Annotated in this window: 55 protein-coding genes; 35 read left to right on the top strand and 20 right to left on the bottom strand. The window is 42.3% G+C overall.

Features of this window, described 5'->3' with window-relative positions; genetic code table 11:
- The first annotated feature begins 67 nt into the window (after positions 1-67).
- Together KP803_RS12180 and KP803_RS12175 are read left to right on the top strand one after the other, a co-directional pair.
- A complete protein-coding gene (locus tag KP803_RS12180; RefSeq protein WP_248009111.1) occupies positions 68-1,840 on the top strand; it encodes an aminotransferase-like domain-containing protein in 1,773 nt (590 codons plus the stop codon).
- A 149-nt stretch (positions 1,841-1,989) separates the two neighbouring features.
- Positions 1,990-2,970, top strand: a complete 981-nt coding sequence (locus tag KP803_RS12175; protein WP_248009110.1) for a DUF4382 domain-containing protein — start codon at positions 1,990-1,992, stop codon at positions 2,968-2,970.
- 80 nt (positions 2,971-3,050) lie between these two features.
- On the opposite strand, the gene KP803_RS12170 is transcribed toward KP803_RS12175, so the two are convergent.
- From KP803_RS12170 to KP803_RS12155, 4 genes are all read right to left on the bottom strand, one after another.
- Positions 3,051-4,127, bottom strand: coding sequence for a GGDEF domain-containing protein (locus tag KP803_RS12170; RefSeq protein ID WP_248009109.1), 1,077 nt, complete (start codon positions 4,125-4,127; stop codon positions 3,051-3,053).
- Positions 4,128-4,154: 27 nt separating this feature from the next.
- Positions 4,155-4,625, bottom strand: coding sequence for a putative pterin-binding protein (locus tag KP803_RS12165; protein WP_248009108.1), 471 nt, complete (start codon positions 4,623-4,625; stop codon positions 4,155-4,157).
- 255 nt (positions 4,626-4,880) lie between these two features.
- Positions 4,881-6,251 (bottom strand): YjiH family protein, encoded by a 1,371-nt coding sequence (locus tag KP803_RS12160; protein ID WP_248009107.1) that lies wholly within the window; start codon positions 6,249-6,251, stop codon positions 4,881-4,883.
- Between the two features lie 299 nt (positions 6,252-6,550).
- A complete protein-coding gene (locus KP803_RS12155) occupies positions 6,551-6,958 on the bottom strand; it encodes a GFA family protein (RefSeq protein ID WP_248009106.1) in 408 nt (135 codons plus the stop codon).
- Positions 6,959-7,080: 122 nt separating this feature from the next.
- Between KP803_RS12155 and KP803_RS12150 the strand changes: the two genes are divergently transcribed.
- Complete coding sequence (locus KP803_RS12150; protein WP_248009105.1) at positions 7,081-7,773, top strand: hypothetical protein; 693 nt, start codon at positions 7,081-7,083, stop codon at positions 7,771-7,773.
- A gap of 273 nt (positions 7,774-8,046) precedes the next feature.
- Complete coding sequence (gene shyA, locus KP803_RS12145; RefSeq protein ID WP_486679401.1) at positions 8,047-9,330, top strand: peptidoglycan DD-endopeptidase ShyA; 1,284 nt, start codon at positions 8,047-8,049, stop codon at positions 9,328-9,330.
- 148 nt (positions 9,331-9,478) lie between these two features.
- Here the strand turns inward: shyA and KP803_RS12140 are convergent, their stop codons facing one another.
- Both KP803_RS12140 and KP803_RS12135 read right to left on the bottom strand, forming a co-directional pair.
- Positions 9,479-11,323, bottom strand: coding sequence for a putative bifunctional diguanylate cyclase/phosphodiesterase (locus KP803_RS12140; RefSeq protein WP_248009104.1), 1,845 nt, complete (start codon positions 11,321-11,323; stop codon positions 9,479-9,481).
- 235 nt (positions 11,324-11,558) lie between these two features.
- On the bottom strand, positions 11,559-12,446 hold the full coding sequence (locus KP803_RS12135) for a LysR family transcriptional regulator (RefSeq protein WP_248009103.1): 888 nt from the start codon (positions 12,444-12,446) through the stop codon (positions 11,559-11,561).
- Positions 12,447-12,632: 186 nt separating this feature from the next.
- Between KP803_RS12135 and KP803_RS12130 the strand changes: the two genes are divergently transcribed.
- On the top strand, positions 12,633-13,814 hold the full coding sequence (locus tag KP803_RS12130; RefSeq protein ID WP_248009325.1) for a multidrug effflux MFS transporter: 1,182 nt from the start codon (positions 12,633-12,635) through the stop codon (positions 13,812-13,814).
- Positions 13,815-13,934: 120 nt separating this feature from the next.
- Positions 13,935-14,288 (top strand): hypothetical protein, encoded by a 354-nt coding sequence (locus KP803_RS12125; RefSeq protein WP_248009102.1) that lies wholly within the window; start codon positions 13,935-13,937, stop codon positions 14,286-14,288.
- 105 nt (positions 14,289-14,393) lie between these two features.
- Here the strand turns inward: KP803_RS12125 and KP803_RS12120 are convergent, their stop codons facing one another.
- Both KP803_RS12120 and KP803_RS12115 read right to left on the bottom strand, forming a co-directional pair.
- Positions 14,394-15,017, bottom strand: a complete 624-nt coding sequence (locus KP803_RS12120) for a glutaredoxin domain-containing protein (protein ID WP_248009101.1) — start codon at positions 15,015-15,017, stop codon at positions 14,394-14,396.
- A gap of 233 nt (positions 15,018-15,250) precedes the next feature.
- Positions 15,251-16,183: a porin gene (locus KP803_RS12115; RefSeq protein ID WP_248009100.1), complete on the bottom strand. Its 933-nt coding sequence runs from the start codon at positions 16,181-16,183 to the stop codon at positions 15,251-15,253.
- A 662-nt stretch (positions 16,184-16,845) separates the two neighbouring features.
- Here KP803_RS12115 and KP803_RS12110 point away from each other — a divergent pair.
- Together KP803_RS12110 and KP803_RS12105 are read left to right on the top strand one after the other, a co-directional pair.
- Positions 16,846-17,874: a porin gene (locus KP803_RS12110; protein WP_248009099.1), complete on the top strand. Its 1,029-nt coding sequence runs from the start codon at positions 16,846-16,848 to the stop codon at positions 17,872-17,874.
- Positions 17,875-18,180: 306 nt separating this feature from the next.
- Positions 18,181-18,825: a fumarylacetoacetate hydrolase family protein gene (locus KP803_RS12105; protein ID WP_248009098.1), complete on the top strand. Its 645-nt coding sequence runs from the start codon at positions 18,181-18,183 to the stop codon at positions 18,823-18,825.
- A 109-nt stretch (positions 18,826-18,934) separates the two neighbouring features.
- Here KP803_RS12105 and KP803_RS12100 read toward each other — a convergent pair whose 3' ends face one another.
- Positions 18,935-20,686 (bottom strand): phospho-sugar mutase, encoded by a 1,752-nt coding sequence (locus tag KP803_RS12100; protein ID WP_248009097.1) that lies wholly within the window; start codon positions 20,684-20,686, stop codon positions 18,935-18,937.
- Between the two features lie 318 nt (positions 20,687-21,004).
- Here KP803_RS12100 and coxB point away from each other — a divergent pair, with 318 nt between their 5' ends.
- The 4 genes from coxB to KP803_RS12080 are packed head-to-tail and all read left to right on the top strand — an operon-like array spanning position 21,005 to position 25,330.
- Entirely contained in the window at positions 21,005-22,156 is a 1,152-nt protein-coding gene (coxB, locus tag KP803_RS12095) for a cytochrome c oxidase subunit II (protein WP_486679402.1), read from the top strand.
- Positions 22,153-23,796 carry a cytochrome c oxidase subunit I gene (gene ctaD / locus KP803_RS12090; RefSeq protein ID WP_248009095.1) on the top strand — a complete coding sequence of 548 codons (1,644 nt, stop codon included), beginning with the start codon at positions 22,153-22,155 and terminating at the stop codon, positions 23,794-23,796. Before coxB ends, ctaD begins: the two co-directional genes overlap by 4 nt.
- A gap of 11 nt (positions 23,797-23,807) precedes the next feature.
- Entirely contained in the window at positions 23,808-24,449 is a 642-nt protein-coding gene (locus tag KP803_RS12085) for a cytochrome c oxidase assembly protein (RefSeq protein ID WP_248009094.1), read from the top strand.
- Entirely contained in the window at positions 24,446-25,330 is an 885-nt protein-coding gene (locus tag KP803_RS12080) for a cytochrome c oxidase subunit 3 (RefSeq protein WP_248009093.1), read from the top strand. Before KP803_RS12085 ends, KP803_RS12080 begins: the two co-directional genes overlap by 4 nt.
- A 55-nt stretch (positions 25,331-25,385) precedes the next feature.
- Here KP803_RS12080 and KP803_RS12075 read toward each other — a convergent pair whose 3' ends face one another.
- Positions 25,386-25,613 carry a DUF2909 family protein gene (locus KP803_RS12075; RefSeq protein ID WP_248009092.1) on the bottom strand — a complete coding sequence of 76 codons (228 nt, stop codon included), beginning with the start codon at positions 25,611-25,613 and terminating at the stop codon, positions 25,386-25,388.
- A gap of 31 nt (positions 25,614-25,644) precedes the next feature.
- Between KP803_RS12075 and KP803_RS12070 the strand changes: the two genes are divergently transcribed.
- The 5 genes from KP803_RS12070 (at position 25,645) to aroG (ending at position 30,497) form a co-directional block, all read left to right on the top strand.
- A complete protein-coding gene (locus KP803_RS12070) occupies positions 25,645-26,373 on the top strand; it encodes an SURF1 family protein (protein ID WP_248009091.1) in 729 nt (242 codons plus the stop codon).
- 44 nt (positions 26,374-26,417) lie between these two features.
- Positions 26,418-26,966 (top strand): hypothetical protein, encoded by a 549-nt coding sequence (locus KP803_RS12065; protein WP_248009090.1) that lies wholly within the window; start codon positions 26,418-26,420, stop codon positions 26,964-26,966.
- A gap of 123 nt (positions 26,967-27,089) precedes the next feature.
- The gene (locus tag KP803_RS12060) at positions 27,090-28,103 is read left to right on the top strand and encodes a COX15/CtaA family protein (protein ID WP_248009089.1); all 1,014 of its coding nucleotides are present in this window, start codon (positions 27,090-27,092) and stop codon (positions 28,101-28,103) included.
- A complete protein-coding gene (gene cyoE / locus KP803_RS12055) occupies positions 28,100-29,062 on the top strand; it encodes a heme o synthase (RefSeq protein ID WP_248009088.1) in 963 nt (320 codons plus the stop codon). The genes KP803_RS12060 and cyoE overlap by 4 nt, the downstream gene beginning before the upstream one ends.
- Positions 29,063-29,444: 382 nt before the next feature.
- On the top strand, positions 29,445-30,497 hold the full coding sequence (aroG, locus tag KP803_RS12050; RefSeq protein WP_248009087.1) for a 3-deoxy-7-phosphoheptulonate synthase AroG: 1,053 nt from the start codon (positions 29,445-29,447) through the stop codon (positions 30,495-30,497).
- A gap of 88 nt (positions 30,498-30,585) precedes the next feature.
- Here the strand turns inward: aroG and KP803_RS12045 are convergent, their stop codons facing one another.
- The 3 genes from KP803_RS12045 to KP803_RS12035 form a co-directional block, all read right to left on the bottom strand.
- The gene (locus KP803_RS12045) at positions 30,586-31,326 is read right to left on the bottom strand and encodes an oxygen-binding di-iron domain-containing protein (protein WP_248009086.1); all 741 of its coding nucleotides are present in this window, start codon (positions 31,324-31,326) and stop codon (positions 30,586-30,588) included.
- Positions 31,304-31,933, bottom strand: a complete 630-nt coding sequence (locus tag KP803_RS12040) for a chemotaxis protein (RefSeq protein WP_248009085.1) — start codon at positions 31,931-31,933, stop codon at positions 31,304-31,306. Before KP803_RS12040 ends, KP803_RS12045 begins: the two co-directional genes overlap by 23 nt.
- Positions 31,934-32,139: 206 nt before the next feature.
- Positions 32,140-34,167 (bottom strand): alpha-amylase, encoded by a 2,028-nt coding sequence (locus KP803_RS12035; RefSeq protein WP_248009324.1) that lies wholly within the window; start codon positions 34,165-34,167, stop codon positions 32,140-32,142.
- 212 nt (positions 34,168-34,379) lie between these two features.
- Between KP803_RS12035 and KP803_RS12030 the strand changes: the two genes are divergently transcribed.
- The 9 genes from KP803_RS12030 (at position 34,380) to KP803_RS11990 (ending at position 42,884) form a co-directional block, all read left to right on the top strand.
- A complete protein-coding gene (locus tag KP803_RS12030; protein ID WP_248009084.1) occupies positions 34,380-35,018 on the top strand; it encodes a hypothetical protein in 639 nt (212 codons plus the stop codon).
- Positions 35,019-35,224: 206 nt separating this feature from the next.
- Positions 35,225-36,133, top strand: coding sequence for an aldo/keto reductase (locus tag KP803_RS12025; protein WP_248009323.1), 909 nt, complete (start codon positions 35,225-35,227; stop codon positions 36,131-36,133).
- A 177-nt stretch (positions 36,134-36,310) separates the two neighbouring features.
- Complete coding sequence (locus KP803_RS12020; protein ID WP_248009083.1) at positions 36,311-36,967, top strand: hypothetical protein; 657 nt, start codon at positions 36,311-36,313, stop codon at positions 36,965-36,967.
- A 9-nt stretch (positions 36,968-36,976) separates the two neighbouring features.
- Positions 36,977-37,660 (top strand): ABC transporter ATP-binding protein, encoded by a 684-nt coding sequence (locus KP803_RS12015; protein ID WP_248009082.1) that lies wholly within the window; start codon positions 36,977-36,979, stop codon positions 37,658-37,660.
- Positions 37,648-38,907 (top strand): ABC transporter permease, encoded by a 1,260-nt coding sequence (locus tag KP803_RS12010; protein ID WP_248009081.1) that lies wholly within the window; start codon positions 37,648-37,650, stop codon positions 38,905-38,907. The genes KP803_RS12015 and KP803_RS12010 overlap by 13 nt, the downstream gene beginning before the upstream one ends.
- Positions 38,908-38,962: 55 nt before the next feature.
- Positions 38,963-39,703, top strand: a complete 741-nt coding sequence (locus tag KP803_RS12005; protein ID WP_427916951.1) for an outer membrane lipoprotein-sorting protein — start codon at positions 38,963-38,965, stop codon at positions 39,701-39,703.
- A gap of 32 nt (positions 39,704-39,735) precedes the next feature.
- On the top strand, positions 39,736-40,998 hold the full coding sequence (locus tag KP803_RS12000; protein WP_248009079.1) for a hypothetical protein: 1,263 nt from the start codon (positions 39,736-39,738) through the stop codon (positions 40,996-40,998).
- 2 nt (positions 40,999-41,000) lie between these two features.
- A complete protein-coding gene (locus tag KP803_RS11995) occupies positions 41,001-42,065 on the top strand; it encodes a sensor histidine kinase (RefSeq protein ID WP_248009078.1) in 1,065 nt (354 codons plus the stop codon).
- Between the two features lie 24 nt (positions 42,066-42,089).
- Positions 42,090-42,884: a LytR/AlgR family response regulator transcription factor gene (locus tag KP803_RS11990; RefSeq protein WP_248009077.1), complete on the top strand. Its 795-nt coding sequence runs from the start codon at positions 42,090-42,092 to the stop codon at positions 42,882-42,884.
- Between the two features lie 62 nt (positions 42,885-42,946).
- On the opposite strand, the gene KP803_RS11985 is transcribed toward KP803_RS11990, so the two are convergent.
- Complete coding sequence (locus KP803_RS11985; RefSeq protein WP_248009076.1) at positions 42,947-44,479, bottom strand: EAL domain-containing protein; 1,533 nt, start codon at positions 44,477-44,479, stop codon at positions 42,947-42,949.
- 573 nt (positions 44,480-45,052) lie between these two features.
- Here KP803_RS11985 and KP803_RS11980 point away from each other — a divergent pair.
- Positions 45,053-45,835, top strand: a complete 783-nt coding sequence (locus tag KP803_RS11980; RefSeq protein ID WP_248009075.1) for a substrate-binding periplasmic protein — start codon at positions 45,053-45,055, stop codon at positions 45,833-45,835.
- A 71-nt stretch (positions 45,836-45,906) separates the two neighbouring features.
- Here the strand turns inward: KP803_RS11980 and KP803_RS11975 are convergent, their stop codons facing one another.
- Together KP803_RS11975 and norR are read right to left on the bottom strand one after the other, a co-directional pair.
- Positions 45,907-46,461, bottom strand: a complete 555-nt coding sequence (locus tag KP803_RS11975) for an MSHA operon transcriptional regulator (protein ID WP_248009074.1) — start codon at positions 46,459-46,461, stop codon at positions 45,907-45,909.
- Between the two features lie 285 nt (positions 46,462-46,746).
- Entirely contained in the window at positions 46,747-48,330 is a 1,584-nt protein-coding gene (gene norR / locus KP803_RS11970; protein ID WP_248009073.1) for a nitric oxide reductase transcriptional regulator NorR, read from the bottom strand.
- Positions 48,331-48,561: 231 nt separating this feature from the next.
- Between norR and hmpA the strand changes: the two genes are divergently transcribed.
- On the top strand, positions 48,562-49,740 hold the full coding sequence (hmpA, locus tag KP803_RS11965) for an NO-inducible flavohemoprotein (protein ID WP_248009072.1): 1,179 nt from the start codon (positions 48,562-48,564) through the stop codon (positions 49,738-49,740).
- Between the two features lie 83 nt (positions 49,741-49,823).
- On the opposite strand, the gene KP803_RS11960 is transcribed toward hmpA, so the two are convergent.
- The 3 genes from KP803_RS11960 to KP803_RS11950 form a co-directional block, all read right to left on the bottom strand.
- The gene (locus KP803_RS11960; RefSeq protein ID WP_248009071.1) at positions 49,824-50,360 is read right to left on the bottom strand and encodes a hypothetical protein; all 537 of its coding nucleotides are present in this window, start codon (positions 50,358-50,360) and stop codon (positions 49,824-49,826) included.
- Positions 50,357-50,893: a YaeQ family protein gene (locus KP803_RS11955; RefSeq protein WP_248009070.1), complete on the bottom strand. Its 537-nt coding sequence runs from the start codon at positions 50,891-50,893 to the stop codon at positions 50,357-50,359. The genes KP803_RS11960 and KP803_RS11955 overlap by 4 nt, the downstream gene beginning before the upstream one ends.
- A gap of 71 nt (positions 50,894-50,964) precedes the next feature.
- On the bottom strand, positions 50,965-51,174 hold the full coding sequence (locus KP803_RS11950; RefSeq protein WP_017034739.1) for a cold-shock protein: 210 nt from the start codon (positions 51,172-51,174) through the stop codon (positions 50,965-50,967).
- A 359-nt stretch (positions 51,175-51,533) separates the two neighbouring features.
- On the opposite strand from KP803_RS11950, the gene KP803_RS11945 reads away from it, so the two are divergent.
- On the top strand, positions 51,534-51,743 hold the full coding sequence (locus KP803_RS11945; protein ID WP_248009069.1) for an alternative ribosome-rescue factor A: 210 nt from the start codon (positions 51,534-51,536) through the stop codon (positions 51,741-51,743).
- A 58-nt stretch (positions 51,744-51,801) separates the two neighbouring features.
- On the opposite strand, the gene KP803_RS11940 is transcribed toward KP803_RS11945, so the two are convergent.
- Positions 51,802-52,965 (bottom strand): threonine/serine exporter family protein, encoded by a 1,164-nt coding sequence (locus KP803_RS11940; RefSeq protein ID WP_248009322.1) that lies wholly within the window; start codon positions 52,963-52,965, stop codon positions 51,802-51,804.
- A 470-nt stretch (positions 52,966-53,435) separates the two neighbouring features.
- Between KP803_RS11940 and KP803_RS11935 the strand changes: the two genes are divergently transcribed.
- The 6 genes from KP803_RS11935 to KP803_RS11910 all read left to right on the top strand — a co-directional run bounded on the left by KP803_RS11935 (position 53,436) and on the right by KP803_RS11910 (position 57,082).
- Positions 53,436-53,807 (top strand): NADH:ubiquinone oxidoreductase, encoded by a 372-nt coding sequence (locus KP803_RS11935; RefSeq protein WP_248009068.1) that lies wholly within the window; start codon positions 53,436-53,438, stop codon positions 53,805-53,807.
- 241 nt (positions 53,808-54,048) lie between these two features.
- Positions 54,049-55,209 carry a D-alanyl-D-alanine carboxypeptidase family protein gene (locus tag KP803_RS11930; protein ID WP_248009067.1) on the top strand — a complete coding sequence of 387 codons (1,161 nt, stop codon included), beginning with the start codon at positions 54,049-54,051 and terminating at the stop codon, positions 55,207-55,209.
- A gap of 225 nt (positions 55,210-55,434) precedes the next feature.
- Positions 55,435-55,782, top strand: coding sequence for a helix-turn-helix domain-containing protein (locus KP803_RS11925; protein ID WP_248009066.1), 348 nt, complete (start codon positions 55,435-55,437; stop codon positions 55,780-55,782).
- A gap of 101 nt (positions 55,783-55,883) precedes the next feature.
- Entirely contained in the window at positions 55,884-56,567 is a 684-nt protein-coding gene (locus KP803_RS11920; protein ID WP_248009065.1) for a DUF3313 domain-containing protein, read from the top strand.
- A 16-nt stretch (positions 56,568-56,583) separates the two neighbouring features.
- Positions 56,584-56,799 (top strand): DUF3820 family protein, encoded by a 216-nt coding sequence (locus KP803_RS11915; protein WP_248009064.1) that lies wholly within the window; start codon positions 56,584-56,586, stop codon positions 56,797-56,799.
- A 40-nt stretch (positions 56,800-56,839) separates the two neighbouring features.
- Positions 56,840-57,082, top strand: a complete 243-nt coding sequence (locus KP803_RS11910) for a hypothetical protein (RefSeq protein WP_248009063.1) — start codon at positions 56,840-56,842, stop codon at positions 57,080-57,082.
- Positions 57,083-57,671: the final 589 nt, after the last annotated feature.

Here is a 57,671-nt window from a genome sequence, read left to right as displayed (position 1 = left end):
TCTTAATCTCAGATATTAACAATTCCTTAACCAATACTGTTGGAACATCATTTAGCTTCGAGGAAGTATGTTAGAGAAGTATATCCATATTGATCCCAACCATAGTTTGTCGCTTCAAGATCAAATTAAAACCAGTATCACACAAGCGATTGTCAGTGGATTTCTCGATAGAAGTGTCCCCGTCACCTCTTCACGTAAACTCGCGATGAGTCTAAAGGTTTCGAGAAATACCGTGCTAAGGGTATACGATCAGCTCAATGAAGAAGGCTTTTTCATATCAAAGGAGAGAAAAGGGTACTTCATCAACCCCGATTTTATATTAAGCCTGCCGAAGGTTTCTTTGAGTACAAGCTCAGAGTTTAATTGGGACGATTATCTAAAAACGGATACCGTGAGCTACGAGCAAGTGGCGCAACAAGGTGGAAATTACCCCTATCGCTTTATTCATGGGATGGTCGATGAGACGATATTTCCCGTTGCTGAGTGGCGAAAATGTGCGATTCAATCGCTTAATAAAGCCAATAGTCGGCAGTGGACATCCACCAGTGATGATTATGATGACCTGATAGAGCAAATCCGTACTCGAGTCTTACCAAGGCGTGGGATCTTTGCTAAATCGGAAGAGATCATGGTGACGATGGGCAGCCAGCAGAGCCTTCACCTGATTAGCCGTTTATTGACTTCCTCAGACTCAACGGTTGGAATTGAGAACCCTGGATACCCTGAAGCGTATGCTCAATTTAGTGCGAAGCAGCCTAAAATTGTGCCCCTGAATATCGACTCTAGTGGCTTGGTTATCGATGAAAAGCTCGCTCAATGTGATGTTGTGTATACAACGCCGAGTAATCAATTTCCAACGACAGTTCGTATGCCAACTGAGCGGCGCAAAGAGCTGATTGAGAGCGCGAAGGAGAACGATTTTCTTATTGTTGAAGATGACTTCGAGCATGAAGTTAATTTCATTGAAGAAGATATATTGGCTCTTAAAGGCGAATACGCAACCGAGCGTGTTATCTATCTGTCTAGTTTTTCATCAACCATCGCTCCAGGTTTAAGGATTGGGTTTATTGTCGCCGCGGCGCCATTAATTGAGCGCGCGAAGTTGTTACAGCGGAAAAGTCATACCTACCCACCGAAAAATAATTGTCAGACGTTGGCCTTGTTTATCAGCCTTGGCTACTACGATGCGCTAATCCAGAAATTGCTGAAAAGTTTTCGTAGTAAATGGCTAACAATGGAAAAAGCGTTGAATTACTACTTTCCCCAATCAGGTGTAATTCCCTCTTTGGCTGGTACCGCTTTTTGGGTGAATTACACAGAAGGGTTTGATGCTATAAAGCTGGCTCGTTTAGCTGAAGACAAAGGGATACTGATCAACTCTGGGGAACAGTACTATTTTATTGATCACTGCATTAACGGCTTTAGGCTTAGCTTCAACTCTATTGATGAGGTAAAAATTCGAGAAGGGGTCCGTCAACTCTCCTTGTTAGCAAAGCAAATTTTGCCACTCGAGCGTTTAGAGCAGAGTAAAGGTGTACATTTAAAAGGCAAGAATATTCGTGAAGTGCTAACGAATCATGTGTTACTCACCAGCGATTGTTTTAATATCCCTTATCGGATCACTTTTCAAATTGATGGTCGGATGCACGGAATATCTGATCGCCCTAACGACGTTGATGAAGGTTACTGGTGGGTAGAAGATGATCGTTTGTATTATCAATGGAAAACATGGCAGTTTGCCGACATCAGAGCGTTGTCGTTGGTTCAAGATGGGCAATATTTAAGTCGATTTGATGATGATGGGTACTGCGTTAGCCGAGGGAAATTGCTCAGCATATAAAACAAAGACTTATATCTTAATTGGATATAGTGATAAATAAATCATTAGCACCTTGTTGTGATTCGTTAGCACTAACTTATCATTCTGCTTAATTAGATAGCTATCTTTGACCATACTTACATCTTGTTCTGCGTATAAATGGTGTAATTATGTGTGCAATTCGATTGGCAATTTACTTCTTTTTGTCTCTCCTCATCGTCTCATGTGGAGGTGGAGGAAGTGGCGGATCAGCTAGCTCACAAAACTCTGCCAGTGTTTCGTTTTCTGTCTCAGACGCTCCAGTAGACTCTGCCCAAGAGGTGATGATTGCCTTTGAGCAAATCGAGTTGGTCGTCGATGACGATAACTCGGCCATCATTGATGTCAATGATGGTCAAAATGACTATGTTCAAGTCAACCTTCTTGATTACCAAGGTACCGACGCCCTGCTTATCGTATCGGATGAATCGATTCCCGTGGGCCGCTATGAAAATTTGATTCTTCATATCAGTGATGAGAGCGGCGTTAATTATGTTCTAAATAACAATGCCCAACATGAACTGAAACAGCCAAGTAATAAGCTCAAATTAGGTGAGTTTGAAGTTACAACAGAGGCTGTGCAGAGCTTCACGATCGAGTTTGACCTAAGAATGTCATTGGTACTAAGGGGCAACCAAGGTAACAATAATGGTTATATTCTCAAACCTCATGGTGTCAGCATTGTTGGTAATGACGAAGCAGTTTCACTCAGCGGCACTGTTGAGACTAATCTATTTGATGAAGGGACCTGTGATGGCGATGACACCTCTATGGTGTATCTATATGAAGGTAGCGGATTAGATAGCACGTTACTGATTGATCTTGTAGACACTGATGATGAAGAGTTCAGTGGCGATCCTGTGATTCCTGATGGCAGTATTGAACCTGTCGCGTCGGCTGAAGTCGGTGAGAGCGGTACGTATCAGTTTGGCTATCTAACGGCTGGCGAGTATACAGTGGCATTTGCCTGTGATGGTGAAGAAGATGACTCCATTGAATACGATCCTGAAATCATCATACCGATGGCTCCAACGGTAGATTACCCTGATGATAAATACGCAGAAGTGACGTTAGTTCAAGGTGTTGAAGGCGTAGTGAATTTCTTAAATTAGGAAAGGTCAGCATTTTGAGTAATGAAAACCCAAGTGTATTTTACTTGGGTTTTCTTTTAGGTATGAGGTTTAGCACTAGGTTAAGAGGCGCCTTTTTTATCGGTTTTTTTCATTTTATACATATTATGATCCGCAATAGAGATCAATTGACTGATTTCCATAGTGTCGTCTGGGTAACTGCTTGTACCGACACTGCATCCTAAGCGAACATTGTAGCCACCTTCGAGCTGAATAGTTTCTTCAAAACACGCTTCTATTTGGCTGATTATATTGTGAATATCGTCAGGAAGATTTGATCTTAAAATAATGGCAAATTCATCACCGCCCATACGGTAAGCTTTGTATTGATCGATTAAAATCATGTTAGTCAGTCGCCAAGCAATCTGAGAAAGCGCTTCATCCCCCGCCTGATGCCCAAAGCTATCATTGACAGATTTAAAGCCATTAAGATCGAGGAGAAACAGTGTGAAAGCTGATTCTTTTCTGCTTTCTTCTAAGGACTCAAATAAGGAGAATCGATTTGGAATGCCGGTCAAGGTGTCAGTGTAGGCTAGCTTTTTGTGTTGCTTCGACTCTTTATAAAAAATATAACTCACGAGGGCAATACAGCTAAATAACAACATCATCAGTAGATATTGAATATACGCAAGCTGTTGAGCTTGTTCGATTCTTTTCTTATGGAGAGGGTTCTTTAAACGATAATTTTCATTTATAAACGTCACCATCTCGTTATAGATAAGATCAAAATCTCGATTGACTGCACTTAAACGCTCAATGTCAGTGGCTTGCTCAAGGTGTTCTTCAACCTTTTTAAAGCGTGAAAAAAGTAATTCAAAGAACGCTTGAGCCCCTTTAAGTGCCATGAATTGATGAGATTCTTGATTATATAGAAGAATATCGAATCGGCTCCAGGTCAATTCGTATTTCAGCCACGTTCTCTCGAACTCTTTTTCCCCTTCGAGCATATAGGGAGAGACAGACCGTAGTTCTGAGAACTCTTTCATGAGTTGGAATAAGAACCAGGTGGCTTGATTTTGTTGATTGGTATAAGACTTTGTTAAATCACGAGTCGAGGACAAAAGATAAAAGTTAGCGATGATCAATATGATTGAAAGTACAATCAGTAATGTCTTTGATCTAGATAGAAAAGTCTTCATATGATATCAGATACTCACTTACATCAGCTAAGGGTTAGAGTGAATGATAACTTCGTCAATTTGCCATACCATTTGAGTATAAAAAACATCATTACCAATCTCTGGATACTTATCGACATTAAAGACCAACCAATACGGCCCTTTATTTCGTACTTTCATTTTTTTTTCATCAATCATGTACGCAATAATCGGCTCATACTTCAAAATGTCATTGATATTTGATGTCGCCGCATAATCATTAAGTGCAATAAAAGAGACGGCACTAATAGAGCTCGTTTCCTTATCTAAGTAACTCATTAAATCGGTTACCCGCATTCCTTTGTATGATTTAGGTTCTTTATACCAAGGTAGTTTAGTGGTGAATGAATTAGCAGGAATTTCTTGGCTAATTTGATCGTAAGAGAGTGTTATGGAGCTATCATCAGCTAAACGGATGACAAGTGGTGTTGCTTGAGAAGAAAAGCTTAATAGGAGAAGAATCGAGAAAATCCATTTCATTCGACAGACCTCAAATAGGTTAGCTAAATCCAGACGTTATATGAGTCAAGAATAGAGTAAAAACTAACGTTAAGTATAAGGGATACTGTTGAGTTTTACATCAAATAGTAATGAATTCCTCATGAGTACGCGGTCTTGTTATGCATACTCATGAGTTGGATCTGTTTTTAGTTGTAAAAAAGCCTCGGCTTAGCGAGGCTTTCTATCTCAATGTTCAGTGTGGTTACTGCTCATCGTATTTGCTATCGCCAGCCTTTAAAAAATAAGGTGAGCAACACCCGCAATCACTGGCAAAGTAATCAGGGTACGTAGAATAAAGATAATGAACAGTTCTAAAATGTTCACTGGAATACGGCTACCAAGTAGTAGAGCACCCACTTCAGACATGTAAATCAGCTGTGTAACAGACATTGCCGCAATAACAAAACGCGTCATTTCATTATCAATAGAAGCCGCTAGAATTGCAGGGATAAACATATCAGCAAACCCCACCACAATGGTTTGTGATGCTTGTACTGCTTCTGGGATACCCAGTAATTCAAGGAATGGGATAAATGGCATTCCAAGAATGGTGAATACAGAGGTGTACTCAGCAATAACGAGTGCAATCGTACCTAAGCCCATAACAACTGGAAGTACACCGAATACCATATCAATGGCGTTCTTTACACCATCACCGAAGACTGATTTCAACGATGTCACTTGGCCTGCTTTGTTACGTGCTTGCTCAAGGCCCCAAGAAAGAGTTGTGTGGCCTGCTGGAATGACATCAGCATCTTCTTCACGCTTAGTTCCATCAATAAACGTGTCTTTTTTACGGCTCAGTGGCGGCAATCTTGGAATGATAATCGCAGCAACAAGGCCTGCTAAACACACGGCGCCGTAGAATGGCAAGAACAGGTGTTCTAGCTCTACTTGAGCGATAATGACAAGACTGAAAGTAATCGACACTGCTGAGAATGTAGTACCCACAACGGCGGCTTCACGTTGAGTGTAGAACTTATTCTCGTACTGTTTGCTCGTAAGTAATATACCCACGCTACCGTCACCAAGCCAAGATGTCATACAATCAATTGCGCTACGGCCTGGAAGGTTAAAGACAGGGCGCATTACTTTACTTAGAAGCGTGCCGAACAGTTCCAATAAACCGAAGTTAAGTAGTAGAGGAAGTAGCAAACCTGCAAAAATGAAGACAGAAAATAGAGAAGGCAACAGTCCTTCTAAAACCAATCCACCAGTATTTTCTTCCCAAATAGCCATTGGCCCAATTTGGAAATAGGTAAGTGTCACAGCAATACCACCGATCACTCTTACGGCTAGCCAAAGTGGTGATGGGCTGAATAGTCCGTGTAGGAAAGCGTTATTTTTTACCGGTGCCGGTTGATAAACCTTATAAACCAGAGAAGAGACCGACATAAATGCAATGATTGCAACGATGATGGACACTAATGATTCACCAAATAGAGCTTGGATTGATTTGGCCAATACAGCGACAGGAATGGTTAAACCACCGTCATAGCTAATTGGAGCCATAAATAAGAACAGGCCGATTAGCGATGGGATGAAAAACATCCAGAAATTACCTTTGCTCTTCGGCGTTTCGATTGATTGAGTTTGATTTTGCATTTTTCTACTCGTGCTACTACTAGTCAAATTTTGCCAATATCCGTGGCTAAAAATGTCTAAACATCCATATTCGTTTATTGGTGATAAGAATATCCACATCTCACACCCATTGCAAGATTATTCATTAATATTCGTTAAGTATTCAGTTTCTTTTGTTGTTGAATGGGATGATACATGAGTTATGTATCGCTAGTGTAAATAATGTTGGTTTTTTGTGTTGTCCATTGCTTGTGGCAACATACTGAGGTGAGTCCAGTTACGTATGTTTTTTACTTTGTCTGAGTCGATATTGAATATAGTCAGTCAAAATGCTCAATTTGACAGTCAAATTTTACCCAACCTTGCTTTCGTTGTTCATAAACAGAAAAGCTAGGAGGCGGAAAGTCATGGTCGGTGAACACACCAATGGGGACGACGATGGAATCAGGAGAGTTGCTGAGTTTTATTAGCATTGTCGTGCTACACCGTGGGCAAAAGTGATAGCTAACTTGGTTGCCCGAATCAGCAATACGCGAATACTGAGTCAGCTCTCCGTTGTAAGAGATTTGATCAGCGAGAAATCGAGCTTGTACACCAAAGACACTGCCTGTTCGTTTTTGGCACTCAAAGCAGTGGCAAATAGCAGAGCGAACGGGTTCTCCTCGGCATACCAAGTTGACCAAACCACAGCTACAATCGGCGATATGAATTGACGGTTTACTTACCATGCGTTTACCTCAACCTCTAAATAGTCACAGAAATTGTGATAGTTTATTGTTGAGTATAGAATATGAGTCAGTCATGTTCCTTTCCAATGTTAATAAGGTCTCTCAGTTAGAGTTCACTGGTTATGAAAAAACGTCGTTTACCCATTCCACTTATTTTGCTAATTCCAATTGTGCTATTAGGTTTGGTTGTGATTGCAGGAATCTATCGTTTTAGTCTGAGTGATGAAGATATATTGCAGAAGTTCCCTCAACATGCGGTTGTAAGTAATGCCATCGTATCTCAAGTCTTTGGCGTTAACTCAAGTAATCCACTCACCATTCAAGTGCCGGAAACGAATGCCTTTGCGTTTGTTAATTACCTCAATGAAAAGAACCAAAAAGCGATTGGCCAGTATGATGATGGTAAGACACGCGGTAATATCCTCATTGATGTAGAGCTATTACGATCATTTCCCCTTGCTAAAGAACCACTTTTCATTGCCCCGTTTGTGGTATCAAACCAGGGCACCGGCGTTTTTCACTATCTTGCTCTGTTTCGATATGACGCAATGAGAGATCGAATGATCCTTGCTGACTACGCATTTTTAGGAGACAGAATCAAAGTCGAAGCGCTCACTATTGTTGCTCAGCTTGAAGATGATCTTGCTGAAGGAGTAACAACGAAAGAACAACTTATTGCCATTGAGCTTCTTACTAGAGAGCCTGATCAGGCGATGGCAACTGCTGCTAAACTGGAAACCCAAAACTTTTATCAGGTGAGCGATAACTATAACTTAAAATTGGTGTTACCTAGCGAAACTGAGGCGCCTTTATAACCGATAGCTTTCTGATACCCGCTTTTGCTAATACTGAGAATGTTCAATGTTTTATGACGCTCAAATTCAGGAAAAACTGTCGGTATGAATAGTTTTCAATATTGTGATATCACTTTTAAATTCTTGTTAAGTAAGTGCTTACTATGAGTGTTAAGTAATATTACTAACCAATGGATAACACAGTTTTGCACGTCATTTGCTTTACTCAGATGACATTTTGATGAGAAACTTTTAATCTAACCGACAGATATATTATTCAACGTGGAATTTTTTGTGAGTTCAAATTCAATTGTAAGCCGATACTCTGCGCTCTCTAAGCGCAAAAAAATGTTTGTGATCAGCTTACCTATCTTCGCTTTAATCTTATTGTCATCGACAAATTCAAAATCACTGCAAAGATCCGTTGAGCTCTCTTTATCGAGCTCTCAAGCGGTTAGCGATATGTTTGATGGCGAGGTGGATATCGTTGATGTGCCTGATTTTGAATACGTTATCCAGCAGGGCGACAATCTAAGCTCTATTTTCGCGCAGCTTGGGTTCCGATATCAAGATATGATGCGAATTATGGAGACGGACTTAAACTACCTCGCGTTAGACACATTAAAACCTGGCAATACACTTCGCTTTTGGCAGGGTGAGCAAAGCTCTGACCTCGCTAAAATGGAGTTGGAATTTAGTATTGTTGAGCAGGTTGTCTATACACAGCTAGAAGATGGTGACTACGCTTTCGAGGCGATTCGAATTCCAGGTGAGTGGATTGAATTTCCAATTGTTGGTGAAATTAATGGCAGTTTCTCACAATCTGTTAATCGAGTTGGTTTAGGTAGCTCTGAAATTGAACAAGTCGTTTCTTTACTGAAAGATAAAATTAACTTTTCACGTGATTTAAGAGCAGGTGATCGCTTTGAGATTGTCCAGTCAATGCAATACGTGGATGGCGCTTTGACCGGTAATCGTGAAGTCAAAGCGGTGAAGATCCATAATCGCGGTCGAGAAGTTTCTGCTTATTTGCATATTGACGGGCAGTACTATGATAATGAAGGAAATAGCTTACAGCGGGCTTTTCAAAGAAAACCGGTTAATGGTTCATACCGTTTAAGCTCAAGCTTTAACCCTAAGCGTTTACACCCTGTTACGGGGCGAGTGTCTCCACATAACGGTACTGATTGGGCAACGCCAACGGGCACGCCAATTGTCTCTACTGGCGATGGTGTTGTTGTGATGACTCGGAATCACCCTTATGCTGGTAAGTATGTTGTAATACAGCATGGCAGTACTTACAAAACTCGCTATTTACATTTGAGCAAAATATTGGTGCGAAAAGGACAATCGATAAGTCGAGGTCAGCGTATCGGCTTATCTGGTAGTACAGGCCGTGTGACAGGTCCCCATATACACTATGAACTGATGATTCGTGGGAGAGCCGTTAATGCTATGACCGCTAATATACCAATGGCAAACTCAGTGCCTAAGAAAGAAATGGCCGGTTTCGTTGCTAGACGTGATGAGCTAGATTCTCTGTTGAGCGAACAATCGTCAGAGTTGGCGCTGAATTAACCCTGTTTGGTTAAGCTTTGCAAAGGTGAAGGTTTGACTAAAATTTAAAGCGACATTAAGACCCGTCTTAATGTCGCTTTTATTTTTCTTAAGCAATAAACATGGCGTTAGAGTGAGAAGTAAATCAGCATCACTGGTGAAGACCGAATTATGCAGATTTAATCGCCCCCTTATGATTTACGGCATCGTAGTAATTATTCACAATAGCAATAGGAACTTCAGGTCGAGAAAAGTAGTAGCCCTGAATTTGAACACAACCCATTGAATAGAGTTTCTCGAGTGCTTCAATCGTTTCTACGCCCTCTGCGACGAGTGCAACATTCAATTGCTCAGCTAATTGAATAATCAATCTCACTACTCGCTCCGACTTTTTATTATCAAGCATGTTGCGAATAAACGTAGCATCAATCTTTATACAGTCAATTGGATAGGTATGTAGGTAGTTTAGGCTTGAATAGCCAGTACCAAAATCATCCAGTGCTATGGTAAAGCCAAAATCTCTTAGCTTATCTAAGATAAGTTGTACGTCATCGCCTCGGGTAATTAACACCGTTTCGGTCAATTCAATAACAAAGTCATGGGCATCAAAGCCGTAACTACTGATGGTACTTGTTAGATGTTCGATGTAACGTTCAGCACCATTTAACTCATGGGCAGAGCAGTTAATACCAAGTTTAACCTTATGGCCAAATCCTTTTTCAAGCTCCATTTTTGCTTCGCAGGCCAGTTGAACAATACGCTCCCCTAGCTCTATGATTAATCCAGATTGTTCGGCGGCCTCAATGAACTCCACTGGTGAAATTGTACCCAAGTGTTCACTATTCCATCTAGCAAGAATCTCAAAATATCGCCAATGTGTTGAATGTTTATGAACAATGGGTTGGGCGGCGACAAAGATTTCGCTGGGCTTATCTTTAGGTTTAGACAATTCTGTTCTTAGCGCATTAATGACTTGGGTTTTTCGATGATAGATAGCGCTTAGTTGAGTGTCGTAACAACGTATTTTTGTGCCTGTCGCCTTCTTACAATCTTTCAGAGCAAGACTTGCATTGAGCATCATCTGTTCTGCTGTTAGCACTTGGTCTTGCGTTCTTGTCATACCGATGCTGACTGAAATAGAGACGTCATGTGACGGATCTTTATAGCCTTGCTTCAAGGTATGAATAATGTCATGACAAACTCGAATTGGGTCGGTGGCATAGGTTATAAAAGCAAACTCATCACCTGCAATCCTAAAACCAAGGTTATGCTCTGAAATTGCATCGCTAATCACGGTAGCAACAAACCGAAGTATTTGATCTCCGGTATAGTTTCCATGTAGATCGTTGATTGATTTAAAATTGTCGACATCAAGGTAAATCAGGGTAAAGGGTTTTGATGACGACTGACTAAGAATTTCCAAACGGTCAGATAAGCAACTACGATTACACAGGCCTGTGAGGCTATCATGTGACACTTCATAACTCAGTTGACTGACCAAGCTATCTGAACGTTGGGCTAGCCATTTTGCTCTTAAGCTATGGACGATAATGTTGGCAAATAAACAGTGGTAAAACAGAAGCTCTCCAGGATCCTCAATCTCTGTATCGAAGGTTGAGAGTAGGACGCCTAATGTCTCACCCGTATGATTTTTCAAAGCAACGCCAATATACCCGCGTAATTGATTTTCTTGGATGTAACTATCAAGAGGAAATTGTTCGCGAAGGTTCTCTGTAAAAACACAATAGGCGGTATCCGATTGTCCAACGAGTTCACAGGGCGTATTGGTAAGCGCATAGTTGAAACTTGGTTGGATGAATTTATCTTGCGCGTAGGAGAGGGTTTTCGCGTTATAGTGCAGTTTATCGAGTTCTATAATACAAGTTGAGAAGCTCTGAAATTGTTTATGCAACTTTAGAGCAACATGATCGAGCAGAGCTGAGCCTTCCATAAGCAAGGTGTCGTTGACATCATCTAAGCCTATAGCCCCCGTGTTTTCAAGCCTCATAGCCATATTGAGATCTCACGTTGTGGTGACTTTTATCTTTTTATAATGAGTATATGCACTTAGACACTATGGTTCAGATCACGGTTTTTTGCAAATCAGAATAGGTCCATTCAAGGTGAAGATTTTATTAATTTTTGATGAATCATCATGTTAATTAACAAAAATAATTTGCCTTATTACGTTGGCGTTTTTCTTGCACGTGTTTTCCCCTGTAAGTGTGGAAACCCCACGTAAAGCCAAGCTATAGCTTGTTGAGTGTTTCCAATTTTCCTCTTAGGTAGTTAATAAAGAGTTCAGTACGTGTGTGTTGATATTCCAATTTTGGGTAGTAAGCGAAGAGAGTACCTTCATCAACGGTAATATCGGGGAGTACTCGGACTAAAGCGCCAGAATTAAGCTCCTCTTTGATCATGAAGTTATTGGTTAATAGCACCCCCATACCACTTTTTCCGGCGTAGAACAGCGCTTCAGGGTTGGTTGTAGAAAAGTTTCCCGAAAGATGCAGACGTTTATTTCGTGATAATGTGACTTCTCTATTTGGCTGATCGCCCCATATAAGGACGTTATGATCCGTCAGATCATCAGCGTTTTCGGGTTTGCCATACTTTTTTATGTAGCTCGGTGAGGCGTAAAAGCCGGCCTGATGGGAGAAGAGTGGCTTTGCTATAAAGCTTAATGAGTTGAGTTGCTCGATCTCTCGGCTGATAAAGAGGTCAAGGCTAAGCTCTGGAAGTTGTCCTGGGGTGGTAGTGATCAATTGAATTCGAATATCTGGATATTGCCGTAAAAACTCATCAAAGTGCTGAACGAGGAACTTAGACCCAACCGCTAGAGACGCCCCAATTTTTAGTAGGCCGACAGGTGCTTGATTAATACTGCGTGTTTCATCAACGATCGATTGCCAGCTATCAAGTTGCGCTTTGGAGCGTTGATAAAAAAGTGCTCCTGCTTCAGTTTGAGTGACTGACCGAGTCGTTCTTAGCAGAAGTTGAACCCCAAGTCGTTGCTCTATTGAGTGAACGCGCTTACTGATGGCTGAACTGGTGGTATTCAGCTTCATTGCCGCTCCCTTGAAACTGCCTTGGTCAACAACTTGAATGTAGCTTCGTATACCTTCGATCCAATCCATTCTATCCAATCCACCTTTTATTTCCTAACAAGATGTAATCTATTTCCAAATAGAGGAATTATCAAGTAATGGTTGCCAATGTAAAATAAGGGTATGAAAAAAACAGACGTTCTAAAATTGAATAAAGCACAGGTATTCAACAAAAAACCTTCATTTAATAAGGTGCCTTCGTTTAACAAGGTACCGATGTTACTTGCCATTATGATCATCGCGACGGGTCAAGTGGGTGTGAGTATTTATCTCCCCGCGTTACCCGCGATCAGCGAATCACTTTTGGTGAGCCAAGCGCAGGTTCAAACGCTGGTCACTTTATTTTTGATAGGCTTTGGTGCCTCTCAGTTATTTTATGGGCCACTGTCTGATGCCATTGGGCGACGTCCCGTATTTCTGTTTGGGCAGGGTATCTACCTGTTAGGCACGGTAGTCTGCTTTCGTTTTTCAGATCAATTTGAATGGTTAGAAATTGGACGATTGTTACAAGGGCTTGGAGCCGGTAGTGCCTCGGTATTAGGGCGTAGTGTCCTGCGCGATAGCTACGAAGGGGCACAGTTTACTAAGGCATTGTCGTACCTTTCGATTACGGCTTCAATTTTGCCTATCGTTTCACCAGTGATTGGTGGTGCTATCGCCTTTCATTTTGGTTGGCAGGCTGTCTTTAGTTTTGTTTTGGTCTATTTGTGCGCTATCTATATTTTAGGTTGGCTAATACTGCCAGAAACGCTGCCTTATAAAAAGAAGTCGTTCAACGCTCACGTGATTATTAAAAATTATGCGCGACTGTTGGTTAACCCACAGGTCATTAGTAGTGCGAGCTATAACTGGTTTACTTATCTCGCAGCGGTAGTCACTTTATCCATTCTCCCCTTTATTTTACAAAATCAGCTGGGACTAACGGTTGCAGAATATGGTGCCATTATGATCATACCGTCTGCAGGGTTATTAGTCGGGTCAGTAACACTGAATATTCTGACACGTTATTATTCGGTGAGTCGGTTATTGAGCTTATCATTTTTGATCATTGCGCTTTGTGGTGTATGGCTTAGCATAATGCCTTTGACTCTTTTCAATGTTGTAAGCGCGTTTACTTGTTTAACGGTCGCTCAAGGGCTTTCTTTCCCTTTGTCTATTCGGTTACTCCTATCGCCTCATAAACACCAAGCTGGCGCGGTTTCTGCCCTTTCAGGTTCTATTCAAATGGTATTGTCGGGTGTTTTCGGTGGTTTTCTCGTTCAGTCATGGGTTACCGACCATCATGAATTAGGGTATTTCTACATGACTCTTGCCGCCATCTTATCTACCGTTCTATTTTATAGTAACAAATGTTCATGGAATGGAGAGCGTCCTGAGCCTAGTGTTTCTGTTGCTTAGTGGTTTATCTACTTCATATTAAAGATACTATTTTATAAGGAGGCTATGTAATTGAGCCGCCACCATGAAGGGTATACAATGTGCTCAATATTTCGATTAAAAACCCTTGGTGAAAATAGAATGCAACATAGCGAATTTGAAACGTTGGTCCAGAATCTGTGTCAACTAGATAGCCTTCCAAAGGCACTTGAGATGCTTAAAGATGACGTAAATGCCGATATAGCAGAAGTAGCAGCATCACTCACAGGTCAATTTGCGTTGGCTGAGGTAGAGGGGGAGTCACGTATCTATCATGTGACTGTTGAAGAGAATGAACAAGGTGAAGCAGAGGAATTTGTTGAGCATGTGATGAATGAAGGTGATGACATCATTAAGTTTGTTGCTTGGTTCTTTGACGCTCAATTTGGTATGAAGCAGAAAGAAACCTATCAAGTTGCAGGAAAAACTTACCGCCAACCTAAGCGCAGTAAGTAAATCCTAAGCTAACTGAGTTGATAAAAAGCCCCTTTATGATCTCGCACTCATAAAGGGGCTTTTAGTTTGAATGGATGATTCAAATCGCGTCAATACTAAACCTAGCTAACCAACCGAAGAGGTATTGGTACTCATACTAATAACGTTGTCAGGAATATGGTTTAGGTTATGCTCCTTTAGCCATGCCTCTAGGTTATCAGCTCCACCAATGTAGTGACTGTTTAGCCATATTTGCGGCACCGTGACCGGGGTCTTTTCTCCGATAATGGCTTTTACCTCTGGGATCATGCGATAAAGTGCCGCACTATCTTTAACTACATCGTAATAGGTGTACTCAACGCCTGCCTCATCAAGTAGCTGTTTGGCCTTCACACAGAAAGGGCAGCTCTTTTTACCGTATACGATATTACCTTTTAGCGTATCCCGTTTAACCCACTCTTGAATAACCGACTGAACAAGAACGCCTCGATTGAGTGCTTCCCCTTGGCTCACAACGTTGCCTTCTATAACCAGAATAGGGGCGTGCCACGCTCCAAGCCTTAATGGTTCCCACCAGTGAGATAACCAGTCTTTGATTTCAAGTTCAATAGGCACACCATTTAATTCATTCTCGAAGGTATCGTGAAGGATATCTTTGGTTAAGGTGCATTCTCCACATGGGATATTTACCTTGAATGGGCCCCAACTTCCGCCCCAACGATACAGTGTGATTTTGATAGGTGTGGTCATAACTTCATCCAATTGGCCTGTGTACTCTAATAGAACGGGTTATCTAAATATAAATTTCATATAAATTAATATAAAAATACGAGGTTTCTAAGGTTTAAAGCGTCGAATTGACAGGTGGTATGGTGATCTTAGCTGCTTATTTAGAATTTTAGAAATAAAAAAGACCGAGCGAACGCTCGGCCTTGTCTTTAAGATTGGGCTATAAAAAAGACTGTCGTTAGCAGCGCTAGCGATTAGAAGTCGTAACGTGCACCTAGGCGAAGTGTGTCGTCAGCGTTTTCTAGTTGGTCGAACTCGTAAGCGACGTAAGTGCGGAAATTGCTGTTGAATTTGTAGTATGCAGCAAGTTCGAACATATCAACTGTATCAAATGTAACGTTTGCCACTTCTTGTTCCGCAAAGCCATACAGGGCAGCAACAGAGAATTCAGAGGTGATTTTATAAGAAGCTGCAAGCTCGTACGCTGTGAACTCAACATCTTTTTCGACATCGCCAGCAGAGAAAGTACCCGCTACGTAAAGGTCTTGGAAGGTGTAACCGATACCCGCAAGAATTTGGTTGCCTTCTGAGTTATCTTCACTTCCCTTGTCGTTAGAAGAGTAAGCAAGACCTAGATCTAAGCCCATAGGTAGTGAGTACATACCCGCTACAGAATAAGCATCGTTGTCTTTGGCGCTGTCAGCTTGGTAAGTTGCTTCTACTTGAAGAGCATCAAAGCTGCCGCGGTATGCAAATACGCTGTCTTCTTTATCAGATGAAGCACCAATGTATTGCTGAATACCAGAGAACTCTGTGATATCAGTCATGTCAGAGACAATAACCGCTGCCATGTCTTGGCGACCGACTGAGAATTTACCGATGTCTGTGCCGATACCTGCATATAGGTAACGGTTAGCAAAGCCAGTATTACCGCCTGTTTTTTGTTCGCCTTCCCATACGCCAAACGCTGATAGCCCATCAGAAATCTCAGTAGAACCTTTCACATTTACACGAGCGCGAGAGCTGTCTTTCATTGTGCCCTCAACAGAATCAGTAAAATCACCACGGAACTCCGCACGGCCACCCACTGAAAGCTTTGTACCGTCTGCGTTGTAAACTGTTGCAGCTAGTGCTGAACCAGACATTAGTGCAGAAAGAACTGCTGACGCGATTACTGCTTTTTTCATCTTAATTACCTTTATAAATATGAGAGCTATATTGCTCGTCTTAATAAACTGTCTTGCGGTAGTGCAAGTAAGTGCTTGGTTGCCAAGTAAGTTAGTAGAGAAAAATGACGGTTTAATTTCTAACGGATGACATTTTGGTGTCACGAGGCTAAAAGTGAAAAACGTGGACTTGCTAAGTGTGTTTAATTGCATACTGTTATCAATTAATGAGGTTGTGACTGAGCCGTTTAAAAGTGAGGGGTGCAAAAGGAATGAGTGTCACATTTACCAAGCATCAAGGAGTTAGAGTAATAAAACAGTATGCAAAATTCGCCTATTTGATAAGGTACTCATTATTCCCTCTATGAATGATTGGCATGGTTTAGTGGTTTTATTTCTATATATTGCTTATAAAAGCGTGATTTAGATCGCCTCGAGTGAGGATGTTTCAACTTGTAACCCACTTCACGTTTTTTGGTTGAGGTGAGATATTACTCGTAAGTTAATGATTATCCTTTGATTATATTAATTTAGAAGTGGTTTTTTTTGTTTTATATCATTTTATGCAACTTTTTCCGTTTGGCTAGGTACAGTCGATGCACTTGTTAACCAAGGTGTAACACCACTACTGGTGATGCATCGGGTTGTCAGTGGACAAATCAAACGTATATATGGACTTTAAAATGAATAAAAAATTTCTAGCTGTAGCAATTGCTGCTTCTACATTCGCTGCTCAAGCAGTTGCTGTTGAACTTTACAACAACGACGGTACTACTTTCGCAATGGGCGGCCACGTTTCTGTTAACCTTAATGGTTCAGAGCAAGGTGATACTGATGTTGGTACTAACTCTCCACGTATTAACTTTACCGCAACTCAAGACCTAGGTAACGGTTTTGTTGTTGATGCTCGTGGTGAATACGCGCTGAACTACCTAACTAACGGTGGCAACGCAATGTCTACTCGTCTAGGTTATGTTGGTCTTACTCACGAAGAGCTTGGTCGTACAGTTGTTGGTACTCAGTGGGCACCTTACTACGATGTAGCTGGCGTAACTGATATGCCAATCGCGTTTGCCAATGACTACTTATACGCTGGTGCTGATTTCGCTAAAGTTGGTCTGACTCGTGCTGATAACATGGCTTCTTACCGTAACGGTTTTGACCTAGGTGATGCTGGCGCACTAAACGTTGGTGTTGCATGGCAAGGTGCTACTGAAGGCGAAGTTTACGCTGAATATAAAGACCGTGTTCAAGCGACTCTTTCATACGAAATCATGGGTGCTTCTGTAGGTTACGCTTACAGCACTGGTGATGTAGCTGACTCTGGTTCTAAAGGTTCTTTAGACCTTCATACTGTTTCTGCATCTTACGGTTCATACGGCAACGGTCTTTACCTAGCTGGTGTTTACACTATGACTGAAGATAAAAATGTAGTTCGTGCTGAATCTGATTCATACGAGCTACTTGCTGCTTATGCACTTGCAAACAGCTTAAACTTCAGCATCAACTACGAAACAAATGAAGCTAAAGACCTGATCGATAATTCTAAAGCGACAACTCGCGAAGAGCTAGCTCTTCAAGCTGAGTACAACTTCGCTTCTAACATCGTTGGTTACACTGGTTACCAGTTTGACCTAAACGACAAAGATTTCTCAGGTGCTAAGCAAGACACTGATAGCAAATGGGTTATCGGCGCACGTTTCTACCTATAAGCTTCTCGCTTAAAGGAAAGAACGCTGTAACAGCTTAATGTTACTTTGATAATGAAAACGCTCTCTATTTATAGGGAGCGTTTTTTGTCGTCTAAAGAAAACGTGCTTAGGTGTCGAGCTAAAAAAAATTGGTTACTGATTAACGGGTGAGTGCCATCATTTCATAACTTTGAGGGGGTGATCTTAGTTTTACATTTAAGTCATTAAAACAGGCTTCGTTGTTATTTTTATCATCACTATATCGGTTATTATCTGCGCTCAGCTTTTCTTCTCTCTTTTCAGCCTATCAATGGAATAAGGAATCTCATGCGCTCAATACGAATTGATGATAAGTCGGTAACCCCTTCAAAAATCCTCTGTATTGGACGTAACTATCTCGAGCATATTCACGAGCTTAATAACGCCATTCCTGAAGAGATGGTGGTGTTTAATAAACCTAATAGCGCCATTACCTCAAGACTTTATTCAGGCGCTCGCCGAACCGGTGGTCTGCAATTTGATGAACGAGATACCATTCACTATGAAGCTGAAATCTGTTTTTTAATCACTAAAGGGCAGTACAGTGGCGTCGGTATTGGTCTTGATCTCACAAAGCGCGCTCTGCAATCTCAGCTCAAGTCCAAAGGTTTACCATGGGAGCGAGCAAAGAGTTTTGATGATTCTGCTGTGTTTAGCCGTTTCGTTTCTATACGTGATGTTAATATCCATCAGCTTGAAGTGGAATTGTTTATCAACAGTATGCGAGTTCAAGTTGGGCAAGTTGGTGAGATGATCTATTCTCCCGCCACCATTTTGGCCGAGCTTAAGAGTTACACCACATTGTGCGATGGTGACATTGTGATGTCTGGCACGCCTAAAGGCGTTGGTGAAGTGCATCAAGGCGACATTTTTCTAGCTCGCCTAAAATGTGCTGATACCACCTTAGTTGAGATTGAGTGGGTAGCCGAGTAACACGGTTTACCTAACAATACAATTTATCGTTTAAGACTGTTTATCGAGTAGCATTATTTATAAAGTAACAACTGTTAAAAGTATCGATGCTCGATCAATCAAGTCATTCTCATGGCTCTCCTAAAGCAAGTAACGTTAATTGATGGGCATTTATCAATTTATCCATCGTCTGTTGTGCTTGCCTTTGTTTCACTTCAAATATCTCGTCGTCATGGATAGGCTCTATGACCTCGTAATAGCACTTGAGTTTTGGTTCGGTCCCTGAAGGTCGAATAATGATTCGAGTGTTCTCTTCTAGGTAGTAAATCAAAACATTAGCGCAAGGTAGGTTAAGTACTTCTGTTGCCCCTCCGGTAATAAACCGCAGTGACTGGTTAAGATCTTCATAGGCTATGATTTGTAAGCCTGCGATATGGGTTGGTGGATGTGCACGGAGTTTTTCACACACATCAATACTGTTATTGGAAAAGTAGATGCTTTGTTGCTCAGTTAGATAATAATCATACTGGCGATAGATCTCTTCAAGCCGTTGCCAAATAGTTCGATTGTTCTGTTTCAACTGCTCGGTTAATTGTGCAAACATGACGAGAGCCGATAGGCCATCTTTGTCGCGAACTAAAGGTCCAATGCAGTAGCCATTTGACTCTTCATAGGAAAGCAGGAAGTTAGATTGATACTGAGGGTGTTGCATTGCCATGTTTGCTAGCCATTTAAACCCAGTCAATGTCTGGTAATATTCGGCGTCGTAATTGAAAGCGAGCTTCTTAAACAGTGTTGATGAAACGACGGTGTTTCCGACAAAAGGTTTTGTTGGAAAGTTAATTGCACGATCATCGCGACAAGCTTGAAATTTTTTGAAGAGATAATCTGCGAAAAGCACACCAATTTGATCGCCAGTGAGTTTCTTATAGCCGCCTTGGTTTAATTGCACGGCAACCGCAAAGCGATCGGCGTCGGGATCGTTGGCGCACGCAATATCAGCTTCAATTGAATCAGCAAGTTCAATGACCGCATCCATCGCCCCTTTTTCTTCTGGATTTGGAAAATCGAGACAAGGAAATTCTCCATCAGGTTGATGTTGTTCTGCGACACTCATAACGCCTTTAAAACCCGCTTGTTTAAGCATTGTCATCGCTAGCGATCCACCAACCCCATGAAGAGCGGAATAAGCAATGGTGACATTACACGCCTCTATATCGCGGTGAAAGAGATCTTGGTCAAGGATACAAGACTGATATAAGTCGATGTAGCTCTCGTCAAGCCACTCTAATAAATCGTGTTTCTTTGCATCATCGAGAGACATAAGCGGGATTGGTTTAAAAGTCGCAAGATCAATCTCATAGGCGATACCAGAATCATGAGGAGGAATTATTTGTGCGCCATTCTCCCAGTAGACTTTTAACCCGTTATAGTCGCGAGGGTTATGGCTTGCCGTTATTACCACCGCGGCGGCGGCATGCAAACGTTGAATTCCAAACGCGACGACAGGAGTTGGTATCTCGTTAGAGGTTAAGTACACTTTTATGCCAAGCGCCGTTAATACAGATGCACAGTCGTGAGCAAACTGCTTTGAATCTACTCTGCCATCGTAACCAATGATCACGCCACGCTTGTTTGCATTGGTGACTTTTGAGACTAAATAGTGGCCTAACCCTGTGGCTGTTTGTTGAACCACGAGTCTGTTCATTCTATTTGGGCCACAGCCTACTACGCCTCGTAAACCAGCAGTCCCAAACTTCAAACGCCCGTCAAACCGTGCCTCTAATTCGTCATACATTTTTTCATCAATGAGGTATTGAAGCTCTTCTCGAGTCTTTGGGTCCGGATCACTCATTAACCATTGAGTTACTCGCTCCAACATATAGTTCTCCTTATTGTTAATAAGCTCCGACATTTGATGCTTCATTTTTAGTTTAGGTGATAAGTGATTTATAGCACTTTGTTGTTGGTACTTTCTTGCACATTTCAAAATCACTAACTAGCATCATTAACATAAATATAACAAATCATATCGAAATTGCTGTTTATAGGACATTTTCCCAATTCAATAGATGAATTAGTGAAGGCTAATTTAGATTGAGCACCAAGGCTGGAAATCGCAAGATTTAAGGTGTGTGGGCACAGGAGAAATCTTTTGAGAAGACTATCGGCCACGAGTTGGCAATTGAGTAGTGTTGCGCTGCTCTCTAGTGTTGCATCGAGCGTTTTAGCTGAATCAACCGATGCACCAAAATCAACAATGAATATGACCCAAGGGGTGACTGAAATCAGCCAAAAAGTCTATGACTTACATATGCTGATTTTCTACATTTGTTGTGCGATTGCCGTTGTTGTATTTGGTGTCATGTTCTATTCCATCATTAATCATCGAAAATCTAAGGGTGCAGTTGCCGCTCATTTTCATGAAAGTACCAAAGTCGAAATTATCTGGACGGTGATTCCTATCATTATATTGGTGGCTATGGCGATCCCCGCCACGAAAACCCTAATAGCGATGGAAGACACTTCTCAGTCGGATCTGACGGTTAAAGTGACAGGTTCACAATGGAAGTGGCACTACAGCTACTTTGGTGAAGATGTGGAGTTTTTTAGTCTGCTTGCCACCTCGCAAAAAGAAATTGAAGGAATAGAAGAAAAGGGCGCGCATTATCTCTTGGAGGTGGATAATCCTCTTGTGGTTCCAATTAATCGTAAAATCCGGTTCCTATTAACGTCTGACGATGTCATCCATTCGTGGTGGGTGCCTGACTTTGCCGTTAAAAAAGATACTATTCCGGGCTTTATCAATGAGGCCTGGACGAAAATTGATAAACCGGGCGTGTATCGTGGCCAGTGTGCAGAGCTTTGTGGGCGAGCCCATGGCTTTATGCCAATCGTGGTTCATGCCATGGAAGAAGATAAGTACGAAGCGTGGTTAGCAGATAAAAAAGCCGAATTAGCCGCCGCTAAGAAAGAAGCAGAAGCGGCGTTAACGGCGAATCTATCGATGGACGATTTAATGCAACAAGGTGAAAAAGTGTACGTCGACCGATGTGCCGTTTGTCACCAAGCCAGTGGTATGGGTATTCCCGGTGCCTTCCCTGCGATTAAAGGCAGCGCAATTGCACTTGGCGATATCGAACCGCATATGGACGTTGTGGTAAACGGTCGATCCGGAACTGCAATGCAGGCGTTTGTTAATCAGCTAACCGAGCAAGAAATCGCGGCGGTTCTAACGTATCAAAGAAACGCTTGGGGTAATGACACAGGGGATGTTATTCAAGCGTCAGACGTCAACGCATTCAAGGAAGAATCGTCTCAATCGCAAGAGTCTAAGGAAGCAGCGCAATGAAAAAGTCTATAGAGAGTGAAATAAAATCAGCTCAAGCATCTGAAGCAGATTTGGGTAGCGCTCATGGCTCGGATCATGGCGCAGATCATGATCATCATCATGCGCCTTCCGGTATTGGACGCTGGCTATATTCAACCAACCATAAAGACATCGGGACGCTATACCTTTGGTTTAGCTTGATCATGTTCTTTACTGGCGGCGCGATGGCGATGGTGATTCGTGCTGAACTGTTTCAACCAGGGTTGCAACTTGTTGAGCCGGACTTCTTCAATCAAATGACTACGGTTCACGGGCTTATCATGGTGTTTGGTGCGGTTATGCCAGCCTTTACTGGTTTAGCTAACTGGATGATCCCATTAATGATTGGTGCGCCAGATATGGCATTGCCAAGAATGAATAACCTGAGCTTTTGGATTCTTCCTTTTGCTTTTTTAATCTTGATCGCATCCCTATTTACTGAAGGCGGCGGACCTAACTTTGGTTGGACCTTTTATGCGCCACTCTCAACCACTTATGGGCCAGATAGCACGGCACTGTTTGTGTTCTCTGTCCATATAATGGGGATAAGCTCGATCATGGGTGCGATCAACGTGATTGTCACTATTGTGAATATGCGAGCACCGGGTATGACGTGGTTTAAAATGCCATTATTCGTTTGGACATGGTTAATAACCGCATTCTTGCTCATAGCGGTGATGCCCGTTCTCGCGGGCGCGGTCACGATGATCTTGACCGATAAATACTTTGGAACCAGCTTCTTTGATGCGGCGGGTGGGGGAGACCCCGTAATGTTCCAGCATATTTTCTGGTTCTTTGGACACCCCGAAGTGTACATCATGATCTTGCCATCGTTTGGTGTGGTGTCGGCTATCTTGCCTGCATTTAGCGGTAAGAAGTTGTTCGGTTACCACTCTATGGTATACGCGACATGTAGTATCGCACTGTTGTCGTTCCTTGTATGGGCTCACCATATGTTTACTACAGGGATGCCAGTGTTTGCTGAGCTCTTCTTTATGTATTGCACCATGTTGATCGCTGTCCCCACGGGGGTGAAAGTCTTTAACTGGGTAGCCACCATGTGGCAGGGGGCCCTTACCTTTGAAACACCGATGTTGTTCTCAATTGCCTTTATTGTTTTGTTTACTATTGGTGGCTTTTCAGGGTTGATGCTTGCTATAGCCCCCGCGGATTTCCAGTATCACGACACCTATTTTGTTGTCGCGCATTTCCACTATGTCTTGGTATCGGGAGCGATATTCTCGATTATGGCCGCAGCCTACTATTGGCTACCTAAGTGGACGGGGCATATGTACGACGAAAAACTTGGGCAACTCCATTTTTGGTGCTCTGTTATTTCGGTCAACATACTCTTCTTCCCTATGCACTTTTTAGGGTTAGCGGGTATGCCAAGACGAATTCCTGATTACGCGATTCAATTTGCGGATGTGAACCAAATTGTGTCGATTGGTGGTTTCATCTTTGGGTTATCTCAACTGATTTTTGTCTGGGTTGTTATCAAGTGTATTCGAGGTGGAAAAGAAGCACCGTCGAAACCTTGGGAACGAGCTGAAGGGTTAGAGTGGGATGTTCCAAGCCCTGCGCCTTACCACACGTTCTCTACGCCACCGAAAGTTGACTAGGGAGCTTTGATATGGCGAAAGAAAATCAACCGGATGAGCCAAGTCAAAGCAAGAATCGGCCTCATAAAAAACTGACGTTAAAGCTGCTAGCAGCGACGGTGGCGATGTTTGGCTTTGGGTTTGCGTTGGTACCTATCTACGACATTATGTGTGATGCGTTAGGTATCAATGGCAAGACCAACACCGTATCGGCCGTGCAACCACAAGGCATGGTGCCTGACACATCTAGAACAGTTCGAGTTGAGTTTATGGCGCATATTAATAAAGGCATGCCGTGGAAATTCACTCCTGAAAAACGAGTGATGGACGTACACCCAGGACAAGTCATTCAAACCACTTACATCGCTTCTAATGAATCCGATACAGCATTAATTGGGCAGGCCGTTCCATCGGTATCGCCTGGCTTAGGGGCGAGTTACTTTAACAAAATTGAGTGTTTCTGCTTTAACCAACAGCCGTTAGATGGAAACGCTCAAGCTGAAATGCCACTCATTTTTTACATTGAACCAGACATCCCTGAATCTATTCATACTCTTACACTCTCTTATTCTTTGTACAACATTACCGAAGAAGGGAAAGGCGCGAATGAACTAGACGGAGAAGACTTGGCCATGCAGGCGAATGAGTCAAGTATTGCAAGGAGCAAACCATGAGTTCGAAACATCAACATTACTACGTTCCCGCACAAAGTAGTTGGCCTATTCTTGCCGCGGTAGCGCTCTTTCTGGTTGCAGTGGGTGCAGGCGTAACTGTGCAGAACTTACACGTGGGCGGTGCCGGAAGTATTTTTGGTAACGTGATTTTGACCATTGGATTTTTGGTTTTGCTGACGATATTAGCGGGTTGGTTTACCAGTGTGGTTAATGAGTCTTTGTCCGGGCTATATTCGGATCAAATTGCGCGTTCGTTTCGACAAGGTATGAGTTGGTTTATCTTCTCTGAAGTGATGTTTTTTGGGGCTTTCTTTGGTGCTTTGTTCTACGCTCGCATACTGTCGGTACCGTGGCTCGGGGGAGCAGGTAATAACCTCATGACTCATGAGGTTTTGTGGCCCGCGTTTGAGGCTATTTGGCCTCTAGAAGTCACGCCCGATGGAAGTACAACTGAAGCGATGCCTTGGCAAGGTATCCCTCTGCTTAATACAATCTTATTGTTGTTGTCGTCTATAACGCTTCACATGGCGCACATCAGCTTAGAAAAAAACAAGCGTATGGCGCTGATTGTGTGGTTAGAGATAACCATTGTCTTAGCCGGCTTTTTCTTATATTACCAAATGGTAGAGTACAGCCACGCTTACCAAGAGATGGGGCTCACACTCTCTTCTGGCATCTATGGCAATACTTTCTTTTTACTTACTGGTTTTCATGGCTTACACGTCTTTTTAGGGACGGCATTCCTAGTGGTGTTACTGGCCCGAATCGCAAAAGATCATTTTACACCTAAGGAGCACTTCGCTTTTCAAGCCGGTAGTTGGTATTGGCACTTTGTTGATGTGGTATGGCTGACTTTGTTCATCTTTGTGTATGTTTTATAAATCACACGCTCGTTAGCAAACACTAAGCGCTAGCTGAGTTAGCCTCGTTTAGCGCTCAATAAGGTCGGCTGTTTGGCTCGATAAAGCCAGTCAGTAGGGCGATAAGCAAAAGGATAACAACGAAAGCGGAGAACATCACCCGACGACCAAGGTAATGGCTCATTGAAGACCTGTTTTCTTGGTCTTCAGAGGGCTCCTTAACCATTTTTATTAGCGCTCTGGCTAAATTAAAAATGATAAAAAGCAATAGCAGGATCAGTATGATTTTAAATATCAACGCCATTATGTTTCCTATATGCATATTGTTGAAATCAATGCGTTTTTGGCTCGGCTTGTTATTAACTGTGGTTGTTTTTTCGCTTTTGGTCAAATTGGGTTTTTGGCAGTTGTCTCGTGGTGAAGCGAAGCAGGAAACTGAGTTGATGTTATCTCACAGGGAAGAGCAAGCCCCGCTACCTTTACCGCTAGCACTTGAACGCCATAGAAACGAGCCATTAACCGGGCTGAATGTCAGTTCTTATATTTCCCCTTTACCACTAGTCTCAAACGTTACTTTTCTCTTAGATAATCAAATTTATAACGGAAAGGTTGGCTACCTTGCGTATCAAGTGGTAACGGATGGAGCTGAACGATTTTTCTTATTGGAGCGAGGTTTCGTCGCTGGCACTAGGCAACGCTCTTTGCTTCCTGATGTTGAGTGGTTAAGTAAGGAACAAAATCTAATTGGAAGGCTTTATCAAAAATCGACGAATCCTTTGAGTACTGACCTTGGATTAGAGACAACGACACCATTTCGAATTCAAAACCTAAATATCCCGGAGATTTCAGAGCAATTGGGCTTTGAACTAGCGCCTTATGTATTTCAACCGAAGCAAGAAAGTTGGCCTTATCCTCAACCGTGGCAGCCTTTGCCAATGTTGTCATCTAAGCATTTTGGCTACGCAGTTCAATGGTTCTCGATGGCGTTAGCGTTTGGGGTTTTATGTGTCTATGTCTTAGTTCGCGCACTGAAAGTTGTTCAGGATAAGGCAAATGTTGAATAAGCAACTAGACTAAAAATTAAAGAGCTAAATCATAAGGATATGATATGAAGAATGCAGTTTGGCGAGGTCGGATTTTATTACTGTCGTTGATTTTTGTCTTTGCGATGCCAGTGATAAGCGCCAAGTTGATTTTGTCTAATCAATGGTACGAATCAGGTGTCACCAACCGCGGGCTGTTAATTGAGCCGTCTACGACGTTCTCTCAATTAGGCGTCGACAATCCTCTTGATAAAACCAGTTGGCAACTCGCGTACATGATTCCCGAAGTTTGTGATTCGTTCTGTCAAAAACAGCTTCATTTGCTCGGTCAAAGCTACGCAGCGTTAGGCAAAGAAAAATCACGAGTAGAACCTGTTGTATTTGTCTCCGATAAAAGTGATCCACAAGCTGTCTCTGGGCTTAAATACCAAACGATAGAAGTATCGAGTGCGTTTTCAGAACGTGTTAGCGGCTTTGAATATGTGATTGTTGACCCACTAGGGCAGTTAGTCATGCGCTATCCGAAGGCGTCAGAGGAAGAAGAGTTGGTGAGTCAGAGCAAAGGGCTGCTTGCTGACTTTAGAAAGCTGTTGAAGTTATCTCGTGTGGGATGAGCAATGCTACGCGGAGCTTATAAGTTGGTTTAGAGATAATTAAAGATATTGCGTTGAATATGTAGAGATGAAAACGGAATGGTGAATCAACATTTCATCATAAATTCACTACAGGGAGAGTATATGAAGCTAGTCATTTTGGTTCGGATTACCTTGATTTTGACCGTTTTTGTCATTTTGATGGGAGTGTACACGCGTTTGTCAGATGCTGGGCTTGGGTGTCCAGATTGGCCAGGTTGCTATGGGCAGTTAATTGTTCCAAGTGGTGACGAGATTTCCAATGCGAACGCAGCATTCCCAGAAAGAGCGGTAGAACCGAAAAAAGCGTGGCTAGAGATGATTCATCGATACTTAGCCGGAACGTTAGGGTTACTGATCTTTGCAGTGAGTGCGTTGAGTATTAAACAGAAAAAGATGAAGCCAACGCTTCCTATCTTACTGTCTGCAGTGACCGTGTTCCAAGCACTTCTTGGTATGTGGACAGTAACCCTAAAACTTCTCCCCATTGTGGTGATGGGGCATTTACTTGGCGGGTTTACTATATTGGCTGGGCTTTCCATTATGTCGTGGCGGCTGAATCATTTACGAGAGCCTATAGACCATTTGTCGATTCCTTCCTCAATACGAACACTTGCGGCTATGACTTTTATTATTGTGGTATTTCAAGTCATTCTTGGTGGCTGGACGTCTTCCAACTATGCGGCTCTGATGTGCAGTCGTTTACCCATTTGTGAAGGGGATTGGATGTCTCAGCTTAATTTTTCGGCTGCGTTTGATTTTCTTCAAGCAGGCTACAGCAACTACGAGTTTGGTGTTTTAGACTACGATGCAAGAATGACCATTCATGTTTCACATCGTATTGGTGCGATAGTGGCTACTCTTGCGGTTTTGGCTCTAGCGTACCAATGCATCTCGAGCTTCGAGCCTCAACTCAATGGTGTTGGCTGGCGATTACTGTTTGTTTTACTGCTTCAGATTGCGTTAGGAGTTAGTAACGTTCTGTTTTATTTACCGCTAGGGATTGCGGTAGCCCATAATTTAGGTGCGGCTCTGTTGCTGATCACCGTACTTCACGCCAACTTTTTACTCTGGCAGCCCAATAAGGAAATTGCGTTAGGCAAGGAGAGCACTCAATGATTAAATCACATCTATCTATCGAAGCGGACTCTATACAATCAGAGTCGATTCAAGCTGAGATTCAGAGCCAAACACGAATCGAGAGTGATACTAGCCTTCGTTCACAATGGAAAGTCTATTTAACGTTAACCAAGCCTAAAGTCATTGCCTTGATGTTACTCACGGCCGTTGTTGGTATGTGTTTATCAACCAATGGTGTACTACCGTGGCAGCCTACCTTGTTTGGTTTAATCGGCATTGGCTTAATGGCGAGCTCTGCCGCTGCGTTTAATCACCTTATTGATAGACGGATTGACGGGATTATGGCGAGAACACATAAGCGTCCGCTACCCTCTGGTGAAATCAAGGCCTTACACGTATTTACGTTTGCGTTAACTTTAGGCATAAGTGGGTTTGCCCTGTTGTATTTTGTGGTAAATAGCTTAACGGCTTGGTTGACGTTTGCTAGCCTTATCGGGTATGCGGTTATTTACACGTTGTATTTGAAACGGGCGACACCGCAAAACATCGTTATAGCGGGTATCGCGGGAGCAATGCCTCCGCTGTTGGGTTGGACGGCGATAACGGGTGAGCTGCATGCCAATGCTTGGTTGCTCGTCATGATTATTTTTATCTGGACGCCTCCACACTTTTGGGCGTTAGCAATACATCGTAAGGATGATTACGCGCGAGCGGATATCCCAATGTTGCCTGTCACACATGGGGTTGAATACACCAAAACGTCGGTGTTGTTGTATACAGTATTACTTGCTCTTGTGTGTTTGTTGCCAGTATTAGTTGGGATGAGTGGCATGATTTATCTTTCGGTTTCTCTCGTCTTAAGTGCCGGATTCATACATTCAGCATGGCAGCTAAAGGTTACGAATGATTCAACTCAAGCAATGCAAACCTTCAAGTTTTCCATTTATCATCTCATGTTTTTGTTTGCAGCCTTGTTATTGGACCACTATTTAATTTAACCTCTACGCTATATTTGTCAGTAAGTTACGTTACGATTAAGGTGAACATAATCCGAATTTTCCTGTTATGTAATTGTAATAAATTGACCATTTTGATCAGAAAAGAAAGGATTCGCTGATTTTTTCGTCAATTCCCTTTCACTCAACTTCTAGAGTCATCACAAAGAGCCCATAACACGGGCTCTTCTTGTGTGTAATTAAAAGTTTACATTTCATTGTTTATGTAAAAATCTTACAAATATTGCCTTTTTGATAAATTAATGATTGAACTTGTGTTCGTTAGTCGATAAGTTACAGGGAACAGGAAATGATTCATCGAGTAATAAGTATTGAATTTTAAAGATATGAGCTCGGTAAGTAGATAAATAGGAAGTAGTAAGCAATGTTTCAGACTGATGATGTAAGAATTAATAAAGTAAAAGAACTATTACCACCCGTAGCAGTGTTAGAAAAATTTCCAGCGACTGAAACAGCCTCTTCGACTACGTTCCAATCACGTGAAGCGATTTCAAATATTCTTCAGGATAAAGACGATCGTCTGCTTGTTATTGTTGGCCCATGTTCAATTCACGATCCAGTCGCTGCGATTGAATACGGTAAACGTCTGAAAGTACTGCGTGATGAGCTTGGTGACCGCCTTGAAGTTGTCATGCGTGTTTACTTCGAAAAACCACGTACAACAGTTGGGTGGAAAGGGCTTATCAACGACCCGTACCTAAATGACACGTTCAAAATCAACGACGGCTTACGTACTGCTCGTAAGTTACTACTTGATTTGACTGATCTAGGTATGCCGACAGCGAGTGAATTCCTAGATATGATCTCTCCACAATACGTGGGCGATCTCATTAGTTGGGGTGCAATTGGTGCGCGTACTACTGAATCTCAGGTTCACCGTGAACTTTCTTCTGGCCTATCATGCCCTGTCGGATTCAAAAATGGTACTGATGGTAATATTAAGATAGCAACTGATGCCATTCGTTCAGCAAGTGCGTCACACCACTTCTTATCTGTCACTAAATATGGCCATTCAGCGATCATTGAAACAACAGGCAACCCTGACTGCCACATCATTCTTCGCGGTGGTAAAGAGCCAAACTTCAGTGCTGATCACGTAGGTACTATTAAGAAGGAACTTGAAGCGTCAGGTCTGCCTAAGAAAGTGATGATCGATTTCAGCCATGCTAACAGCTCGAAACAGTACCAACGTCAAATGGTTGTTTCTGATGATGTTGCAAACCAAATCGCAGGTGGTGAAGATGCTATCTTCGGTGTCATGATTGAATCTCACCTTGTTGAAGGTCGCCAAGACTTAGTTGAAGGTGCTGAGCTAACTTACGGTCAGTCTTTAACAGATGCTTGTATCGGTTGGGCAGATACTGAAAAGGTTCTGCGTCAACTTGCTGATGCAGTTCAAGCACGTCGCGAAGCATAATCGATAGCTGTAAAGCTCAGTTAATATCGAACTAATAAAATGGCTCCTAAACTGGGAGCCATTTTTGTATTCACTTTATTTAAGTGAGTTAGTTTGAGTTGATGGCAATACCCACATCTAACGCATCTAACCAGTCAAGAAAACGCTTCACATCATCTCCTCGAAAGATACCGCCATGCTGTGGACACATCATATCAATGTCTAAGCGGCTGACTCTCTCAACCCAATCGTGTTTTGCTCGGTTTGATGGCATCCATCGTTTATGGAAATACTCCATTTTTGGGATATGTTCACTAAAATTTTCAACAAAAAATGGTGCGTCGGGTTTGTCCAACGCCGCTCCCACATCACCTGACATAAGAATCTTAGCTTCTGGATCATAGACAGAAAAGTTACCAGAAGAGTGCATGTAGTGGGCTGGAATAAACTGAATTTCTTGTCCGGATAGCAATACTTTACCGCCGCTATCAGCAATCCCCGAAAAGGTTATGGACTCCATACCAAAGTGACGAATAAAGGACTCCCACAACCAAGGAGTATGAAGCGTTGCGGAGGGCAGCGCTTTATCCCATAAACCGAGCGAAGAGATAATGTCTGGATCTTGGTGTGAGGCGAAAAGGTGAACGATGTGCTCAATAGGAACCTCTTTAACGACACACCCAAGCATTGCGGAGAACAGTTCTATACCACCAGGATCGAGCAAAATAGCTTGATCACGGTTTACGATCATATATTGATTGGTATCGACGATTTTTTCAGGTTTCTCTGGGTCTCGAGCAAACACTACCCATCGGTGCTGTCCATTTTCATATAGTACTTTTGATTGCATAGTTCACCCTAGCAAAAAGAGAAAAGAGTTTAAGAGATTGTAAAACGTGCTTTTGAATCGCTTCTGCAAGCTCGGTTACGCTGTCGGCTATCGTATTGAGTTGAGCTTGGTATTTTTCATCGGCTTGAGAGGCTTCCACACTCAACATGGTAGAGATGATTTGAGCAATCCTCAGCTCGTCATATAAGGTTTGGAGCATGTCATGAAGGCTCTTGGCTTCTGAACAAAATCGGTGGCTGATTTCGGTGTATTCGGAAAAATTATTTTCTCTGGCGTGATCCAGCGTAGCTAGGAACTTTGCATCTGGGTTCTTACTATAGACAAGGTCAAATCGGTCAACAGCAGAAGAGGATCGAGTTCCGGCTGTTGCTATACGACTTAAGTTTTGAGCTTTGACATTGATGGTTTGTGATGTCTCTAGGGTGACACGAACAAGGTCATCAATAGAGTCGGTAATAGGGCGAAACCCAGCGGCACTTTCTCCTGCACGTAGAGCCAGTGCCCGTGCATTACTTGCGACAAGCAACAGGCGTTTGGCAATCAACATGCCACGGTTAAGCTCAGCTGCAACTTCTGCTGCAATAACAAATACGGGTTTACTAGCCATAGTTTCCGTCAATATTCATTAACTTATAATGATTAACTATAGACTAGATATGATAAGTGCAAAGTTAAGTTATGAAATCCCTTCAATATCTATTGAACATTTCTCGTAGTGAAGAGAGTTCATAACTTTTATTTAAATTAAACCCACTAAGTTAGCGGATTAGTTACGTTCGATTTCGCTCATGTATCCAATATAAACAGAGAAGATCAATGCCCTATGAAAGCAACAACGACTTTATCATTTTCAAACTGACGTGAAAAAACATACGCGTTGTCTTGTTTGATTTCTTTGTGCACTCCCGCGCCAATAGCTGGGTGCTTTTGGCGAAATTGTCCGAGTGTCTGCCAGTGTGCAAGTAAACCTTGTTGCTCTTCATCAAAAGCCCAGTTCATACTCGAGCGAGTTCCTTGATGGAAATCATCCGCATAAGGTCCAATTTTTCGCGCAATTTCATCGCCATAGTAAACCTGTATGGCCCCTGGGCTAAGTAATAGAGCATTAGCGGCATTACGTTGGATATCAAAAGATTTATATCGACTGAAAAAGAGCTCCGTATCATGAGATGACATGTAGCTGACAGGAAGGAAGTCTGAGCTTTGCTGCATTTTATCCGAGTAGTCTTGGTAGGTATCGGACATCTGACTAAAGCATACCGCGCCTTTATCGAGTTTCTTCTGCATATCGAAGTTGATTAACGCATCAAAACCGTCGTCAAAATAAGGGGTTCTATACGCAGGATGCCCCCAAACTTCACCCATCATCCAAAAGGGTTCACCTGTTTTGTTATTCTCTTCTCGCCATAACTGCAAACTTTCTGTCGCTTCGCTTTTTAGTCTTTTCCAAACGTCGCTTTCTACATGTTTGACCGTGTCGACTCGAAAGCCATCAATCCCAAAACGTCGAACCCAATCTGTTTGCCACTCTAGTAAGTAATCACTAACGGTATAGTTTTCTTTATGCTCAACACGAGTCCCTGGGTTGTTAATAAGCCAAGTAGGTGGCGTGACTGTTTCATCTGATTCCGTACGAAAGTCAGGCAGACCGGCTAGCGTCATTGTCGTGTCGCTTGACCCCGGCTTTGGATAACTCGGTAGACCAGCACGCACCCAGTCACCTCCCCACCATTGACTCCACTGTTGGCTTTCATAGTTGATGTGTTGATGGAAGCTATGCCAGTTTTGTTCGGAGTTCGGTACCCATTGAGCCCATTTCTTAGGTAAATCTGATGAATGAACGACCTCAATATCATCAAACTGTAAGTCGGCCAGTGTTGCGTAACCAGAGTGGTTAATCACTGCGTCTAGGAGAACCTTGATGCCTCGTTTATGAGCTTCTTTAACGAGTGTTTCTAAATCTTCATCTTGACCAAAGTTTTGATCAATCTTTGTGAAGTCGCGAGTCCAGTAACCGTGATAAGCGTAAAATGGGAAGCTGCCTTTATCGCCACCCCCAATAAAACCATGCACTTGTTCTACGATAGGGGATAGCCAAATAGCATCCGTTCCTAGGCTTTGTATATGATCGAGCTTTTCGATTACCCCCTTAAGATCACCACCATGAAACGTACCAATTTCATCCTGACCATCTGGTTTACGCCCATAACTGTTATCGTTACTGACGTCACCGTTATTAAATCGATCAACCATAACAAAGTAGATGTTCGCATTTCTGTAGTTAAATGGATGTGACGTTTCTTCTACCGGTTCAAGTAGAACAAGCCCTCCACTGTGTGGTGACGGTGCTAAAGTCACTTGTTGGTTAGAAACCCTCAGTATTTGGTTAGTAAAGACTTCCCGCAATTGCGTTCCTTCTTCAAAACTATTACCGAGCTTGATCGTATGGTGTGTGGTTGTGTTTTGTTCACACTGCAATGTTGGTAGAGGGCGTTGAAATGCTTGACGGGTATTTTTCTTTGCCTGTCGCTTGAACAGTATCGTCTGTTCGACGGCATTATAATAGAACGCATAATCACCACTAAAGCGGATCTTTAAAGGAATAATGAGTGGAGCTGAACACGATAACTGAATGGGTTGGCTAAACGAAATCTTCTGTTCTGGATCTGATTCACAGCGGCCTTCTACACCAGACACGGTTAATGTGTAATTATCCTTACTCAATGAGAGTACCAGTGGTGCATTTTCATCTAGTGGCAAATCTCGACTGGTTGTCGTGGTAGATATGGTTAGGTTTGGGTTGGCAAAACTGACAGCGGTAAAACTGATTGAGACAATCATTAATATCAAGATGCCCGTTGGAATTCGTTTCACGTTCAATCCTTAGAGTAGTGATGGAAAAAGCATCATAATTTCATTAAGGACATTCGACATCATTCTTAAACTCTACGCCCTAAAGTTTGGTGTGTTTCACAAAACGGGAACGAGGGGCGCAGAGAGCGTAATAGTAGGGGGGAGTTGAGCCAAAGGCATTGTTGGTAAAATAGAGGAAAGTGATTGAGAAAGATAATGAGGCGATGGTTATGATGGTTCAAATAGGCACTAAATTTTTTGCTTCTTGTGTGCTTGCGATCTTTTTTATCGCTCTAAGTTATGCCAGCCAGACTCAGGCATCATCTACCTATCATTCCTATATTTTTCAGCCGTTTTTGTCTGATGTGCCACTTTTGAACTTAACTCAATTAAAACGTGATCCGAACCTGTATGACTGCGGTTTAGAACGTGATAATGAAGAGTTTTGTGGTGAGGGTAGTCGTTATTACAATACCGACGTTGATGCGCGTTTGATGGTAGACCAAAGCGACCGTGCTACCGCACTTGAAATTACTTCTGACTTTAGTTTGAGTGCCTATACAGAGATGCAACTGAGCTTGCGTAAAGATGGTTTTCAAGTTCGTGATGTTTATAAAAATGATCAACGTTTTTCAGTGTCGGAGAAATTGGCTATTTATGGAGAAAGAGAGGTTGATAAAGCGCTTGTCGAATTTATCAATCAAGGGTCGAGCTCTGATCCCATCGAAATATCGTTGAAGCTAATGACGGTCAGTTCGAATTCAGAACTGGACCGAACTGTAAATTTTGTGAGTGATGGCGTGACCATCTCAATCCTTTTCAGTATCCATAAAGAGTGAGTGAATGAGCTTTGTTTATCAATGGCTTTGATTGATAACAATTGTGGAAGAACTTTATTCAATTAAGTTTGTTAAATGTGGTTCATCGCCCAAATTAAGAAGCTTTACATGACTTTGCATTCACAGGGATTGAGCAAAGTTGGCGACACGCATACTCTGAAGCCAGTTTAATTATAGGAGAACTGCACATGGCAGCAAATCTAGCGATCCCAGCTAAAGTGACAATGGCCCCTCAAGGCCCTGAATTTTCAGAGCTAGTACAAGGCTATTGGCGTCTTGGTGAATGGGGGATGACCCCACAGCAGAGGCTCACTTTTCTTAAGCAGCATATTGAACTGGGCATCACAACGGTTGACCATGCCGATATCTACGGTGGCTACGAATGTGAACAACTTTTCGGTGAAGGCCTCGCGCTTGATAAGTCGGTAAGAGACGACATTCAAATCGTCACTAAGTGCGACATCAATCTGTGTACGGCGAAAGATCCTCAACGTAAAATCAATCATTACGATACAAGCGCAGCGCATATTCACCAATCGGTTAATAACTCTTTGACTCGTTTAGGTGTAGAGAATGTGGATGTGTTACTTATTCACCGTCCTGACTTATTGATGGACGCTGATGAAGTCGCTGAAGTATTTTCCGAGCTACATAAGATTGGCAAAGTGAAGCATTTCGGTGTTTCAAACTTCTCTTCACGTCAGTTTGATCTATTGCAATCAAGGCTTGGTAAGTCTTTGGTGACCAATCAAGTTGAGATTAACCCACTGAACTTTGAAGTGGCTCATGATGGAACACTAGATCAGTTACAGATGAACCGTATTCGCCCTATGGCGTGGTCGTGCCTAGCTGGTGGTGCTTTGTTTAATGGCACGAGTGAGCAAGAGAAGCGCGTCATCGCTGAACTTGAAGCGTTGCGAATTGAAATTGGCGCGGAGAGCATTGATCAAGTGATCTACGCTTGGGTTCGTCGCCTTCCGTCAAATCCACTCGCTATCATTGGTTCAGGTAAGATTGAGCGAGTGAAATCCGCGGTCGCGTCACTTGATATGGAGCTAACTCGTGAGCAGTGGTATCGAGTTTGGGTCGCATCAAAAGGCCACGGTGTGCCATAGAAAGCACCTTTCGGCTTTAATACCAATATTTAGAAACCAGCCTTGTGCTGGTTTTTTTATCCATTGACGCTCTTTCTCTACCATTCACGTCGACATTCAACCATTCGTCGCAACGTACAACACTCTATTCAAGGTCGTTTTAATCTTTCACCATCAACCAGTGAAAGGATAATCACCATGAACATCAAACATGCATTTAAATTAACCGCGCTGACTCTACTCATCAGCGGTCAGGCAGTGATGGCAACTAACGTTATTGCTGCGCCAAGTGAGGCGGTAATTTCTCAATATAATCTCGCGGCAGAGGGCGATGAGGGTAAAGTAGACGTCGTTTACGAGCAGCTCAGTCAGCAAATTAAATCTGAAGGGGCTGATGCGCTGAGCATGGTGTACCTAGGCAGTACCCAAACGTTAATGGGCCGTGATGCCTTCATGCCGTGGAACAAAATGAAATACACCGAGCAGGGTTTAGCGACGATCTCGAAAGGGCTGAGTCTCTTGGATGCAAATTCTATCGATCAACAAGTGTATCGACAAGGGTTACCTGAATCTGTGTTAGCGAAGGCGATCGCCGCTTCTACGTTTACTTCTTTACCCGATATGTTCAACCATTTTGAGCGTGGTTATGACATCTATTTAGATCTTCTTGAAGACGAGACCTTTAATGCACAGAGCTATGAAGCCACGTCTTGGATCTACATCTACGCCATTAAGGCATCTTTACGCGCCGGCGATGTGAATCAAGCGAATCTGTGGCTCGCTGAAATGCAGTCTCAAAACGCTCATCACCCAATGACACTGCAAGCTGAAGCATTGATCAATCAAGCTGCTTAGGATCTCAATATGTTGGAATTTAATCAAATAAGTAAGCGTTATCAGCTCGGTAAACAAAGTGTTCAAGCACTAACGGATGCGAGCGGTTCGATTGCCAAAGGGGAAATGGTGGCGCTGTGTGGCCCTTCTGGATCAGGCAAAAGCACCTTACTCAACATTCTAGGCATGTTAGATATGGATTATCAGGGTGAGATTACAATGTCTGATGTTCAATACTCTAAAAACAGAATGGAAGCGGCGAAGACTCGACGTAATCAATTAGGCTTTGTATTCCAGAAGTTCAACCTCGTGCCTGTTATGAGTGCGTGGGAAAACGTGGCCTATCCTTTGATGCTAAACGGTTACTCGGCACTTGAACAAAAGCGCTTAGCGATTGCAATGCTTGAACGGGTCGGGTTGGCTGATTTTGTCAATCATCGCCCAGATAATTTGTCGGGGGGGCAGCAGCAGCGTGTCGCAATCGCCCGCGCCCTCGTTCATAAACCAGCAATTGTCATAGCTGATGAGCCTACCGCTAGCCTAGATAGCCATACCGCGAGCGTCGTTATCGACATCATGAAATCACTGGGTAAAGAGATAGGCACCACCTTTATTGTTGCAACTCACGACCCAAGAATGGCATCACACTGCGATCGAACGATTGAACTATTGGATGGCAGTATTAACCAGGAGGCAATGAAATGGGCAAGCTAATACCACATTCACTGCGCATTGCTTATCTCAACCTACAACGAAATGGGCGAAGAAGTCTTCTTTCTGTTTTGATCGTTGCAATTGCAGTCTTCGCACTCACTAGTGCTGGTGGCTTTGGACTTTATACCTATGACTCACTAAAAGAGTCCACGGCAAGAGATACAGGCCACCTAACCCTTAGCCAACCGGGATTTTTTGAGCAAGATGAAGAAGTCCCTTTAGCCAACGGGTTAGCAGGCACGGATGAGATTGTTAAGCAGTTACTCGTGAACCAAAGTATTCGAGGTGTACAACCGCGCATTGAATTTACAGGACTTGTTTCTAATGGCACTAAATCCACGATCTTTGTTGGCACTGGTGTTAATGATCGTGAATTTGATATGAAAGGTCCTTTTTTGGATGTTCGTGAAGGCAAGACGCTCTCTAATATCCAATCACCACGATATGACGAAACAGAGCCAGAAGTCATGCTAGCGGTTGATTTAGCACGTAACCTTAACGTCTCTATCAATGATTGGGTGACGTTACTGGCAACGACGAGTGATGGCGCATTGAACGCGTATGATTTCAAGGTACGGGGTGTGTACTCTACGGGTGTTCCTGAGCTTGATAAGCGTCAGCTCTACCTTCACATCAATTCAGTTCAAGACTTACTGGCGAGCGATAAGGTGAGCACCTTATCGGTATTTTTATACGGCACTGAGCAAACTCAAGGTACTCAGCTATGGGTTGAACAAAAATTGAGTGAGATGACGCTTGCTCAAGAAATTGAAGTGACACCATGGGAAGAGCGAGCTTTCTTCTACACACGAGTCAAAGATCTCTATGACCGAATCTTTGGCATCATGGGGGCGGTAATGGCACTGGTCGTTTTTGTGGCTTTGTTTAACACCATGACCATGTCTGTGACGGAGAGGACTCGTGAAATCGGTACGCTGTCAGCGCTTGGTACCTACCCAAATGAGATTGTTTCTGGGTTTGTTCGTGAAGCGGGTCTACTTGCACTGATTGGCTCTTTCATTGGGGGTGTTATCACCTTAGTGACTAGCCTGACTTTACTGGTCGCTGATGTTCAAATGCCACCACCACCGGGTCGAACGGATGGCTATCCGCTAAATATTTATTTCTCTGTCGAATTATTGGCTTATTGCTCGGTTGGCGTTATGGCTATTTGTATCCTTGCTGCTTGGATGTCAGCACGCAAAGGCGTTAATAAACCTATCACGGAGGCATTGGTTTATGTTTAATCGTAATCGATTTTTAATAACGTTGGGAAAACAGGGACTAACGTTCTTCTCGCTGATGGCCACTCTTAGCATGACGAGTGTGACAGCGTTTGCTCAGCAAAGCTTGGGCGTGGATGAAATGATTAAACAAGCTGATCTTTATCGAATGGAAGAAGATTCAGCAAAAGTGATTTCACTGGTTTCATTGTTTGAACACCAAGAGCTCGATAAGACCCGTGAATACCATGTGTATACAAGGCCAAATCGCGAATCATTGGTGGTGTTTAAATCTCAGGTCGAGGCGGGGCAAAAGATGCTCATGCTCGGTGATAACTATTGGTTACTTATGCCTAAAAGTCGTCGACCGATTCGAATCACACCCATGCAAAAATTGTTAGGGGAAGCCTCTGTCGGCGATATCTCGACATTAACCTGGAGTGAAGATTATCAAGGTGAATTGATAAATAGCGAAGGGGTTACTCTAGAGTCTGGTAATGTTATTCAGACCAATAGATTAGCGCTTAGCGCCGCCACATCGGGTGCGAGTTACCAGAAAATTGACTTATGGCTTGATGAAACCAACAACTTCCCAATCAAGGCGGATCTCTACTTACGCTCAGGCAAGTTAGCGAAGCAGGCTTGGTTTGAAGCCGGTACAAGAGACGATCAACTTAGAGTTGTCTCCATGACGCTTTTTGACCAAATTCAGCCTGCTAAGAAAACAATTATTGAATACAAGGCGATTGAAGCGGTTGAGTTAGACGAGAAGTACTATAACCCCGCTTACTTAACACGTAATAAATCGGTCGATCTCTAGTGAGGCTGGCTATGATTATACCGCGGATATTTATGACTGCTTTCGTGGCAAGTATAAGCATGATCAGCAGTACCGTTATGGCTTCTGAGGTTAGCCTTGACTGGGATTGGACGTTAAGTGCCAGTAACACCGCTCACCGTGATTCAGTGTTTCTAGGGCAAGTGGAAGAAAAACACACAGAATCTTTGGATGGACTTTTTGACGTTCAGGTCAGCTGGAAGGAGTTAACCGCGCTTTTGGCTGTGAAAGGGACGTCAATATGGAGCAGTGATGAGTCACAATCGTTTGATGCTGATGGGTTTGTCCAAGAGCTGTTCTGGCAAACCAGTATTGATATTGGCGACTTGCCGATTGATCTAACCTTGGGAAAGGTTCGTATCGACTGGGGCGTGGGTTACGGTTATCGACCTCTTGATGTATTTAAACCGTACCGACGTAACCCAATTGGCATTCAAGTTGAAGAGGGGGCAGGGACAGCCATGGCTTCTTACTTTGACATGAATGGTGAATGGACGCTTTTGTATACCGACTCATCTTGGACACAGCAAGAGGGGTCAGAACTTGAAGAGCAATCTAAGCAACAAGGTTTCGGATTACGTCGATATGCTCTAGTTGGCGATAGTGAATGGCAAGGTCTCGCCTATTATGACGATGTTCGACATGGCTTGATGGGAGGCTCATTCGTGACAGTCATAAATCACGCCTGGGAGTTTCACGCGTCGGCTTTATACCAACGTAAGTACTTAGCGTACGAACAAGGGGAACCACTAACTGCCGTCCATTTAGACACTCAGCAACATGGTTATCAGTCACTCTTGGGCGTGAATTGGGCAAACAGTAGTGGGCACAATGTAATCATGGAATATTGGTTTGATAGCCGGAGTTGGAGCCACAATGAATGGCAACAGGCTTTTGAACGTGGGCTTTCTCTATCTTCTTCGCCACAGACACAGCTGTTAGCGTCTTCCTACGCGCAAGGGTTTAGTCACGCTAATCTCGTTCAGCATAATGTTATGGTTCATTGGTCCCTGAATTCAAGCAGTTGGAGTCACTGGCAATGGAGCCGTGATTGGTTGTGGCTTGATAATTTTGAACCGACATTTGATGTGATGCTGTCACCTCAGGATGGTGGTGTGATTGCAACGCAATGGTTGAATTATCAATTGTACGATACGGGTTTAGCGTCGCTTAATGCTGAATTGGCGGCGAGATATTTGGGCGGAAGTAGTGATTCGGTCTATGCAAATTTACCCGATAAGCATATGATTCTATTAAACCTTAAAGGGAAGTTTTAACTATGAAGGTCTGTTTTTCGATGGCAAGTAACGCTAAGGGGCATCGTGTTGAGAGTAGTGCGGTTAAAAGCATTCTATTTACTAGTCTATTTTGCTTTGTTGTTGCTATTTTAACGGCCTTTATTTGGCCTGCTCCCTTTATTAAGCATTGTCTTATAAGCTTCGGTTATGGCTATAGTGCTGTGTTTAGCTCAATACTTATTGGCCGTATTCTACCGAAGCTTAGTTTGCATTGGTTGAATGCAGCATCATTGTTGACGTCTATGGTACTTGGGACAAGTAATGCTGCATTTTGGCTCGAAGAGTACAGTGACTTTAATAACATATATAAACTCAAACCGGTTATATTCTTGGGTTTTGTGTTTACTGCAATCTGTTTTCTCTACTTCTACATTTATGAACAAAAACTACTTGCTCAGAAAGAGTTAGAAACTGCTAAGCGTAAACAAGCGGAGCAAGAAAAAGCCTTAGTGATGAGCCAACTCAAGCAATTGCAAAGCCAAATTGAACCGCACTTTTTGTTTAATACCTTGGCAAATATAAACGTACTTATTGATGATAAGCCCAAAGATGCGCGTTTGATGCTAGAGAAATTGACGGATCTTTTGCGTGGTACTCTTAAGGTCAATCGACAATCGAACACATCAATTTCACTGGAGTTAGATCTCATTGATGCTTATCTAAGTATTCAACAGATTCGATTGGGCGAAAGGCTGAGTTACCAAGTAGAGAACCAGCTTAATATCGATGTAAGTTTTCCACCGCTATTGATTCAACCACTGGTGGAGAATGCCATACGCCATGGGATTGAACCGAGTACACAAGGCGGCAAGGTCTCTGTTGTGATCGAGGAGAGCCAAGGGCTAGTCATTATATCGGTTACCGACAGTGGGGTTGGGCTTGTCGCTGAACCGATAAATACAGGGCATGGTATTGGCCTTGAGAATATCAAACAACGCTTACAGGCGCTTTTTGCAGAGAGAGCAAGCTTTACAATCGTAGAAAATGTTCAAGGTGGAGTAACCGCAACGCTTAAGATAAAGTTAAGTGATTTAGAGTCTTTATAGGGATAGCCGTACAAGGGTAATAGGATGTTAACAAACACGACCGTCACCGCCATAATTGCAGACGATGAGCCTTTATTAAGACATCACTTAAACAAAGCGTTGGGTGAGGAGTGGCCAACGTTAGAGATTGTAGCGTTGGCAGAAAATGGGCAACAAGCGCTAGAGCTTATTGAGCAATATCAACCTGATATTGTTTTTCTTGATATAAAAATGCCGCAGCTAGATGGTATGAGCGTGGCAAAGACTTTAGCTGGGCAAAATAGCGACACTCGAGTCGTATTCGTTACCGCTTATGATGAATTTGCTGTGCAGGCATTCGAGACTAATGCAGTCGATTATTTACTTAAGCCTGTTTCAGAGAAAAGACTCGCGCAGTGTGTTGAAAAACTGCAAATGAAGCTATCAAAGAAAGTGCCTTCGAACGGTGCTGACGTTTCCTCACTGATCGATCAGATTCAGCAGTTAACCAATCAAACAAAGCCAAATTACCTTACATGGATAAAGGCCGTCAAAGGTGAAGAAATTCACCTTATTTCTCTATCCGATGTTCTGTATTTTAAAGCAGAAGATAAATATATATCGCTATACAAACAAGAAGGAGGGAAGAGTGTCGAGTACCTACTTCGAACCTCTCTTAAAGAGCTTATCAATCAGCTTGATCCCAATCTTTTTTGGCAAATACACCGCTCTAGTGTTGTGAACGTTTCTTCTATTGAAAAAGTCAAAAAAGACTTCACAGGTAAGATGGCTGTCTTTGTTGGTGGCACTAAGTTACCCGTCAGCCGAGCTATGCAAGCGAAGTTTACCAGCCTTTGGTAATGGTTTTTAGCCTATTAGTGGTGTTGCTTTTCATAGTAAGTTGTCAAAAACTATCACTCAGTCTACCACTGGCTCGTAAAGTCATTATGGGTGACGTTATATTTGATAAAATCATTTAATTTCATTGGCTTGGAGAAGTAGTATCCTTGAATGTAGCGAATCCCAAGCCGGTTTAATTTAGTCAGTTGTTCGTGTGTTTCGACCCCTTCCGCAATGACCTTCATATTGAGTTCTTCCCCTAGATGGATCATCGATTCGAGTACTGGCGTAATAGTGGTATCAGAGCGTAATCCGTTGATAAACACTTTATCAATTTTTAGTACATTAAAAGGGTGTTGGTGGATGAAATTTAGGCCGGAATACCCGGTACCAAAGTCATCGACAGCGATCTTAAAGCCAAGCTCACTGAGGAGTTTTAAAGAGGTGGTTGCATGCTCGAGCTCTTTAGTTGTGTAATCACTATTTTCAGTAATTTCTAACAACAGGGTTGGTACAATGTGAGGATGTCGCTTTGAAAAATCGATTAAGTACTTAATAAAGTCGGAATCAATGACCAATTGGCGACTGATATTGATACTAATGTACTGTCCTTCCAGATGATCCGGATGGCGGTAGATAAATTTGGTTACCGATTTAATGATTACTTTGGTTATTTGATCGATGATGCCCATGCGTTCTGCCAATGGTATGAAGACATCGGGTTGAATAATCCCTTGTAAAGGATGGTGCCATCGGATTAATGCTTCGCTTCCTGCAACTCGTTCATCCATGATATCGACAATAGGTTGAAGGTATAGCTCCAAATTCTTATTTTGAATGGCTTGTTGTAATGAATACTCTAGCGACTCTCTGGTTAATCGGTAGTTATGGGCGATCAAATAGATCACCGATAGAGCTGAAGCTGTGAGCAGTATCTGCCAAAGGTGCTGAATGAAGTAGTAAAGATAAGCGCTGTGGCTAAGATGAAGAGTGATCGACAGTGGGTAAAGGTAAGATGAAAAGCTAAATAGATTTAACGCTGAATCAATAGGGCTTTGCTTACTTTGTATTGTTTGGCTTAAAACAGTAATCTGATAGCCATATTTTTGTTCCGATAGCATGGGGGAAACCAATTCAAGAAATTGAGTTGGTGATAGCAGCGCGTTTATTCCACTATTTTTATTGTGATAATGGGCTACCTCAGTTCTATCGATAATCTCACTCGTTTTGTGTGACTCTTTCTTGTTATGCGCATAGATAAAAAACGTCTGCAGTTCACTTTTCGACTTTTTTAAAGAGATGGTGATGTTATTGTCTGAACTGTTAAGCCGTTCGATAGTGGACGAATACAGACTAATATTACTTTTGCCTTCATTACTTGTACAAAATACATTCCCATCTTGATATAGCCCGACTTCTTTTATCATGGTTGATTGAAAAGTGTGCTCACGTAGCTTAAGCACATCTTGGCGATTACATTGCGTAGATACTTGAGTATTAAGGTAGCGTAGATTTTGAGCGGTACGACCAATATATTGCTCTAGTGTTCCAATGGCCTCTTTGCCTTGGGCTATAGCATGATGCTTCGTTGCATAGAAGTTTAATATGCCAGCCATAATGAACACTCCAGCAAATATCAGCGCTATAGAGGTAAGCACTCGAGAATTCGCTTTGATGAGCTGCCGCATTGAAGGGTAAAGCGCACCTCGTTTTTTACCGTATGTCATTAATCAAACTAGCCATTTATTCTATTTATTGTTCAATCATATGTGCTTACAGATAAAACAGAACATTCAATATTTCGATTTTCCATTTATTACTATAAGTTATTATTTTTAAGACGGGTTACTGCTGCGAATATAAGGCAATTCACGAACATTTTTAAAGTAAGCGTAATCAGGTAAGACGTTAGTATTAGTGGTCACTTTTGATATATCTGATATTTGGACCTCTTCAGAATCACGGTTCTATGATTGATAGATTAATCGGTTATCTGTTAGGTAGATTATAAAAGCGTACATGCTGTATGGCTGTCTATTCCTATATTCATAGAGCTGATCTACTAAGGAGAGCGTGCTTGCAACGCATAATCTATCTTCTCGACGTAAGATTTAAACAAGTTGCGCACTAGACGGCTTTTTAATCGTCAACTAAATTCTAAGGTAGGTAATATTTAATAGAAGATGATGATGAATAGTTTAAGCCTATCGGTCATGCTGGTGATTTTGATTTTTTTTCCCACTTCGAGTTCTTTGGCCCACGGTGAGGGAGATGATCTTGGGCGTTTGGTATTTTTAACTGAGGAATATCCACCGGCAAATTTTATGAAAAACGGTGAGCTAGTCGGGTACTCTGTCGACCTATTGCATGCTGCTGCTAAAGAGGTGGGGGACAACCTTGATAGTGGTCATATGGTCTTGCAGACTTGGTCAGATGCTTATCGTTCGGCACTTACTAGTACGAATTCTGTCGTATTTTCAACAACTCGAACAGAACATCGAGAAGAGCTCTTTCAATGGGTTGGGCCTATTGCTGATGTTAAAGTTGTTGTCATGGCGAGAAACGGCAGCAATATACAAGTTAATAACCCAATCGATATGGCCAAATACAAAATTGGTGTTGTAAAAGATGATATTGGTGAACAGTTACTGCTTGATATCGGTGTGCCTAGAGCTGCAATGTTAGAGGCCAGTGATGTCGTTGTATTAGCCGAACTTTTGACCAAAAAGAGAATCGATTTGATTGCTTATTCTGAAAGAACGGCATACTGGTACGCTTCTCAAGCGGGTATGAATAGTGAATTATTTAAACCAATTTACACCCTAAAAGAAGGCCATACTTACTACGCGTTCAATAAAGACAGTGACCCAATATTGGTAAAAAAATTGCAGCTTGGTATTGATCGTGTTAAAGAAAAAACCAATGAGAATGGCGTTAGTCAATATCAGGCGATATTAGATAAGTACCGTTAACGTTTCCGAGATATACCTTTTCCACTGTCATTTCTGAATGAATCAGCTTATTCACACTGAGTGATAACGACTTACTGCTTGATCGCCGCTCTTTTTACAAAAAACGGGTTGTTGAATTTTTTAGCTTGGCCTAGCTCTGAGGTAACAAGACGGTTCCAAAGCTGTTTGTCAAATTGCCCTTTAGGTAGAGAGGGATAGAGCGTATCCACCTCTTCAAAAGCATAAGACATGAACTCTTTTAACTTAATTTGATTATACTTTTTGGCAACGCGGTTGTGTTTCTGGATCCACTCTTTCTTAAATTCTATGAGTGCAGGCTCTGCTTGTTCTAGTGGAATAGTTGAAAGATAGATACGTTGATAGCCAACTTTACGATCTACCATCGTTCGCATTGCCGTTTGAATATACTTACCGTGATGGGTAATCGAGATATCATCGGCGTGAAACAGCCCTACATGCCAGCCTGTCGGGGAAAGCTTATGATTACGAAATTTAGAATTACGCACTTGCAGTGCCTGATGAAGCACAATATCTGAGGTACCTCTAAAGGTCTGCTGCCATTTACCAATTCGAATTTGGATCGAATGAGGTAGACGAAAAATATTAGTAAATTTGTCTTCAGTCATTGGCTTTATCACACACGTTTTTCGGACTATGAGTTACAAGTATAGGGGTTACGATCATTAGCTCTAGTATTGAAGTTTGAACTTAGTCAAGAGAGTGTCTAGAGCAACCATTATCCATGGGAAAGAACATTCTACATTGATTTAGGACGCTATTACCAACTTTAACAATTACTAATGGATAACTTTTTGTACCAACCTGTATCTCGATTGACGTTCTGAAGGTCGCTTTCGTGGTTTACTCATGCATAAGCGGCTAGCGACATATCGCTAGCCTTAGTTGCGAGTTTAGTGACTAATTCTATGCTCTTTTGTTACTGTGATACCGAGTCGTTTAGCTAATCGAGTCAAATTTGCACGGTCGGTCTCTAGTGCTCGACTGGCTTTCGCCCAGTTAAACTCAGATTCTTCTAACGCCGCTATTATCAATTGTCTCTGATACGCTTCGGTTGCTTGTCGCAAGTTGACACTGATCGCTTCGTTACTGCCTTCCGCCATTGGCTCTACTATTGCCATATCGAGAGTTGAAGTATTATCAAGGATACCGATATCTTCATTAGTAACAGTAATGACTGAGCGGTGGTGATTTCTTGCGCGTGATTTTAAAGCAGCACGATTAATAACGTGCTCTAGTTCTCTTACGTTGCCTGGCCAGCTATAGAGCGTAATATAGCGGAGAGCCTCTGGCCCCATTTTTAGCTGAACAATTCCGAGTTTTCGACGAGCTTGTTCAAGGAAAAATCCAGAAAGAAGCGCGATATCCCCTTCACGTTGTCGCAGTGGCGGTACCAAAATAGGGTAAACCGTTAAACGGTGATATAAGTCTGCTCGAAAACGGCCTTGGGCCACTTCTTCTTTTAAGTCTCTATTGGTAGCTGCCAGCACTCTAACATTGATATTTTGTACGTTATCTTGCCCCACAGGCTGAATTTCGTTGTTTTGAAGCGCACGTAGTATCTTACTTTGGGCTGCCAAAGGAAGCTCACCAATCTCATCAAGAAACAGGGTTCCACCATCAGCGAGGGAAAACTTACCTGAACGATTTTTGTCTGCACCGGTAAAGGCCCCCTTTACATGGCCAAACAGTTCGCTTTCGACAAGATTTTCTGGGATAGCAGCGCAGTTTACATAGACAAGTGGCTGCTTTCTACGATTAGACTGATGGTGCAGAGTTCGAGCGACCAGTTCTTTACCCACCCCGGTTTCACCATGAATAAGTATATTAAAGTCAGAAGGGGCAACGACTTCAATGTCACTCTTTAGCGTGAGCATCGCTTGACTTGAACCGATGATCTCTCCACCATCTCGCTCCCATGCTTCTTCGTTGAGTTCTTGTAAGCGTTGTTGGCTTTGCTTCGCTTGACGTTCTAATTGAGAGAACGTCATGGCCATTTTTAATGTGGACGCGGCAATCGCTGAGAGAACTTCCAAACTGCGATCGGGAATATTTTGAAAGAGTTCAGGCTCTAAACTATCCAATGCCAAAATGCCTAACAAGGTGTCGCCAAAGAGCAGTGGCAGCCCCATACAAGAGTGCATTGGAAGATCACCATCATGATCGAGCAACAAGCCATCAAATGGGTCAGGCAGTGGGCTAGAGGCGTCAAACCTTACAGGGGCCTTTGAGAGACAAATCTGTTCAAATCTCGGGTGTTCGTGAACAATGAATCGACGACCTAACGTATCCCTAGTCAAGCCTTGTATTGCAAGTGGCGTGAGTGTATCGCCTTGAATTGAAAGTAGTGCCACACTATCACACTGAATGGTTTTTCGAATGGCGTCGAGTAGTTTGTTGAAGCGATCTTCATCATTGAGGCCGCTTGCTAGACCAATGGTCATTTCTACGAGCGTTGAAGCTGAAATATCTTGCATGGTGAGGTCTTAGCTAGGTGATGTTATTCAATATGATAGAGTCTAATTGACTTGGAGTAAAGTGTGTCATTTAGACGTGGTCATTAGATAGGCTCGTAATAAACCATTGATAATATGCTACTTTATTTGTTGGCATTATTCCTGCGTAACAGCTGTAACCAAAGAGCAAGTATAAACTTGCCGATAACGTTAAAGTCAATTTTCACACTACCCCCTATGGGAGATCATTTAATGCTCAATGAACAACATATTAATATTGTAAAAAGTACTATTCCCCTTTTAGAACAAGCAGGCCCAGCTTTAACCGAGCACTTTTATGCGCGTATGTTTCGTATTAACCCGGAAGTTAAAGATATTTTTAACATGACTAACCAACATACAGGTCGTCAAGGTGTTGCTTTGTTTGAAGCGATTGCAGCGTACGCAAAGAATATAGAAAATCTAGCTGCACTCACATCCGCTGTAGAGCGTATTGCGCAAAAACATACCAGTTTTAATATTCAGCCAGAGCATTATCAAATCGTTGGGACTCATTTGATTGAGACATTAAGAGAGTTAGCCGCAGATGCGTTCACAACGGAAGTGGAAGAGGCTTGGACGGCAGCTTACCTTTTCCTAGCACAGGTATTTATTGACCGCGAAGGAGAACTTTACTTACAAAGAAAGCTTGCTGTTGGTGGCTGGGAAAACGCGCGTGAGTTTGTGGTAACAGACAAGCAGGCCGAATCTTCTTTGGTGACTAGCTTTACGTTTACTCCCGTTGATGGAGCGGAGGTGCTTGATTATCAGCCAGGGCAATACATTGGAATAGAAGTTAAGCCAGAAGGTGGACAGTACAACGAAATCAGACAGTATTCGTTATCTCAAAAGTCGAACGGTAAGAATTACCGAATATCCGTGAAGCGAGAGGGATTTGGTAGTGATTATCAAGGTTTAGTTTCTAATCATCTACATGATGCTATCGAGGTTGGAGATCGTGTGAGCCTGTATGCGCCGGCTGGTGATTTCTTCTACACAGAAAAGCAAAAGCCTGTGGTTCTGATTTCAGCGGGGGTTGGGATTACACCTGTTCAAGCTATGCTTCAAACATTGCATGATTCAGGTAAAGAGAACGTGAGTTACCTTCATGCATGTAATAACCGCGAACAGCACTCGTTTATTGATGAAACCAGTACGCTTATCTCAATCAATAACTGGCAACAAAAAGTCTGGTATATGGAAGGTGACGCTGAGTTTTCTGGGGCGATGAACTTAACTGCTGTGGCTTCAACTCTTCCATTGGGGGACGGTGACTTTTACTTATGTGGCCCAGTAGTATTTATGGAGAGCATAGTAAAACAGCTCGAAGCATTGAATGTATCGCGAGATCGAATCCATTATGAGGTGTTTGGCCCTCACGCGAATCTTTAAGTTTTAAGCTTATAGTTAACGAGTTTGTATATGTAAAAAGAGGGGCTTTTGCTCCTCTTTTTTATGGTCCGAATCGAGTCTATTTAGTGAGAAAATAGTCGTTTAATCTTGTCCCATAATGAGGAATTTTCAGACGTTGAAGATTGAGGTTTTCCAGCGTAAAAGCTTTTGAGGAATTCTGATCTGAGCTGCTGTGTGTCTTTGGTTGATAGCTTAGTTAAAAGGTTGGCAGTTTGTTGTGCATGGTCGTTCGCTAAACTAAAATCCATAGATAGATGGCCTTGAATATACATCCATGCGTGAGTAATAAGAACAAGTTCGTCGATATGGCTGGTCTTAAATTTATTGACATGCTCACCGCCAACGCTTTCGCCTATGGCCTTTTTCATCTGAGTTATTGATTCAATATGAGACGCAAAGCTTGCCATTAATTCAATATGGCTTTTGGTCAATAGCCCCAGAAGGTGTAATGAAACCTCGGTCTCGGGTTTGTTCTCCAACACTCGGGTGAAAAGTGGTTGTTGACTAGCTTGCCATTCAGCCCAAAGTATTTGCTTGGCGATAACTTGGGGCAGCTGTGCCAAACCCACATCGTTACAAACTTGTTCTAACGTACTCATTTCGATTGGAGCTCTTCAAACTTAATTTCTTGGGAACCTTTGCTGCTATCAACAAATATCGAGTTGCCGGTAATCATTACTGATAGTTCCATGCCACGTTCGATTAACTTAGTTAATCCTTCTACGCCTTCAGCATTGAAACGAGTGACATCTACATCGTGCATCCCGATTTTCCCCTGATTTTGACTCCACCACACGTTTGATTTGGTGTTGAAGCTGTATACCTTCACCTTCTTGGCAAGACGGGAGGATTTTTTGATACGCTCTGGGTCTGGTTCACCAACATCGATCCATAGCTCTATTTGGTCATCGAGTGTTTTTTGCCAGATGTCGGGCTCTTCTATTGTAGAAAGCCCTTTGGTCATTTGAAGTGACTCATGAGCGTTAAGGCAAAAAGCCAATATGCGGGCCATCATTCGCTGATCATTTTCTGAAGGATGTTGAGCAACGGTAAGGCTTAAAGAGTCGTAATGGTCACGATTCATATCCGTCAATGAGATACGGAATTTGTAGATAGTTGGTTTTAATGCCATGGGTAATACAAAATCTCAGACAAAAAAATAGCCAGCACTAGGCTGGCTATTTTTAGAAAAAAGGTACTAAATTAAAGTACTTTGATGTTTTCAGCTTGTGGGCCTTTTTGACCTGTAGTAACTACAAACTCAACTTTTTGACCTTCAACTAGAGTTTTGAAACCGTCGCCAGTGATCGCTGAGAAGTGTGCGAATACGTCTGGACCGTTTTCTTGTTGAATGAAGCCGAAGCCTTTAGTTTCGTTGAACCATTTTACTGTACCAGTAACTGTATTAGACATGTTATGTATCCTAACTTAAAAATATTGTGCCGAAATTGGCGCGGATAGCGTGGAAAAGTAGACTGCTATTGCGTACCACACGGAAGTTACAAGTAATCCAACGAGACGCATATTTAGACAAAGAACTGCTTTCTAGCTGTTGGTGATTCTAGCCCAATCTAGAGCTAAGTCAACGTTTACTCGAGTGAATGCACATAACTTTTTTATATTTTCTGCCGTTTTATGCGCAGGGTGTCATTTTTGAGGCTAGGTTATTGAGATTAATGTAATTGGCACGGTGAAAATGTGCGAATAATGATTGATGTTGATTGATTATTGAACGATAATTTGCGTCGTTTAAGTGAAAAGAGGTTAGACCAATGAAAGGTAAAGCGCACGTTAGTCGCACTTTCTCCTACGAACCTCCCCAGCATGACGTTGGGCGTGGTGAGATTCAGGACAATGCACTAAAAGCAGTGGTAACGAGTAAGTTGTATAGAACAAGAGTGGTAAGAGCTAAAAAAGGTAAGGGCAGCTTTAGGCGAAACGATAAATACAAGGGCAAAGAGCCCTATTCAAAAGCAGCGTAAACGTTGAATTTGAATAGGGCTTTTTGTTAACTAGAAAAATAAGGACGGCTGGCTTTATTTAACGTTCTATCTTTGGTGAGTAGATCGAGTATGCCGTTATCTGCCCAGCCACAATCGCTGCAAACATAAACAGAGCAGACAGGCCGATGCTTGGAATAGGCAGAATAGACTGTTCAAATACCGATTGGCTTGCACTAATTAAAACCCTGCTTCCGGGTACCAAAATAATGATGCCTTGAAGAATATAAATAGCGCCTGTTAACTCCATTTTTTTGGCTACCCAGGTGCCATATAGCGTGATCAACATGGTGGTGACCCATGTTCCTACTACCCAGCCACTGTCGAAGCCAAGATAGAACGGCCCCCACATACCGAGTACCGCGACAGGCAACCCAAGCATAATGTCTCTTGCTCTCGCATTAAAAATGATACCAATGGAAATAGAGAGAATAAACACGCCCATAATGTGCATCCATGTCGGTACATCATTGAGGTAACTCATCGTCTCACTTGGCCCCCAAATCGCTTCGCCAATATTTAACCCCATAACAATGCCAACAAATAGCTTAATAAGAGTTAATGCACTTTGGCCTAATAAGCTAGTACCAGAAACAAGGTCATTAAAAGCAAGACATTCCAAAGCATTGGCAATAGAAAGACCGGGAACAAACAGAATAATGGCGGCAATACAGAGCGCCCAAACAGGAATAGGCAACCCAGTGCTGGCGATAGCGGCAACTAAAATGCCGGTAATCAAAGCCGAGATAAACTCAACAGCAATACTACGACGCCCCTTACAAATTAACTGACAAACCCAGACCATAAAGCCAAGAAAAACCGAGAATGCTATGGCTTCTATCGTACTGCCTACGAGCATTAAGTAGGCAGGTGGAATGCCCATGTTGGCCAATGCTACCACCCACTTTGGATAGCCTGTTGGTTCAGGTACAGGTTCACTGCTTGGCTGGTTGATTCGAATAATGGTGTTTGCCAATAAGCTGAGGTTAATGGAAGCGGGTTTTAGCCGCTTCATTACAACGGCATTATTATCGTCAGGGAATTGGTAATTAATGGTTGTTGGAAGAGCTTGGATCATCACGTCGACATTATGTTTTCGTGCATAATGTTGAGTGTATTTTTCGACTTTATAAGGAGCACAACCACTTCTGTGTAGTGTGTCACCAATTTCTACGATTTTTTTGATTCGGTATTCAGAAGGCATAGCGTTGAGATCAACAAGCGTAAGATTCGCATAAGGTACCAAAGCCCCTCATTTTTGACGAGAAATATCATCCTAGTTTGTCATATTTCTAGCATTTATTTTTAAGTGATTGTTCGGATTTAAGGTACATTTTCCTTGTCAACGTGTTTGGTCTTCATATTCGTATTAGTGTTTCAAAGTATGTTGATTTTATACCTGTGTAACTCTTTGTTACAAATTCTTACGGTTTAATTTTAATTGTTACTTTTATGTGTATTTTGTCGTCAGCCTGGTTGAGGGCTCTGTTATATCGAGGTGTATTCGATTGCATTTTGTAAACGTTATGTTAACTCATATTGTTGTGGTAAATGTGACCAGTAATTGTTGTTTTATTGCTCTTGCAATTGCCTTTAAAAGAGTGAAAATAGGCGCAAAATGAGTTTTCAAAAATGAAAGGAAGCAATTCGTAGGTCATCAACGAGGCGTTAATTATGAAATTATTTGTTATTGCAATCATCTCTATTCTAGCTGGTGTGGCATCGGCTGAGCACTTTCACTCTTTCATACTAGGCTTAAGTATTTCTACTTTAGCGGTTGGCGGTTGTTACTGGTTTGCATTTCGTACCACTCGTTTCCCTGAGTTGGTCCTATTGCTACTTTTCTTAGGCATGTTCGCTAAGCTAATTATTACGGTTACTGGCATAGCATTGAGTGTTTCTGCTGACTTAATTACTTCGCCATTCATTTTTGCCATGTCTTACTTATTCTTCTCTATGGTTGCCACTTACATGTGGTTTAGCTACCGCCAGAAGAAAACGCCTCATTGGACATCATTGAATTCTCGTTTCGCGAACCAAATGTAACGATTAGACAAAATGAGTTAAACATTTTCTAGAATGACCGATAGCTTGCTATCGGTCATTTTGCTTTAATAGTGGCAAGGTTTGATTAATTGGGTGTTCTTTACTCTCATTTCGTGGGTTAATTCATCACAATGTAACCAATATCAAATTATCGTAAGGATTGGTAAAGCCCTAATTTATCTGTTCTACTTTTATATATACTCCAACAATACCTATTTCATTTGGCTAAGTTATGATTAATATGGATTTTCGATTCGCCGGCGTTCTTCTTTCTACTGCTCTTGTTTCTCCTTTTACAGTAGCGGCACCTACTATCGTGCCTGATGCGCCAGTATTGGGTGCGAATGGTTATGTTTTAATGGATTACCACACAGGTAAAGTTCTTGTTGAAAAGAATGCTCATACAAAACTAAACCCTGCCAGTTTAACTAAGTTAATGACTGCTTATGTTGCTGGCCAAGAGATTCAAGCTGGTAATATTGGTAAGCACGACAAAGTTGTGATCAGTAAGAATGCTTGGGCTAAAAAATTCCCAGACTCATCTAAAATGTTCATCGAGGTGGGCAAAAGTGTAGACATGATGGATCTGTACCGAGGTTTAATTGTTCAATCTGGAAATGATGCCAGTGTGGCGATTGCCGAGCACGTAGCAGGGTCACAAGATTCATTCGTTGCATTAATGAATTCATGGGCTCAGCGATTGGAACTGAACAATACTGGGTTTACCAATCCACATGGCTTAGATAGCGATGGGCTTTATTCTACCCCTTATGACATTGCGACGTTAGGCCGTGCCATTATTCGTGATCTTCCAGAAATTTACCCGTTGTACAGTGAACGCTCATTTAAATATAACGGTATTACTCAATATAACCGTAATGGCTTGCTTCGTGATAGAAGCATGAATGTTGATGGTATGAAAACTGGCTACACAAGTGGTGCTGGCTACAGTTTAGCGAGCTCAGCGACAAACGGTAACATGCGCTTAATTTCTGTGGTTATGGGCTCCAATAGTACGAAAAGTCGTGAAGCAGAAAGTAAACAGCTCTTGAGCTATGGTTTCCGCTTCTTCGATACGATTTCTCCAAACTCAGCAGGTGAAGAACTGGCAACACCGCGTGTTTGGATGGGGGAAGAGAACAGTGTCGCTGTCGGTCTTGAAAAAGATATCTTTATTACGCTAACGAAAGGCGAAATTAATAAGCTGAACGCAAGCGTCGAACTTGATGGCGAGCTAACTGCACCAATCCGTAAAGGTGACGTATTAGGAAGTGTTTCTTACCAGGTTGAAGGGCAAGAAGTCGCTCAGTCTCCACTTGTTGCTTTAAATGATGTTAATGAAGGAAGCTTCTTCAAAAAAGCGATCGACTGGTTTAAGCGTTTGCTCGCGAGCTTTTTTTAAAACGAGTCAGTTAAGACTAACGACTTAAACACATCAATTTAAATCAAAGGCCACTTCAAAGTGGCCTTTGTTGTTTTTGATTGCCAAACTTTTCACGAGAATCTCGCGTTTATATAGAAAAGTAAATACGCTGCAAAACATTGGTCAAAACCTGACGGATGGCTGACATAGTATCAATGGATTAACGCAAAATTTATCCATATTTATAATACTAGAGAAATGACAGTGCAGTTTACTCAACAAGACAGAGATGCCTTATACACCACCTGGATGTCCCAAAAAGCCAAGATGAGATTGACTCAGATGGAGATGGCCAAAAAAATGGGCCTAACTCAATCTGAATTCTCGGAGATACTCAGAGGCAGTACACCAATTACTATGGAGTTTATTCACCAGTTTTGTAATAACCTTCATGTCGATGCTTACCATATTGTCCCATCTCTAAAACACACGAATAAGTCAGCTCAACAGCTTGTTACGTTAAAGAGCACGATGTCAGTTGATGGAGAGATCCAGCGCGTGTACGCACAAGGTAACCAGGTTATTGTTGAGTATGTTCATACCGTAATGTGATTTCTTAAGCTTGCTTTATTCTTATGCTCAATGAATTCTCTTTTTTAGCTTGCTTTTTTGGTATATCATTCTGTTAATTTCTTACGGAGTGATACCCCCTCATGAGCAATTGTTTTTTAAAGCCATTAATCTTAGTAGTATTTGGACTAGCACTGATTGGCTGTAGCTCAGCACCGCACATTCATGCCACTAAATTTACATCTTACGATGACTTTTCCGCAGGGCCTGAAGGTGGTGTGGATCTCGTATGGGCGCGAATTGGATTGCGTAGCCCTGAACGATTAACGTCGACGCTAGATGAGTATGATTCTGTTGTTATTGACCAAGTGTTTGTTGTGGCTGAAGAGGGCTCGATAGATGAAGAGCAGATTGAAGAGCTAACGAGTTACTTAGTTGAACGACTAAAGCAGAAGATAACGCCTTATAAAGCGATTGTTGATGAGCCTAACGAAAATACCTTACGTTTAAGTGTTGCGCTGAGTAATGTAGAGACACCCAACCCAATATTAGCGGTAACAAGCAGTGTTCTTCCTTACGGGTTAGCTATCTCTACGATTTCGAAAATCACGACGGGCGAACATACCAATGTGGGTAGTGCCACCATAGAATTATTGGTCAGTGACGCACAAACAGGTAAACCACTTTTTGCGGCCATCGATCGTGAAGCCGGTAACAAAGATTTTTCTACCATGATTGACGCGTTAGATGATGCAAAAGATGCAATTAACTTTTGGGTCGACCGCTTAGGTGTTACTCTTCAAGGCCCTAACTACCCTGAAAAATAGAGATTAAGGCATTGAGATGCTAGAAAAAGAGAACTTAATTAAACTAGCAAGAATGCCGATGCCGTTTGGCAAGTACGCGGGTAGGGCATTGATTGATCTTCCTGAAGAGTATCTACTTTGGTTCGATAAAAAGGGCTTCCCCTCTGGTGAGTTAGGCGACTTGCTCAAGTTATGCCTAGCACTAAAAATCGAAGGTTTAGACAATGTGGTGAAACCCCTGAAGCGTATGTAATCTGCTGCAGAAATCCCCTATTTTAACTAAAAGAATCACTATGAATATTGATATCAATGCACTGAAACACCACCAGCTAGTTGAAGATGGTCAATTAGAGGGGTGTTACATTCACCAACCTGCCGAGGGTAGCCAACAAGATGACAAAGCTGTTTTGGCAGAGCGCCAAGCACTAGAAAAGTTAGGGTACAAGGTAATACAAGTTAAAGCTAAAGGCGGAACAACGACGTTTACTGAGGCGATGCAAGAGCTTGCTAAGAAGACGGGTTATCAGCCGAGATAACCAATCTACGTAATTATCGATTGCAATCAAAGCATCCTTTTCGCTCCCACAAGACTCTTATCATTGATACTGAGTGGCTATGGGGGATCTTGGATAGAAGTATTATGCAGAATGGTTTTGTGTTGCTTTGGCCAATAGTATGACTGAGCTTAGTCTTCGTTCGTTTTACTTCGAATGCAAGGGGTTCCAGGATGAAATTTACTCCAGTGCTCATTTGAACTATCGGAAGTCTCGGCGGAAATAGTAGTAAGGTATTCAGCATGGTTCTTTTTAATTTCGCGTCGACGTTTTTTGACGCAATGAATATAGTTGATCATTATCTTTATGATATTTAGTGCTACGTATATCGTGATACATATTGATAAGGCCCACAAAATCAGTGTCGTACCGTCAATTTCAATTAAATAGTTACTCATGAGGATATAGCTTCCTATTATTCTGTATCAGCGTAACTAGGTGTACAGCAATTTAACAAATGTAGCAAACCTTTACATTGTTATTTAGTTGTAGGGGATGTATAGGTCAACTAACTTAGGGGCAGAATCGATTGGTGATCACATCAGTACATCGCTCATCTCTAAAATAATTT

This window comes from Vibrio amylolyticus (assembly GCF_023145695.1).
Classification (GTDB): domain Bacteria; phylum Pseudomonadota; class Gammaproteobacteria; order Enterobacterales; family Vibrionaceae; genus Vibrio; species Vibrio amylolyticus.
The sequence above is the reverse complement of the archived record's forward strand: the minus strand, read 5'-3'. Positions and strand labels throughout refer to the sequence as shown.

Excerpts from the sequence above, each read along its gene's own strand:
- KP803_RS12180 (WP_248009111.1), top strand. The coding sequence starts at position 68 with ATGTTAGAGAAGTATATCCATATTGATCCCAACCATAGTTTGTCGCTT.
- KP803_RS12175 (WP_248009110.1), top strand. The coding sequence starts at position 1,990 with ATGTGTGCAATTCGATTGGCAATTTACTTCTTTTTGTCTCTCCTCATC.
- KP803_RS12170 (WP_248009109.1), bottom strand. The coding sequence starts at position 4,127 with ATGAAGACTTTTCTATCTAGATCAAAGACATTACTGATTGTACTTTCA.
- KP803_RS12165 (WP_248009108.1), bottom strand. The coding sequence starts at position 4,625 with ATGAAATGGATTTTCTCGATTCTTCTCCTATTAAGCTTTTCTTCTCAA.
- KP803_RS12160 (WP_248009107.1), bottom strand. The coding sequence starts at position 6,251 with ATGCAAAATCAAACTCAATCAATCGAAACGCCGAAGAGCAAAGGTAAT.
- KP803_RS12155 (WP_248009106.1), bottom strand. The coding sequence starts at position 6,958 with ATGGTAAGTAAACCGTCAATTCATATCGCCGATTGTAGCTGTGGTTTG.
- KP803_RS12150 (WP_248009105.1), top strand. The coding sequence starts at position 7,081 with ATGAAAAAACGTCGTTTACCCATTCCACTTATTTTGCTAATTCCAATT.
- KP803_RS12140 (WP_248009104.1), bottom strand. The coding sequence starts at position 11,323 with ATGGCTATGAGGCTTGAAAACACGGGGGCTATAGGCTTAGATGATGTC.
- KP803_RS12135 (WP_248009103.1), bottom strand. The coding sequence starts at position 12,446 with ATGGATTGGATCGAAGGTATACGAAGCTACATTCAAGTTGTTGACCAA.
- KP803_RS12130 (WP_248009325.1), top strand. The coding sequence starts at position 12,633 with ATGTTACTTGCCATTATGATCATCGCGACGGGTCAAGTGGGTGTGAGT.
- KP803_RS12125 (WP_248009102.1), top strand. The coding sequence starts at position 13,935 with ATGCAACATAGCGAATTTGAAACGTTGGTCCAGAATCTGTGTCAACTA.
- KP803_RS12120 (WP_248009101.1), bottom strand. The coding sequence starts at position 15,017 with ATGACCACACCTATCAAAATCACACTGTATCGTTGGGGCGGAAGTTGG.
- KP803_RS12115 (WP_248009100.1), bottom strand. The coding sequence starts at position 16,183 with ATGAAAAAAGCAGTAATCGCGTCAGCAGTTCTTTCTGCACTAATGTCT.
- KP803_RS12110 (WP_248009099.1), top strand. The coding sequence starts at position 16,846 with ATGAATAAAAAATTTCTAGCTGTAGCAATTGCTGCTTCTACATTCGCT.
- KP803_RS12105 (WP_248009098.1), top strand. The coding sequence starts at position 18,181 with ATGCGCTCAATACGAATTGATGATAAGTCGGTAACCCCTTCAAAAATC.
- KP803_RS12100 (WP_248009097.1), bottom strand. The coding sequence starts at position 20,686 with ATGTTGGAGCGAGTAACTCAATGGTTAATGAGTGATCCGGACCCAAAG.
- ctaD (WP_248009095.1), top strand. The coding sequence starts at position 22,153 with ATGAAAAAGTCTATAGAGAGTGAAATAAAATCAGCTCAAGCATCTGAA.
- KP803_RS12085 (WP_248009094.1), top strand. The coding sequence starts at position 23,808 with ATGGCGAAAGAAAATCAACCGGATGAGCCAAGTCAAAGCAAGAATCGG.
- KP803_RS12080 (WP_248009093.1), top strand. The coding sequence starts at position 24,446 with ATGAGTTCGAAACATCAACATTACTACGTTCCCGCACAAAGTAGTTGG.
- KP803_RS12075 (WP_248009092.1), bottom strand. The coding sequence starts at position 25,613 with ATGGCGTTGATATTTAAAATCATACTGATCCTGCTATTGCTTTTTATC.
- KP803_RS12070 (WP_248009091.1), top strand. The coding sequence starts at position 25,645 with ATGCGTTTTTGGCTCGGCTTGTTATTAACTGTGGTTGTTTTTTCGCTT.
- KP803_RS12065 (WP_248009090.1), top strand. The coding sequence starts at position 26,418 with ATGAAGAATGCAGTTTGGCGAGGTCGGATTTTATTACTGTCGTTGATT.
- KP803_RS12060 (WP_248009089.1), top strand. The coding sequence starts at position 27,090 with ATGAAGCTAGTCATTTTGGTTCGGATTACCTTGATTTTGACCGTTTTT.
- cyoE (WP_248009088.1), top strand. The coding sequence starts at position 28,100 with ATGATTAAATCACATCTATCTATCGAAGCGGACTCTATACAATCAGAG.
- aroG (WP_248009087.1), top strand. The coding sequence starts at position 29,445 with ATGTTTCAGACTGATGATGTAAGAATTAATAAAGTAAAAGAACTATTA.
- KP803_RS12045 (WP_248009086.1), bottom strand. The coding sequence starts at position 31,326 with ATGCAATCAAAAGTACTATATGAAAATGGACAGCACCGATGGGTAGTG.
- KP803_RS12040 (WP_248009085.1), bottom strand. The coding sequence starts at position 31,933 with ATGGCTAGTAAACCCGTATTTGTTATTGCAGCAGAAGTTGCAGCTGAG.
- KP803_RS12035 (WP_248009324.1), bottom strand. The coding sequence starts at position 34,167 with ATGATTGTCTCAATCAGTTTTACCGCTGTCAGTTTTGCCAACCCAAAC.
- KP803_RS12020 (WP_248009083.1), top strand. The coding sequence starts at position 36,311 with ATGAACATCAAACATGCATTTAAATTAACCGCGCTGACTCTACTCATC.
- KP803_RS12015 (WP_248009082.1), top strand. The coding sequence starts at position 36,977 with ATGTTGGAATTTAATCAAATAAGTAAGCGTTATCAGCTCGGTAAACAA.
- KP803_RS12010 (WP_248009081.1), top strand. The coding sequence starts at position 37,648 with ATGGGCAAGCTAATACCACATTCACTGCGCATTGCTTATCTCAACCTA.
- KP803_RS12005 (WP_427916951.1), top strand. The coding sequence starts at position 38,963 with ATGGCCACTCTTAGCATGACGAGTGTGACAGCGTTTGCTCAGCAAAGC.
- KP803_RS12000 (WP_248009079.1), top strand. The coding sequence starts at position 39,736 with ATGACTGCTTTCGTGGCAAGTATAAGCATGATCAGCAGTACCGTTATG.
- KP803_RS11995 (WP_248009078.1), top strand. The coding sequence starts at position 41,001 with ATGAAGGTCTGTTTTTCGATGGCAAGTAACGCTAAGGGGCATCGTGTT.
- KP803_RS11990 (WP_248009077.1), top strand. The coding sequence starts at position 42,090 with ATGTTAACAAACACGACCGTCACCGCCATAATTGCAGACGATGAGCCT.
- KP803_RS11985 (WP_248009076.1), bottom strand. The coding sequence starts at position 44,479 with ATGGCTGGCATATTAAACTTCTATGCAACGAAGCATCATGCTATAGCC.
- KP803_RS11980 (WP_248009075.1), top strand. The coding sequence starts at position 45,053 with ATGAATAGTTTAAGCCTATCGGTCATGCTGGTGATTTTGATTTTTTTT.
- KP803_RS11975 (WP_248009074.1), bottom strand. The coding sequence starts at position 46,461 with ATGACTGAAGACAAATTTACTAATATTTTTCGTCTACCTCATTCGATC.
- norR (WP_248009073.1), bottom strand. The coding sequence starts at position 48,330 with ATGCAAGATATTTCAGCTTCAACGCTCGTAGAAATGACCATTGGTCTA.
- hmpA (WP_248009072.1), top strand. The coding sequence starts at position 48,562 with ATGCTCAATGAACAACATATTAATATTGTAAAAAGTACTATTCCCCTT.
- KP803_RS11960 (WP_248009071.1), bottom strand. The coding sequence starts at position 50,360 with ATGAGTACGTTAGAACAAGTTTGTAACGATGTGGGTTTGGCACAGCTG.
- KP803_RS11955 (WP_248009070.1), bottom strand. The coding sequence starts at position 50,893 with ATGGCATTAAAACCAACTATCTACAAATTCCGTATCTCATTGACGGAT.
- KP803_RS11950 (WP_017034739.1), bottom strand. The coding sequence starts at position 51,174 with ATGTCTAATACAGTTACTGGTACAGTAAAATGGTTCAACGAAACTAAA.
- KP803_RS11945 (WP_248009069.1), top strand. The coding sequence starts at position 51,534 with ATGAAAGGTAAAGCGCACGTTAGTCGCACTTTCTCCTACGAACCTCCC.
- KP803_RS11940 (WP_248009322.1), bottom strand. The coding sequence starts at position 52,965 with ATGCCTTCTGAATACCGAATCAAAAAAATCGTAGAAATTGGTGACACA.
- KP803_RS11935 (WP_248009068.1), top strand. The coding sequence starts at position 53,436 with ATGAAATTATTTGTTATTGCAATCATCTCTATTCTAGCTGGTGTGGCA.
- KP803_RS11930 (WP_248009067.1), top strand. The coding sequence starts at position 54,049 with ATGGATTTTCGATTCGCCGGCGTTCTTCTTTCTACTGCTCTTGTTTCT.
- KP803_RS11920 (WP_248009065.1), top strand. The coding sequence starts at position 55,884 with ATGAGCAATTGTTTTTTAAAGCCATTAATCTTAGTAGTATTTGGACTA.
- KP803_RS11915 (WP_248009064.1), top strand. The coding sequence starts at position 56,584 with ATGCTAGAAAAAGAGAACTTAATTAAACTAGCAAGAATGCCGATGCCG.
- KP803_RS11910 (WP_248009063.1), top strand. The coding sequence starts at position 56,840 with ATGAATATTGATATCAATGCACTGAAACACCACCAGCTAGTTGAAGAT.